Below are 57,671 nucleotides of genomic sequence, written 5' to 3' on the forward strand. Positions count from 1 at the left end.
TTCGTAACAATTAGTGTGATAAATTTGATGTTCCACGTGGAACATGGAGGTATAAAATGTTTAAGAAATATAACGTTATTGTGGTTGGTGCGGGGCATGCAGGCTGTGAAGCAGCGGCAGCAGCAGCCAACCTGGGATCGTCTGTTTTACTCATCACCATGAATATGGGGGTGATTGCACAGATGAGTTGTAACCCCGCTATGGGTGGCGTTGCCAAGGGACAGATAGTGCGCGAGATTGATGCATTGGGTGGCTACTCGGGTATTATCACCGATAAAACATCCATTCAATTCAGGATGCTCAACCAGTCAAAAGGCCCTGCTATGTGGAGCCCGAGAGCGCAAAGCGATCGTATGCGGTTTGCCGAAGAATGGCGTTTAGCACTGGAGCGTACCCCTAATGTCGACTTCTGGCAGGATACTGTTTCGTCTCTTTTAATCAAAGGAAATACCATTGCGGGAGTACGTACTTCATTAGGTGTGGAGATAGAAGCCGACGCAGTTGTACTCACCAATGGTACCTTTTTAAATGGCATCATTCATATAGGAGAAAAGAAATTTGGAGGTGGCCGTGCCGGAGAAAAATCGGCAACAGGACTCACCGAACAACTGATTGAATTGGGTTTTGATGCCGGGCGAATGAAGACTGGTACCCCTCCCCGCATTGACGGACGCAGCCTTAATTACTGCCTGATGGAAGAGCAATGGGGCGACGACGAACGTGGTCGTTTCTCCTACACCGATGTTGAAATGATACAACAGCAACGCTGCTGCTGGATTACTTATACCAATACCAATGTACACGAAACCTTAAAAGAAGGCTTCGAAAAATCGCCAATGTTTACCGGCCGCATCAAAGGATTGGGCCCAAGGTATTGCCCATCTATTGAAGATAAGATAAACCGTTTTGCAGAGCGTGATCGTCACCAGATTTTTGTTGAGCCTGAAGGATTAAACACTGTAGAGATTTATGTAAATGGTTTCTCAACCTCCCTGCCCGAAGATGTACAGTATAAAGCATTGATCCAAATACCCGGCTTCGAGAAAGCCAAAATGTTCCGCCCCGGATACGCCATCGAATATGACTACTTCCCACCTATCCAGTTAGGCCTTACTTTAGAAACAAAACTAATAAGCAACCTTTACTTCGCGGGGCAAATCAACGGCACCACCGGATATGAGGAAGCAGCATCGCAGGGCTTCATAGCAGGTATCAACGCGCATCAAAAAATCAATGATAAACATGAACTGATCCTGAAAAGATCGGAGTCGTATATCGGTGTATTGATTGACGACCTGGTAACTAAAGGAACCGAAGAACCATACCGCATGTTTACTTCAAGGGCGGAACACCGCTTGTTGTTACGACAGGATAATGCCGACATCCGCCTCTCTCCTATGGGCCATGATTTAGGTTTGATAAGCGACGAGCGTTTGGATAAGGTACACCAGAAGATTAAAAACTCCGATGATATTGTTGCCTACACCCGCACCAAATCTATCGACCCATCTACAGTAAATGGTTTGCTGGATGAGTTGGGTACATCGGCCATTAGCCAGGGCGCCAAACTTTTCAATTTGTTAAGCCGTCCGCAGGTTGGCTTTATTGATCTTAAAAAAGCCGACACCGGGCTGGAAGAATTATTATCGGCCTACGACAAAGAAACAATTGAGCAGGCTGAAATAAAAATCAAATATGAGAGTTACTTTATAAAAGAAATGGAAATTGTTGACCGGATGAAAAAAATGGAAGACCGCGAGATCAATCCAAATTTCGATTATCACACTTTAGTTTCGTTATCAAAAGAAGCCCGCGAAAAATTGATGAAGATAAAACCACGCACTTTAGGCCAGGCATCCCGAATTTCGGGCGTTTCGCCGTCGGATATTTCAGTTTTGATGGTTCATGTGTCCCGATAGATTATAACTAACTGATAATTAATAGTTTACAAAAAGTCTTTTTAAATCAATTATTTTAGATTTTTAATAGTAGGATTCGTAAAAATATAAAAATCGCTTATATCGTCTAAAAACTATGTTAAATCAAAAACCGGCTAATTTTTACAATTTTTTCTTCTATATTTTTGTCGCTTTGGTCATTTTTGGCTGCGCAGCCCAGCAACAACCGCAGGGTGGCCCGCGAGACGTAACACCCCCGGTTTTGGTGAAGGCCTTGCCGGCCAACAAGACCCGCAATTTTGCCGCCAAAGAAATTAACCTGGAATTTGACGAGTTTATAAAACTGGCCAACCAGTACACCGAAATTACCATGAGCCCCACCATGGAAAAACAACCGGAGTACTCGGCTAATAAAAAACACCTACGTATAGTTTTCAAAGACACCCTTAAAAAAAATACAACCTACGTTATCAATTTTGGAAAAGGCATCCAGGATGTAAACGAAAGTAACGTGATGAAAAATTTCACCTACGTTTTTTCAACCGGCCCACATATTGATTCGCTGAGCATTTCGGGAACGGTTACCAATACCCTCACCAGGGAAAATGAAAAAGATGTTACCGTAATGCTTTTCCCACTGAAACAAGATTCCCTCCTCTTCGGTAAAAAGAAGCCTTCCATTTTTACCACCACCGATTCATCGGGAAATTTTAGTTTAAATAATTTACATGAAGACCAGTATCGTATTTACGCGTTAAAAGAAGCAAGCCCGGATAAAATTTTTAACAACGATAATGAACTCATCGCTTTTTTAAAGAAACCCATCAATCTTAAATCCGATACAGCAAATATCAAACTAAACCTTTTTAAGCAATTCCCCGAAAAATTCCGATTCTCCGAAAAACGATTTGACATTGACGGAAAAATGTTGCTGGTATTTAATAAGGCTTTGCAAAACCCATCGCTAAAAATAATTTACCCGGCAGATATCAATAACCAGAAGTTTGTAGAATTTAGTAAAACTAAGGATACCGCATCCGTATTTGTAAAATACATGAACTTCGATTCCATCCGGGTAGCCGTTTATGATAACAATAAACCGGTTGACACAACCTACCTGCTAAAACAGAAAAAAGAAACCTTCGTCCGGGTATTCAACTTCAAATACAATATATCCAACGATAAGCTTAAACCAGGTACCGATCTTAAAATTACCAGCAACCTGCCCGTAGATGCTATTGACAATTCTCAAATCACGCTGAAGGAAGATTCTATCGGGCTGGGCTCATCCGATTATACTTTACAAAAAGATACCGGAAATGTTAAGAGCTTAACACTTAAATACCGATGGCGGCAAAACGCCAAATACGAGCTTATTTTTAACCCCGGCGCATTTACGGATATATATGGTGACAAAAATAAATACGCTTCAAAAAAATTCCAGCCTGATAAGCCCGAAAACTATAGTTCGCTTACGTTGAAAGTTACATTGCCCGATACCTCAAAAGCCTATGTTATCGAGTTGCTTAATGATCAAAAAGTTGTATTAGAGACAACCCCCATAAGGCGAAGCGGGCCTGTTGCCTATAAAACTATTTTAACCGGCAAATACTTCATCCGGGTAATTTACGACGAAAATAAAAATGGCCGTTGGGATAGTGGTAACGTGCACTTAAAAAAGCAACCCGAAAATACCTGGGTAAACGAAAAAGAAATTACCCTGAGGCCCAACTGGGAGGCCGAGGAGCCTATTGTAGTGCCCAAGGAGCCACTTACTCCATAAACCAACCCGAATACATGATATAGTTTTTTGGAAGCTGCTTAAGCAGTTCTATTTGCTGATCTGTTAAAGGCTTTATTTTTTTAGCAGGCATACCGGCATATAAAAAACCCGATTCGCAAACCGTATTTTCCAATACTACCGCGCCGGCAGCAATGATCACAAACTGGTTAACAACCGCATGATCCATCACGATAGCGCCCATACCCACCAGGGTATGGTCATGCAGCGTACAGCCATGCACCAGGGCGTTGTGGCCGATAGATACATTACTGCCAATATTTGTAGGCGCCCTTAAATAGGTAGCATGTATCACCGCGCCATCCTGGATATTGGTGTTATCCCCTATCCTGATATAATGCACATCGCCCCGGATGACCGCGTTAAACCAAACCGAACAATTACTGCCCATCACTACATCGCCAACAATGGTAGCATTTTCGGCGATGAAACAATCTTCGCCCCAGATCGGGCTTTTATCTTTTACAGGTAATATCAGCGGCATAATATTCTAATTAGTGATTTAGCGAATGGGTGAATTAGCGATTTATGCAATTAACGAATAAATGAATTATTGATTAAAAATATTTTGCTATGTTTGAATACAAAATTAGCGGAAATAGCTCAGCTGGTAGAGCATCAGTTTCCCAAACTGAAGGCCGCGGGTTCGAATCCCGTTTTCCGCTCTTACTGCTTCTCACCCTTCATCGAGGTACAAATTATCAATGTTCTTTTCCGATGTAGAGACGCATAATTGCGTCTCCCGCAGGACATTCAGGATTTGCATGTGTGATTTGCATGTGGGAGACGCAATTATGCGTCTCTACAACAGTTTCCCAAATCGGTGAAATCAAAAAAACTCAGTGTAATCCCAAATCATAACCCCAGCCTCGCCGATATCTCCAGCATCCTCTCAATCGGCTTCACTGCTTTTTCAATAATATGTTCAGGTACGGTAACCTCCGGTAATCCATTCTTTAAACACAGGTACAATTTTTCCAGTGTGTTGCGTTTCATGTGCGGGCAATCGTTGCAGGCACAGCTGTTGTTTGGTGGCGCCGGGATGAATATCTTATCCGGGTTCTCTTTTTGCATCTGGTGCAGTATTCCGGCCTCTGTAGCCACTATAAACTCTTTTTCGGGGTGAGTACCCGCGTACTTTAAAATACCCGTTGTAGAGCCTATATAGTCGGCCATTTGCAATATCACTTCTTCACATTCGGGGTGCGCCAGCAGTTTTGCACCGGGGTACCTCTCCTTCAGTTTGGTGATCTTTTCGCGGCTGAAAATCTCGTGCACCATGCAGGCCCCATTCCACAATACCAGGTCGCGTCCTGTTTTTTTGGCAACATATGCGCCAAGGTTTTTATCGGGCCCGAAGATGATCTTCTGATCTTTCGGCAGGCTTTCTACAATCTGCACTGCGTTGCTCGATGTACACACAATATCGCTTAAAGCTTTCAGTTCGGCAGTACAGTTTACGTAGGTGATCACGAGGTGATCCGGATAGTTTTCCTTAAATTTTTTGAATAAATGTGGCGGGCAACTATCTGCTAATGAGCATCCTGCCTTTACGTCGGGTAGTAATACCTTCTTTGCAGGCGAAAGTATTTTGGCAGTCTCGGCCATAAAATGTACCCCGGCAAAAACGATAACATCGGCATCTGTTTTGGCAGCCTGCTGCGATAGCCCAAGGCTATCGCCAATATAATCTGCAATATCCTGTATATCGGGATCCTGGTAGTAATGGGCCAAAATGACTGCATTTTTTTCCTTTTTGAGTTTTTCAATTTCATCAAACAAGTCCAGGGTAGGGTCGATGTATTCGTCCACAAATCCTGTCACATTTATTTCTTCGAAGATATCCATTTCAACAAATCAATTAATAACAACTAATTTTATATATAAATAAAACTATTGTTTGTTATGGTGTTAGTTATGTGCAAAAGTCATTTAAAAAAATGCTATAAAAGTTATTTTTCACTTTTTATTAACAGTTTTCCACAGGTTTTTATTTTCTATTGAGTTGATCCTGTGATTTGTATGACAATCAAATATTAATTTAAAAAGTTATTTGTTAATAATTAGGTAACCTGTAAAATGTTAGCTTTAGTGTTTAAACTGCGCAAAAGTCGCTGAAAATTTTTTCACTTTCAGCATCAAAAATGGAGTTCTCCACACTTTGATTATTTGTTAGCTATTTGTTTACACGAAATTAACATCTTTTATACCCGTTATTAACACAAAGTGTACTTTTACACATATATACATAAAATATGACCCGAAATGTTGATTTTCTGATCGTAGGATCAGGCATCGCCGGATTAAGTTTTGCCCTTAAGGCAGCCAAACACGGTAAGGTGCTGATAGTTACAAAATCAAACGAAGACGAATCGAACACTAAGTATGCCCAGGGCGGTGTAGCAGTAGTTGTTGATAAAAAAGAAGATTCTTTTGAAAAACACATCGAAGACACGTTAATAAGCGGCGACGGTCTTTGCGACCGCGAAGTTGTGGAAGCCGTTGTTAAAGAAGGCCCGGAGCGGATTAATGAAATTATTGACTACGGAACCAATTTTGACAAGACCAACGAAGGCTTTTACGACCTGGCCAAAGAGGGCGGCCACTCTGAATTCAGGGTACTGCATTATAAGGATGTAACCGGGCTTGAAATTGAACGGTCGTTATTAGAAGAGATACACAAAAATCCGAATATCGAGATCCTGACACATTATTTTGCTGTAGACCTGATTACCCAACACCATTTGGGCGAATTGGTAGGTAAATCGAGTACCGATATTACGTGTTACGGTATTTACGCTTTCAACACCGAAAGCAATGTTGTGGAAAAGATCCTGTCGAAAGTAACCGTAATGGCATCGGGTGGTGCCGGTCATATCTACTCTATCACCACAAACCCTACCATTGCTACCGGAGATGGTATTGCTATGGTTTACCGTGCTAAGGGTAAAGTAAGGAATATGGAGTTTATCCAGTTTCACCCAACCGCTTTATATAACCCCGGCGAATATCCATCATTCCTGATATCCGAGGCAGTGCGTGGTTTTGGCGGCGTATTAAAACGTACCAACGGTGAAGAGTTTATGCAGGAGTACGATCCGCGTAAATCATTGGCACCAAGGGATATAACAGCAAGGGCCATTGATGCCGAGATCAAAAAATCGGGCGAAGATTTTGTGTACCTGGATATCCGTCATCGCAGCAAAAAAGATATCTTAAATCATTTCCCTAATATATATGCCAAATGCCTGGAAATTGGGATAGATATGACCAAGGATATGATACCCGTTGCGCCGGCCTGCCATTATATGTGTGGGGGTATTATGGTTAATCACGTTGGGCAATCATCTATATTAAGGTTATATGCCTGCGGCGAATGCTCATCAACCGGCTTGCATGGCGCCAACCGTTTGGCATCCAATTCGTTATTGGAAGCTTTGGTATTTGCACACCGTATTTATGAAGACGCGATAGGAAAGTTTGAAAGTTTTGTGATCCCCGAAAACATTCCGGATTGGGATGAGCATGGCGTACAACTATCAAACGAAGATATCCTGGTAACCCACAATGTACGCGAAATGCAAAAGCTGATGAACGACTACGTGGGTATCGTCCGCTCCGATTTTAGGCTGGAACGTGCCATGCGCCGTTTAGGTTTATTGTATGAAGAAACAGAATCGTTCTACAAAAAAACTAAACTATCCGTAAAGTTATGCGAACTGCGTAACCTGATACAGGTATCATTCATTGTAGTAAAATCGGCTATGTTAAGGAAAGAAAGCCGTGGGTTGCATTATACTACAGATTACCCGGTTCATGCGGAGGAAGTTAAAGATACGGTGTTTTAGAAAATAGACTTTGTTGCGAATATTATTTTAAGCGAACCTAAGTTCGCTTAAAATAATATAATCTTTCTTGTCCCGGACTTAATCAATCCATTCAAACTTAGTGTAAGGTACCAATACCTCTGGTATTTTAATCCCCTTTTCAGTTTGGTTATTCTCTAATAAAGTAGCAACAATACGTGGCAAAGCCAGCGCGCTTCCATTTAAGGTGTGTGCTAATTGTGTTTTGCCTTCGGAATTGCGGAAACGGAGTTTCAGCCTGTTGCTCTGGAAAGTTTCGAAGTTTGATACAGATGATACTTCCAGCCAGCGCTGTTGTGCCGCGCTCCAGGTTTCCATGTCATAAGTTAAAGCCGATGCAAAGCCCATATCGCCACCACATAAGCGTAGCACGCGGTATGGTAAGCCAAGATTTTGTAACAAGCCCTGCACATGAGCACTCATTAACTCCAGGGTTTCGTATGATTTATCCGGGTGTACCACCTGTACAATCTCTACCTTATCAAACTGGTGCAACCTATTCAATCCACGAACATGCGCGCCATAAGAACCCGCCTCGCGACGGAAACATGGCGTATGCCCGCAATGCTTAACGGGCAAATCATCCCCCTTTAATATTACGTCGCGGAAGATGTTGGTGATAGGTACCTCGGCAGTAGGTATCAGGTATAGCTCGTCCTCATTTACAAAATACATCTGTCCTTCTTTATCGGGAAGCTGACCGGTGCCAAAACCAGAGTCCTTATTAACCATCAGCGGTACACTCACTTCGCCGTAACCTGCTTTTTCGGCTTCGTCGATAAAATAATTGATGAGCGCCCTTTGCAGTTTGGCACCCTTATTTTTATAAACCGGGAAACCGGCGCCGGTTATTTTAACACCCAATTCAAAATCAATCAGGTTATATTTTGCAGCCAGTTCCCAATGTGGCTGGGCATTGGCGGGCAATTCCGGCTTTGCACCATTCTCTAAAACAATTTCGTTTTCTTCAGGCGTTAAGCCTTTGGGAACCGAACTATGCGGCAGGTTTGGGAGTAATACCAGTTTTTGGTAAAGCTCCTCTTCGGTTGCGGCCAGTTGATCGCCAAATTTTTTGATGTCTTCTTTCCAGGCACCGGTTTTGGCTTTAATCTCTTCTGCTTCGGCTTTTTTGCCGACACGCATCAGGTCGCCAATTTGTTTTGATGCTGCATTGGCCTCGGCCGAAACGTTATCCATACTGGTTTGGGTGGAGCGACGTTTGTCATCTAACCCTATTATCTCATCAACCAGTTCGGGCTGTTTAAAATTTTTTACAGCCAAACGTTCCAAAACCTGTTCCCGGTTATCCCGGATATAACTAACTTGCAGCATTATTTTATTTTTTAGGCAAAGATATAATTAGTTCATAGTTTATGGTTCATAGTTCATGGCTGTTTTGTGAATTTAAGTTCATGGCATATGGTTCATAGTTCATGGCTGATTTACGACAATCTAACAATGGTCTATGCACGAATAGGCTATGAACAATGAACTATTAACCATGAACCAAACAGGCAAATTATATTTAGTTCCTACACCAATAGGTAATTTAGAAGACATCACGCTTCGGGCGCTTCGCGTGCTGAAGGAAGTTGACCTGATTTTGGCCGAGGATACACGTACATCGGCACCGCTATTAAAACACTTTGATATTCATCAGAAGGTGTTTGCACACCATCAGCATAATGAACACCAATCGTCAAACGAGATCATTAAATTTTTGCTGCAGGGGAAAAACATCGCGCTGATATCTGATGCCGGTACGCCGGCGATATCCGATCCGGGCTTTTTCCTGGTGCGCGAGGCTTTGAAATTCAATTTGGATGTGGAATGCCTGCCCGGCGCTACGGCATTTGTGCCGGCGCTGGTAAATTCGGGTTTTCCTACGGATAAGTTTTGTTTCGAGGGTTTTTTGCCGTTGAAAAAAGGACGCCAGACCCGCTATAAGTTTTTGGCTACAGAAGAGCGTACTATCATACTATATGAGTCGCCGCACCGTTTACTGAAAACGCTGGACGAAATGGCGCTATATTTTGGTGCCGATAGACTAATCTCCGTATCGCGCGAGCTGACTAAAATATTTGAAGAAACCGTGCGTGGAACAGTTGCCGAAGTAAAATTATATTTTGAAACACATCCGCTAAAAGGCGAGTTTGTAATGTGTGTGGCCGGGGCTGAACCGAAGCCGACAAAGAACAAGTACAAAGATGACGATAACGACGACGAATAGCCATGGATATTTATTTGAAGAGTGCCATTACACAGTTTGCCTATTACAAAAAGTTGGGCGAAAAAACATTTGCGCAACTAAATGATGCCGACCTGTTTTGGCAGTTTAATGCCGAAAGCAACAGTATAGCCATAATTATCAAGCACCTATCCGGCAACATGTTGTCGCGATGGACTAATTTTTTGATCTCCGACGGAGAAAAGGAATGGCGAAACCGCGACACAGAGTTTGAAGAAACCATTAATACCCGCGAACAGATCATGGCCGCCTGGGATCAGGGCTGGGATTGTTTGTTTAACGCATTAAACTCGCTAACTGCCGAAGACTGGGAAAAAACAGTTAAAATCCGGAACGAGCCACACCGTATTGAAGATGCAATAAACAGGCAACTGGCCCATTACCCCTATCATGTTGGCCAGATTGTTTTTATCGGCAAAATGATAACAGGATCAAAATGGCAATCGCTATCTATTCCAAAAGGAAAATCCGATAAATATAACGCTGATAAATTTGCAAACCCCGGCGACACCTTTAAATAGATCCCCTTTTACCCTTATTAATGAAAAAAAATACTCCCTTAGCCATACTTTCCGGTTTATTGCTGTGGATAGCCTGGCCGCCGACACCTTATACAACTTTCCTGCTTTTTATTGGCTTTGTGCCCATGCTGCTGGCAATGGAGAACATCATCCAATCTACATCTGCAAAAAAAGGAAAGCAGATTTTTAATACTGCATTCATTGGCTTTTTTGTTTGGAATGTAGGATCTGTTTATTGGGTATACAATGCCTTAAAACAAGTTGGCAACGTGGCAGCCATCCCGGTTACGCTGATCCCCTATTCATTAGGGCCACTGCTTATGGCTACTGCCTGCTGGCTATATTATCGTTTACGATTATTAACCGGCCGTAGCTGGGGCTTAGCCGGCCTGGTTTGCCTTTGGATAGGATACGAATACCTGCATCAAAGCTGGGACCTTAATTTCCCGTGGATGACCCTGGGTAATGGATTTGCCGTTAGTCATCAATGGATTCAATGGTACGAGTACACCGGAGTTTATGGGGGCTCTGTTTGGATTTGGGTGGTAAATATCCTGGCCTTTTTAATTTACGTTGGCCTGCGCGAAGCACAAACCAAACAGTTAAGGCTAAAGCTTACCAGCGGGTTTGTGCTGGCCATTGTTTTGCCCATGGGTTTTTCGTTATATACTTATTATAACTACACAGAGCAAAGCAATCCATCAAATATTGTTGCTGTTCAGCCCAATATCGATCCGTATGAAAAGGAAGGAACTATCCCAACGGCCACCCAGATTGACATTATGGTCAACCTTTCGAAGGGCATAGCGCAGCCCAATACCGAATTTATTTTATGGCCCGAAACGGCCATCCCCGATTATATAGATGAAGACCGGATACAGCAAAATCCTTACTACAGGCAGGCGCATTCCTTTTTGCGCAACTATAAAAACGGCAACCTGGTAACCGGGGCCGAAACGTACAAACTATACAACACCCGCAAAACAGCCACCGCAAGCCCAACACAGCAACCCGGCGTTTTTGCAGATAGTTTTAGTACCGCGTTAAATATCGAAAATGGCGACAAAGTTCAATTTTACCATAAATCGCGGCTGGTTCCGGGGGCCGAATCATTGCCGTTTGGTAAGGCATTATCGTTTTTAAAGCCTGTTTTTGAACACCTTGGCGGCGCAACCGGGGCCTACGGCAGCCAGGCAGATGCCGATGTTTTTTATTCGCAAAGCGGCATAGGTGTCGATCCGGTTATCTGTTATGAATCTATTTTTGGGGGATATATTGCACGTTCGGTAAAAAAAGGAGCACAATTTATTGCTATCATTACCAACGATGGCTGGTGGGAAAACACATCAGGCAAAGACCAGCACCTGGACTATGCCAAACTGCGCGCCATTGAAACCCGCAGGTGGGTAGCCCAGTCGGCAAATACAGGAATCTCGGCTTTTATTAACCAGCGGGGCGATGTGGTGCAGCAAACCAAATGGTGGACCAAAACCGCCATAAAACAAGACATCAACCTGAATTCCGACCTTACTTTTTATGTGATGCACGGCGATTACCTACCCATGGCCGGCAGCGGGATAGCCGTTTTAATCATCCTGTTTATTATTATAAAACCAAGATTTAAAAAGAAGCTAAGAACAGCCTAAAGCATTTTGAATACTACAAAAGGCCCTCCTGTTGATCAGGAAGGCCTTTTGTGTTCTTTGGATTCGATGTAATTATTTATCCAGCCTTGCGTCTTCTTTATCCAGCACTTCTTTTTTTTCGATCCGGTATGACATGAACAAGCCACCACCACCAAATATGGCTATCAGTGAAAAGTAAAGTGCAGCTACATCATCGTCAGATATACTGCGGAACATCGTGTGGTCTAAAACAAATGCCAAAAACAATCCTACACCAGCCCCAACAAGTAACAGGCCCCATTTTAAATTTTGATACGGCGCAGATTGTGGTTTGTAAGCACGCGGGTCCATGCCCCGCTCTATCATCGCCATGCGCTCGCGTTTGTGTAAGTAAACTATGGCAAATATCATGGCAAAAAAGCCTGTGGTAATAATAATGCCTGCTAATATTCCTAAATTCCCGGTGTCCATTTTATTTATGTTTTAATAAGTTAATAAAGTTCTTTTTTCAATCACCCTAACTGGTGTATTTGTATGCTGTGACAACACGGTTTTGAAGCAGGTTACAGGTACCGCAAAAAATAATTGAAAATAAGTGCCCGCTCTTTTGCAATAGCCAAAAGAGTCCCGCGAGACGGGTGCATTACTTGTTAATGAATCATTTAAGCGTTGACTATATAAAACGGACAAATCTGGAAACAACTCTTCCAAATAATTTTAGTCAGAGGCAGGAATGTGCAGTAATATTCTGGCTTTATCTGTTGGCACCGCTGGGATTTCCGGTGCCCTTGTTTGTAAGGATAACGCCCTGTTTAAATGATTATTGCGAGAAAAAAAATATAGTCAAAAAACAGCTTTTTGATAGCTGATCCCTTATATTTTTGGGTGCATATCTCAAAATATACATTATGCTGATACCAGAAAACAACCTCAATTCAACAAAAAAAGGCCCCAAATATGTGCTCAGCTTCCAGGAGATAGACAGATCAATGACCATGGTTGCAGGCGGCAAAGGCGCCAACCTGGGCGACCTATGCCGGATTGAGGGGATCCGGGTGCCCGGTGGCTTTTGTGTTACCACCGAAGCGTATAAACAAATTACGGAGAATAACCCCGAGCTGAACAGCCTGCTGGATGAATTAGCAGGCTTTAAGGCAGATGAAAGGGAAAGTATTAGCACCGTCTGCTCGAAGATTCGCGGGGTTATAGAGGGGGCGGTTATTGCAGGGGATATAGCACATGCTATTACAGGGCACCTGGCAAAGTTTGACGAACAGGACGCCTTTGCTGTACGATCAAGCGCTACAGCCGAGGACTTGCCCACAGCATCCTTTGCCGGCCAGCAGGATACGTATTTGAATGTGATAGGCAGGGATGCCATCCTGAAACATATCAGCAAATGCTGGGCCTCGCTGTTTACCGATAGGGCAGCAATTTACCGCATCCAAAACGGCTTCAATCATCGTAAAGTGCAGTTGGCGGTGGTTGTTCAGCAAATGGTTTTCCCGCAGGCGGCGGGGATTTTGTTTACTGCCGATCCCGTTACCGGTAACAGGAAGGTGTTGTCTGTTGATGCCAGCTTCGGGCTTGGCGAGGCCCTGGTATCGGGCCTGGTAAATGCCGATAATTACAAAGTGTGCAATAGCCGTATCGGCAAAAAAATATCTGCCAAAAAGCTGGCCGTTGTCGCGGTAAAAGGAGGCGGCACCCGGGAACAGGAGATTGAGCCGAAAAGTCAGAACAGGCAGGTGTTAACAGACAGGCAAATTTTACGGCTGGAACGCATCGGCAGAAAGATAGAAGAACATTTTGGCGGCCCGCAGGACATCGAATGGTGTTTAACAAACAATACATTTTATATTGTACAAAGCAGGCCAATTACTACCCTGTACCCAATCCCCGAAAACAGTGAACCGGGAAACCGTGTTTATATATCTGTCGGCCATCAACAAATGATGACCGATGCGATGAAACCATTGGGATTATCGCTATGGCAGTTAACCGCTTTCAGGCCAATGTTTAAAGCCGGCGGAAGATTGTTTGTTGATATTACGGACAACCTAAGCACACCCCTTGGCCGAAAGGCGATAATAGATGCCATGGGAGAACACGATCCGCTCATAAAAGATGCGGTTGTAACCATTGTAGAGCGGGGAGATTTTATAAAACCGGCACAAAACAACAAAGAAGAACTGCCTCGTGTTAAAAGCAGTGCCGGTAAATCGTTCGCAGATATCCAGGCGCAAATCAAAAACGATCCGGCTATCGTTGCTAATTTAATAAAAAGCAACCAGCTATCGGTAAACGAGTTAAAAGATAACATTCAAACAAAATCGGGAGCCGACTTATTTGATTTTATACTGGAAGATGGTCAGCAATCAAAGAAAAACTTGTTCGTTCCGCAAAATATGAGTGCAATTATGGCTTCTGTAGATGCATCATCGTGGATTAATGAAAACATAAAAAAATGGCTGGGCGAGAAAAACGTGGCAGATACGCTTGCTCAATCTGCTCCCAATAATATTACATCAGAAATGGGCCTGGAGCTATTGAACGTAGCCGATGTGATAAGGCCCTATCCTACAGTGACTGAATATTTACAACAGGTAAAGGATGATAACTTTTTAGACAGCCTGGTTGAGATTGAGGGCGGAAAAGAAGCGCGGGATGCTATTGATGCTTACCTGGTCAAATATGGAATGCGCTGCGCCGGCGAAATAGATATTACCAAAACACGCTGGAGCGAAAACCCGGGTATGCTTATCCCCATCATCCTTGGTAACATCAAAAACTTTGGGCCCGGCGCTGGTAAACGTAAGTTTGAGCAGGGCCGACAGGCGGCTTTGAAAAAAGAAGAAGAATTATTAAGCCGGTTAAGGCAATTGCCGCATGGCGAACAAAAAGCCGATGAAACAAAACAAATGGTTAGCATGCTCCGCAATTTCGCCGGTTATCGCGAATATCCAAAATACGGCATAATTAGCCGCTCCTTTGTTTATAAGCAGGCTTTACTGCGGGAAGCCGAAAAACTGGTGGAGGCCGGGGTTATCAACAACAAAGAAGATATCTACTACCTTAGTTTTCAGGAACTCCACGAAGTGGTACGCAGCGGAAAACTGGATTATGAGCTGATTAACCAACGAAAAGACGAGCACAAATTAAATGAAAAACTAAACCCGCCACGGGTTATCACATCCGATGGCGAGATAGGCGCAGGTAAGTACAAAAAGGAGCACCTCCCGGCCGGGGCCATTGCGGGCCTGGCTGTTTCGTCGGGACTTATAGAAGGCCGGGCACGTGTCATTTTAAAAATGGAAAACGCCAGCCTGCAAGATGGCGATATATTAGTCACCACATTTACCGACCCCAGCTGGACACCCTTGTTTGTATCCATCAAAGGCCTGGTAACCGAAGTTGGCGGACTGATGACCCATGGCGCAGTTATAGCCCGCGAATACGGCCTGCCGGCAGTTGTCGGGGTAGAACATGCTACCCGGCTGATTAAAGACGGGCAGCGCATCCGGGTGAACGGAACAGACGGATATGTAGAAATACTATGAATTATGGCGAACCCCTCCTTTGGTCGGGTCGGGCTATACACTTATACACCCGCAGGCATTAAGCGCGGGGCCGGTATTCGTTGCTATCCCTTACGCGAAGATTGGGAAATTTTAGGACTTCCATTTTAAAGAGCTGCTAATGAAGTTGTCGGCATAGGTGTTCGGATGTTTTTTAACTTCCTCATCCCAGGCTATTGTGCATACACAAATAATAGTTTCAATTTACCAATAGGGTTACGGTGAACGGAATCTCTCGTTCCCCTGATTTCTTTTCTCTTTCGGCACTGATGATACTACTCTAAAAAAGGGCGGGCAAAAAACACGATAAAAACCAAAAGGTGAAAACCATACCTCAGCACAGTACAGCTAATAAATTATATTCAATCCTCTCCATCATTCCTTTCATTAATAACCTTCTGGCAATACTCCCTCAATTTAATATCCCTTGTTTCGTCTGTCGCCATTTGCTGTACCATTGGCAGGTATTTGCCTTTATGGTTACGCAACAGCCCCAAAACACATTCAACATAGGTTAAAAAGAAATCGCCTCGTTGTTCCAGCTTTTGCAGCTGAATTTCCTTTGCTGACTTGCCCGGGCTGAATTTGAGCAGACCCGCCGCCATCCAGGCCAGTTCGCCGGTTGAATTAACAACCCAGTCCCCGAGTTTGGCAACTAAAATTTTCGGCGTGGCAACTTCGTCCTCTTCGGAAACCTCGTCCAGCAATCTGCTTGCTGCGTATAAAAAATCACATAGCCAAACATCGCCTTTTTCGCCCTTGCTTATTTGCAACAGCAACGGTTCGATAAGTCTTGGGTTTTTAAGGCTGACCAGCAGGGACGCAAATTTGGTGGGGCTGCTTATTAGGGCTGCCTGGCTTATCAGCTCAATTATTTCCCGCTCAAACGTTTCTGAATTATCAACCAAAACGTCGTACAGGATTGTCAGCTTTTCGTTTATATCAGGCATAGTTTTTAGTTGTGACAGGCAAACGAGTCATTTATGGCAAATATAACACCATCACCGGTTTTTCCGCACAATGTCCCACGCATTACAACCGCCTAATTACCAATAGACTATACAAAAATGAATCCGTTTTGATTATTGCATCTTATTCCTGTTTTGTTTACTTTTAAAAATTAAATAGCGGTTTATGCTATGATAATAAATGGCTTGCCTGCATTTTACATTTATTATAAACCAAATCTTATGACATCAGAAACCAGCGCTTCCTCAGAAAGTATAGAAACCGAAGAACCAAACGGCGAAAAAGTAACAGTTGGGGGCTCGGGAATCACAGATCTTATTGCCGATCTGGATCACGATACGCTGGGCTTTAAACCTTATGTAGAGGCGGTTTATTCTTTTCTTTTACACAAATCCACCAAGCCGCCGTTTACTTTGTCAATCGAAGGAGAATGGGGATCCGGTAAATCTTCATTTATGTATCAGTTAGAGCAGTCGCTCGATAAAGTTCCCAAACAAAAGACGGTTAGGTTTAACGCATGGCGACATGATAAGGTAGAGACCATGTGGGCTGCGTTTGCACTAAACTTTACCGAAAGCCTTACCAGGCAACTACGTTGGTACCAGCGGCCGCTGGTTAATTTTGAGATCAACTGGACACGTTTTGATTGGTCAAAGGGGTGGTTTCCATTAGTCAAATCCATTGTTCTGTATGCCTTTTATGGCTACGTTGTTTTTTTATTATATAACATACTCAGCACCGACAAAATCCGGGAGTTTATTCCCGAAGATGATAAGCTTGATTTAATAAAGATCCTGCCCGCGCTTGGCTGGGCCGGTTTAGTGGTGGTGGCGTTGCTGATTCTGAGTAAGCTGGCAGAATACACCGGGAATCCGTTAAAGGCCGACTTGCAAAGATTCATCAGCAGGCCCAATTATGAAGGAAATACCTCTTTCATTGAAGATTTCCACCGCGATTTTGACAGATCTGTGAAAACCCTGACAAGAAAAGATAAAAAGGTCTTTGTGTTTATTGATGACCTGGATAGGGCGGACATACCAAAAGCGGCAGAATTGATGCAGGGACTAAATATGATGATCTCCAGTTCTACCAAGTTAATCTTCATTATCGGTATGGACAGGGAAAAAGTTGCAGCTGGTATTGCAGCTAAATACAAGGATTTGCTCCCTTTTTTAAATCCATACCAGTCGGCCCTTAATACGCCCGATGGGCTGTTGGAGGCAAGACGATTTGGTTACTCTTTTTTAGAGAAATTTATACAGGTTTCTTTTAACATTCCTCGCCCCGATCAAAAAAATGTGGTAAAGTTCATCAACGCGCTTGGTGCTCCAGCGACTGCGGCCGAAGGGGGCAGCCCGGTACAGTACTTGCCTAAATATACTATTGAAGACGGCGAAGCAGAATCAGAGGCATTTAAAAAAATTGTTAATTTGGTGGCGCCGTTTTTCGACAACAACCCCCGCAGGCTTAAACAATATATCAACAGTTTTAGGCTGCAAGCCCATATTGCTAATTCCATTGGGTTATTTAATTCCGCTAAGGATGCTGGTTTCTCGGCATTGACCATTCAGCAGTTAGGCAAGTTTGTCGCCATTATTACACTGTGGCCAGATATGGTTGCGGAGTTAAATGACGACAGTAATCTGCTGAAATATATTGCCGAAAAGGATACCGGTAATAAAAATGGGGATGAATGGAAAAAGGAAGATCAATTGGTAGAATTAATAGACCTTGTTGATCAGGGCGATGCATCAATTAATATAGCGGATTACAATCTGGCTAAAATTAACATCCTTGCTTTAACCAGGACTTCCACGTTCTATCGTAGTCCAACAGGTCGAAGGCCAGCCAATTCGGCTGCACCTGCAACAGCCGTAAGGAGCACATCAGGACAGACGGGGGCAGATGACGACGACGATGATGACGACGACAATGAAGTGCAAAATCGGGGAGATGCCCGGAATAATCTAAAATAGCGTCGTTGGAGTGATCAGGATGAAACGTAAATTCGAATATTTTCATTATCGGGCTTACAAGTCATAGGTCTCCCCCTGCTACCGCAAGATCTTTTCGCTACCGCTCCAGCATTGTGGCCCGCCGATAGGTAAACATGCTAAGTAATGAATATGCAAATCCCAGGTGCACGTTTCATCCGGGGGGGGTGTAGTTTTAAACAGAGTAAAAGAGTAATACAAGAGCATTAGGGTTAACAATAAGCATTGTTGCCTTGTCTTAAATGCATGCCGTATACTTAGCATGCGGGCGCACAAGCCCGAAGACCTTGCGGCAGGGTTGATAGGGGATTTGCTTTGACAGGTATCCTTTCCGGAAAAATAAGCCGGGGTTATACCAGTTGCCTGTTCAAATGTCGGGCAGCGGATTTGCTACTAACCTGTGGTAACAACCAGAACGCTTCGTTTTACTTAAAAATATTAACCACCAGTGGTGTACCACCCCGTACCAGGGTGTTTCAGGGTGTACCAGGGTGTTTCAGCCCGTTTCATGGTGTGTCAGGGTGTTTCACCTGTACCGGTACAGTACACTTTGCTGCTAAAAACCAGCTCCCCATTCTTCCCGTTGTTTGGTTTACCACAGGCTATATGCCTCATACATCCCCGAAAAGTATGCCTTGCGGTAGTGTTGAGTATCAACGATTACAAAACTCAGTTCACTTTAAATTGAAACAAGCCTGAATCGGAAGTATTACCATTGACATCTTTGGTTACAATTTTCCAGTAATATTGTAATCCCGATATTACGCTAACATTATTATAGAAATTATCTATAACGTTGCTTTTTAACACGCCCGGCGATGTACCGGTACCGAAATATACATCGTAGCCGGTAATATTACCGCCAACAGAACTGCCTTTCCAGCTCAGGTTAACCGTACCGGTCGGGGCCGCAACATTTTGGCCGATAGCGGGGGCAACAACATCGGCCGGGTAAGGCGCATAGGATACCGTGCCGGCACCGGCATTGTAAAATTTCCAGGTATCGCTTTGTACCGTAGTAGCCGACTTGCTTGATTTTGATACGATATACCACGAATATGGCGTGTTTCTGAATAGGGTTATTTGCAGTTGTGTAGTGCTTGTGGTTTGTGATGTGGTAGCCCCGGTTAAAAGGTTCTTGAGGTTTAAGTCGTAACTATCCGCATTGTTCGAAGTTCCCCACGTAAACAAAACAGAACTTTGGGTAGCAGAAATAATTGTTCCGCTTGTGCAGGCCTCATTTTGTTTGGGAAGCGTTAATGTTGCTTTGCCTGGCGTAAAATCCGGGACGGGCGCAGGGGCGCTCTTTTTCCCGCAGCACGCCGTCGCTATTAAAAACAATACGCTTATTAATAATCTACTTTTCATTTTTTATTATTTTATATAGCGTTTCGGAATCATCTAATGATAGCTTAAGGATATACACACCCTTCCCAAGACTGGACAGATCTAAAGAAATGATGCCCGATTGATTTGGATATTGCTTAGCATAAAGCACCTGCCCGGTTTTTACACTACTGATTTGAACAACGGCCTTGTTAACAATATCATTACCAATGCTCAGGTTTAACGTACTTTCAAAAGGGTTGGGATAAACCAGCGCCTTGTTAGCTACGATGATGTCTTTTTGTATAATTCCCTGGCATTCCCTATCGGTGGTTACGGTAAGCTTATTCATTCCTTTTGAAAGGGACAGGGTTACCTGGTTTTCTGTTGTGGCGTACAACACGCCGTTTAGGTTTACATTGTAGCTGGCACCGCCCTGAAAATTTAAACTTACACTATTGGCACTTGTGTTTACGGTTGAATAAACCGACAAATCTTTCGGCTCGGTTACTACTACGTTGTCACATTGCAGATTGTCCGTTTTTCCCGTTATCGTTATGCAAACAGCATAACTCCCGGCCGCTAAATTTTGCACCTGCAGGGAATCTGTAAACTGATAGGGCGTGCTTACGCTGTTTCCGGTAATGGTGGCGGTATAATTTAAAGATTCGGCCGCTTTGATATTTATCAACCCGTTATTTTTCCCTTTACAGGTAGCGCTCGTTACTGATATTTTAAAGTTTGTTACCGGCAGCGCCACAGTTAAGGTTTGGTTAACAGGGGTTGCCGCGGTATAAATATTATTGCCCTGCTGCGATGCGGTAATTATACTTGTTCCCAGGCCGGCTACATGTATTTTCCCGTTAACAATGGTTGCAACGGAGGTATCGCTGCTGGTATAACTTACCGGCAAGCCCGAGCTTGCTGTCGCGCCGGCATCAAAATCGGCGTCGCCCGCTTTTTTCCGGGGAATGGTGTTAAACGTAATGGTTTGGAGACCTCCTGTCAGCTGGGTAATTTCGCTTGCCGATAAAGCGTAGTTGTACACCCTGAAATCGTCGATATTACCGTTAAACAATGGATCGGGGTATTGACTGCGGCCAATGTAGTTCAGTATGGGTTTAAAGTCCAATGGCCGTATGGTGATAGCAGCAGAGGAAGCCACTTTTTCGCCATTAACATATATGGTTGCACCGGCCGTATCTAAGGTTACAGCCACATGGCTCCACTTACCCGAAGGCAGCGCCGCTGCTTCTAACCCTTGCTCGGCCCCGCCGTTCTTAATGGCAAAACGTAGTCCCGCCCCGCCGTTTGGGGTTAAAAACAGATATTGATCCTGGTCGTTCCCAAAATCGAAGATGCGTTGCCAGGCGGTCCCTCCGTTCCAATAAACCCACGCGGCAATGGTAATACTTTGCTGATTTGCCAAAGTTGCCGGCAGTTGTACAAAAGTATTTGTACTGTTGAACGCAATTGCCTGTTTACCAACCTTACCCGCAACAAATGAAACATCGCCATACGATGCCCCGTGGTTTAAATTTATTGAGCTATCGCGGGTATTCCCTTCGAATTGGAGTTGAGCAACAAGGTTTTTTGCTCCGGTTGTAGCAGCCGAAACCTCAGTTGAATAAGCCGAAAAATTCAGGGATTTATCTACCGCTTTTATTTTATAAAAGTATGTTCCGTTTATGGTGGTGGTGTTATCTACAAAAGAGGTTGAGGTTATGTTGCGTGCGATGGTAGCATAAGTACCTCCCGCCGTTGCTGACCGATAGATGTTATACCCGGCCACGTCTTTGTCGGGGCTGGCAGTCCAGCTCAATAGTACAGATTCGGCATCTGCCTTGACAACCAGATTGGTGGGTGTAGCCGGCGCAACAAATTCCACCGCTGCACCAACGGGCAGAAAACGCCATTGCTGGTTGGTTCCCCCATTTTTATCCCATTGGCAGATGTTTGCCCCATCTGCAGTGCTGCCATTAAATACGTCGATACATTTTGCACTGTAACGGCTGCGGATATAAAACCAGCCATCCTGGGTATATTCCAGGTACCATTGTTGGGCAGCGTTTTTATTATCGTCCCATGCGTCGATAGTAGCACCATTGTCCAGCGAAAAATTAAAGAGGTCTGCCGCTTTGTTGCTGTTTACATTAATAAAGCTAAAGTAACTAAAGTCGCCCCCTATTCTTGAATCAACCGGGATTACATCCCATTGCTGATAAGCAGCCCCGGTGTTGGTTCCCTGCACAAGATTTGTACCTGCTGCGGTACCGCCCCCCGCAACCTGCAGTACTTTACCGCTATTGCGGTTCACCAGTACGTAACGTCCGCTGATAACGGGCTGAATATCCTCGCCCCAGGTTACATTTACCACCCTTTCGGCATTGGTTTGTCCATTTTGGTAACTGCCGGCAGCGCCGCCGGGCATTACCATGGTGTATTCCCGTTGCGGGCCATAACCATTGTAGTACACGTCCCTGTCTTTTGATACAAACCGATAGGTGGTGGTAACGCCCTGCCGTTCAGACATGCCGGCGAAGGCCTGTACCTTGCCATCGGGGTTCCGGTAAACCGATGCAGCTGTCCAGTTGGGGCGGTGTTCGGCATATCCGAGCCGAACGCCGTCGCTGGCTTTTACAAACTCGCCGCGGGCCAGCTCGGCTGTGCCCCACCAGATACCGGCCTGCATACCATATTCAGCACCAACCATCGCTTCCATAACATTGTGCAACTCATCATTAGTGGCATAATGGGAGTTGGCCCTCACGGTTTGCTGAAAAGAAGCATAGTTATCAAAACTACCGGCAAGCTGGTGCGTATTTCCTTCATCTAACCTGTCTTTTAAAGGGATGTACCAGGTTAAGGCCTGATCGTCATTCAGCGTGTTGCCCCCGCTGATACGAATGTTGGCAAAGCGGGGATTAGCTTTCAGCAAGCCGGCAATATTAAAAAAATCGGTAACCGAACCTTGTGTACTCGATGGGTTATCGGGTTCATTAAATGGCGAAACGGTAACTACGGTGTGTCCGGCATCCTGGTGCCGCCGAGTAGTTACATCTATTAGTTGCGACCAATTAGTGGCATTGCCTGCAAACGAGGGATCAACCGTGGGGTTGTCATCATTTAACACCACTTTGGTATTTGGGGCCAGCCACGTATTAATTATATTTATTCGTTTATTAAGTGTGGCGAGTTCCGCGGGCGCAAGGTCGCCATTTACCAATGCGGAAGTTGGCGTAAAGGAAGACCGCACCAGGCGCACCCTATCCGCACCCATAAAGGCTACTCCCCGCCTCACGTTTTCTTCGCTGAGCCAGGCCAAATCTAATCCAAACGTAATGGGTTTAGAAACGCCTGCATCCGCAACTCCAAATATCACCGTCCTATCCGGAACGGGTTGGGCAACAAAGTAGTTACTTGCACTGGTGGTTTGAGCCGAAACATACGAAGAAGCCATTATGGTCAAAGCAGACAGGCCCAATTTGTACAGGCTATCCAACTTAAAAACAGCGGGTTTAATTTTCACGATACTTTTTTTGTATGTATTAGACCGCATTACGAATAAAAGGGTGAACTACCTTGTAGTTTTAAGTTGCTAAATCGTTCACCGGGAAACCAGGAGATTAAGCGCATAGCAATTGAATGAGGGACAGAAGAAGACTACCAAACTATTTAGGCGACACAATAATTATAGCGTAACCCTCCTTTGGTTGGGTCGGGCTACAATTGTTAAGAAAGGCAGCTATGAAAAACAATATCGAACACTGAATTTCGAATATCCAACACCGAAAATTTTCCTTTGATTCGAAATTGTTTATCCGGTGGTCGACATTAAATCGACCTCTATTCTTTATTGACATTGGGCACAATGCGCGGGGCCGGTATTCGTTGCTATTCCTTACAGCGGATGAGAGGGGGTATATGCTACCGCTTTAAAACAACCCTCGGGGGCAGGATATTTCACTCTTTCAGGACTCCGAGTCTAATATCCCCAACTATCCAAACCTGTCGCAAAATCACTCAGGCCTAATACAAGATCCGCGCTTAAAATCGTGTGATTATTTTGTACCTTTTCCTCTAATTATCTGTATAATTTAAATTTACAACTCAATTGTTTATGATGGCACACCGGTTATTTTTTATCCTGAGTTTTTTCGCAATTGTATTGGTGTCCGGCATTCTTTATTTCTTTTTTATACTTTTTAAAAGTCACAGGAAATGGAAGGTGAAAATCAAAAGTAATCCAAAAGACAGAATGGCTAAAAGCCAGCAGGATTTTATTGACTTTTACCTGAACTTAGGTTATGAAGAAAAAAGTATTGTCTTTGTTTATAGTCATGCACAGAAGTTTTTAAGGGCACATGATTTAGTCCTGCTACATACCGACGATATTGTAAACCTTTACGAGCGCGGGGAAGAAGAGTGGTTTTATATTCTGAACAGATGGCTTAAACACCGGGGCTTCGTTGAACTTTCTGAATCTGATTTTAAAGACAGAAGTGCTAAGGCTTTGGACTTTGAATTTTTAATCAGAACAATCCAATTGCGGGGGTGATTTGAGCTTGAGCCGTTTTACTCACTCAGGCCATCATTGGGTAGCATTTGGTTTTTCATCTTACCCACAAAAAAACCCGGACAATCACTCATCCAGGCTTTATATTTTTTGTCTTAATTCTTGATTCCAATCTCTTGACTCTTTAATTCATCCTATACGGTGCAATCAAATAAAATTCCGGGATTTGCACATTAAAGCTGGCGTTATCCATCAGGCGGGTCATCTGGTATTCGCCTTTCATGCTGCCCATATCGGTTTTAAGGTTACAGCCCGAAACGTACTCATGTGCATGGCCGGGTTCTATCACCGGTTGCTGGCCTACCACACCTTCGCCTTCCACTTCGCGCTTGGCGCCGTTGGAATCAAAAATATACCAGTGGCGGCTAATTAGCTGGATAGCATAATTGCTCATATTCTCGATGCTCACCTTGTAGGCAAACATAAAATGATCATTAGCCGGGTTAGAATACTCGGGCTGATATATGGTTTCTATGGAAACCTTAACACCTTCTGTAATAGTGGTAACCATGAGGATATTGTCTCGTTTAAATTCAAATATAATGAAAGCGAACAAATATTAAGCCATTTCTATGGCATATTTTTCGTCAATCTCGGCCAGTATCTGTTGCACCTCCTCTAAATTGCCTGCCGTTACCAGCCTCATGCGGAATTCTTTAAAGTGATCTATCCCTTTAAAGTAGTTTGAATAGTGCCTGCGCATTTCAAAAATGCCGGTTTTAGGGCCTTTCCACTCTATTGATTTTTGCAGGTGGGTTGAGCAGGCTGCAATGCGTTCGGTAATGGTTGGTTTATCTAAGTGCTCGCCGGTATTAAAAAAATGTTTTATCTCCCTAAAAATCCAGGGGTAACCAATGGCTGCACGGCCAATCATCATACCGTCTACCCCAAATTCCATACGCCAGTTGGCCGCTTTTTCGGGCGAATCGATGTCGCCATTGCCGAAAATGGGGATTTTTATACGCGGGTTTTTCTTGATATCCCTTATCAGCGACCAATCGGCAACGCCTTTATACATCTGCGCACGGGTACGGCCGTGAATGGTAAGGGCTTTTATGCCCACATCCTGCAGGCGTTCGGCCACTTCGTATACGTTTTTGGTATTATCATCCCAACCTAAACGGGTTTTTACGGTTACGGGCAGGAGGGTAGCTTCAACAACCGCTTTGGTCATGGCTACCATTTTATCAATATCCTGCAATAGACTGGCGCCGGCGCCGCGGCAGGCCACCTGTTTTACCGGGCAGCCGTAGTTAATATCCATCAAATCAGGCCCGGCAAGGGATGCAATTTCGGTAGCCTCGCGCATATGGTCGATATCGCTGCCGAAGATCTGGATGCCAATGGGCCTTTCGTACTCAAAAATGTCCAGTTTCTGGCGGCTTTTTGCCGCGTCGCGGATGAGGCCTTCGCTCGAGATAAACTCGGTATACATCATATCCGCGCCGTTTTGCTTGCACACGTAACGGAAGGGAGGATCGCTCACATCTTCCATCGGCGCCAGCAACAGCGGGAACTCTCCTAAATCAATATTTCCTATTTGTACAGACATGCTTATCTTTAGCCCTGCAAAAATACGAAAATTACCCTAAATGATACAAGAACCTATAAAACAGGACACTCCGCAAACAAATACCATTAATCCCTTCCTTCAGTTTCTAAGCATCACCGGGATAACTATTGGCCTGGTAATCGTTTTTTCGGCGATAGCAGCGGGGGTTATCATGTCTGTTTTTGGGATGAAAACCCTTACCGATACCTTTGCATTTAATACTGGCAACCCCCATCTTAGTTCGGCATTGTGGATATTGCAAATAGTAAGTACAACTATCCCTTTATTCCTGGCTCCGGTTATTTTTGCCCGATTAATCATGAACGATACGCGCGATTATTTGAAGTCCTCCTTTAATTTCACCCCGGTTTTTTTGCTGCTGATATTTACCATCATGCTGTTTTCAAACCCTATAATGGAGGCTTTAACCAATATTAACCAAAGGCTGGTTTTACCCGCATCGTTAAAGGGACTGGAAGAGTGGATGCGCGCTGCCGAGCAATCGGCCCAGAAAGCAACTGAGGCTATGCTCAGCATGAAAAATATCTGGAGCATGCTGTGGGCGGTATTTGTTGTCGGCCTGCTTACCGCCATTGCCGAAGAGTTTTTGTTCCGCGGCGTTATCCAAACCATTTTTGTGCGCCTTACCAAAAACAAACATGCCGCTATCTGGATAACCGCCATCCTGTTCAGCGCATTTCACATGGAGTTTTTTACTTTTTTGCCAAGGGTGTTCCTGGGCGCCATATTCGGCTATTTTGTGGCGTATAGCGGCAGCATCTGGACGGGCGTTTGGGGCCATTTTTTAAATAACGGCTCGGCGGTGGTTATTACATACCTGTATAATCAAAAAATAGTTAAGCTTAATCCCGAGGATCAGCATGTATTTAATTTATGGGCGTATGCTTTTAGCTTGATAATTGTATTATTTTTGCTTTTTATATATAGAAATTTATCGATGCAAAAAAAACCGGCGCTGAGTAATTAATGGAAAAAAACTGGGTCAAAATTTTTAGTTCATCCAATTTTTATCAATCAGAGATTGTTAAGCAAGTACTTATCCGCCACCATATCGATACCGTTTTATTAAACAAACAAGATTCATCGCACCGTGCCTTCGGCGATATTGAAGTTTACATTCACCAGGAGGATTTTAGTAAGGCTATCGAGATTATGATCCTCAATCAAATTAGTTTATGAAATTACGCGCCATCACCGGCTTCTTTTTTATTATCGTGATGATTGCCTCAAACCTGTTGGGGCCATACGTTTTCAGTGGGTTTTATCTTGTACTCTCCGGCTTTTGCATGTTCGAGTTTTATAAACTGGTAAGGGAGGGCGGCATGACGGCCAGCCGCGAAACCGGTATTATCAACGGCGCATTGTTTTTTTTACTGGTTGCGGCCAACTTCTACTTCCCGGCCTGGCGGTTAATATTTTTACTCCCCGTTACTTTCAGCGCCATTTTTATACAGGAATTATATAAAAAAACAACTGCTCCGTTCACCAATATCGCCTTTACTTTTCTGGGGATCATATTCGCAGTAGTGCCGTTCATGTTTTTTCACGCAATGGCATTTATGGGCGCGGGCGCTGTTTTTAACTTCCATATCCCGCTGGCCTTCCTCATTATTTTGTGGAGCAACGATACCGGGGCTTACCTGGTGGGCAGCAAAATGGGTAAAACCAAGCTGTTTGAACGCCACTCGCCTAAAAAAACTTACGAAGGCTTAATTGGCGGCATCATCATCAGCGCAATTGCCGCTTTAATACTGGCCCACTTTTATACCGAACTTACCTGGAAACAATGGGTTACCATAGCTATCCTTATTTCGTGCTTTGGCACCCTGGGCGATTTGGTTGAATCGATGTTTAAACGCAGCATCAACGTAAAAGATAGCGGCGGCATTTTGCCTGGCCACGGGGGCCTGCTGGATAGGTTCGACGGATTATTAATGGCCGCGCCTATTGTTTATGCATACTTATACTTCATTTCAAATTAGTAGTTTTGTAATAAATCATCTATAATATGACTTTTCATAAAGAAGGATACACCTCATTAGCCATAACGGTACTTTTTATTTTTGTACTGAACGCTGTAGTACAGTTTTACTTTCCGCAGGCGCATACGCTTAAATGGTTTATTTACATTTTATCTGGATTCTTTTTCCTGGTTATCGTACAGTTTTTTCGTAGCCCGTTTTTTGACATCAACACCGACGAAACTACTGTACTTTGCCCTGCCGATGGAAAAGTTGTAGTGATTGAAGAAACCGAAGAAACCGAATTTTTAAAAGACAAACGCATCCAGTTGTCGGTATTTATGTCGCCCGTAAACGTGCACGTAAACCGTAACCCAATTGCAGGTGTGGTAAGTTATTTTAAATACCACAAAGGCAAATACCTGGTGGCCTGGCATCCAAAATCGTCAACAGAAAACGAGCGTACTACCATCTGTGTTCAAAACAGCGAGGGTGTATCGGTTTTGTTCAGGCAGATAGCAGGGGCTTTGGCCCGCCGTATTGTATGGTATGTAAAAGAGGGTGATATTGTAGAGCAAGGGCAGCAGTTTGGCTTTATCAAGTTTGGATCAAGGGTTGATGTTTTCCTGCCTTTAGGATCAAATATTTTGGTAAATATTGGTGACGTAGTGAAAGGCGGCCGTACCATCCTGGCCGAGCTGCCAACCGGTTTAGCCGCAGTTGCCGAAGAACAACAGGCAAAAATAAACAGGCCCGAAAGTTTTGATGATGAACCTGCCGAAATAACCAACGAAGGGCATCAGCAGGAGTTGCCTTTGGTTATTGACCATCCCGAAGTTGAAGAACCCGCAAAACCGGCAAAGAAGGCAGCACCTATAAAAAAAGCCACACCGGCAAAGAAAGCGCCGGCTAAGCCGAAAGGCGACGCGTAGTAACCGGGTTTAAAATATAAAACGGGGGATGTCATATTGGTGACCTCCCCTTTTTTGTGACTGTCAATCCGCTTTCAACAACCCTTCAAAAAATGGCTTAAGCTCTTCGGCCAGTATTTGATGATCGGCCACACTGGGATGGCCCGAACAACCATGTGCATCCATCGGCTTAAAAAAGAAAGTGGCTACCGGTTTATCACTGGGGTAAATAGTATCTATCTGCTTTTTTATGCTGATAAGGCAATGCTGTAAAATGGTGTTCGATGTATCCCGTATCATGGGGCTGCTCAGCAAAGCTATCCGCGCTTTGGGATATTTAGATTTTACCAGCTGCACAAATTTTACATAATCGGCCACAAACTGTAGGGTATCAAAAGCGGCCCTGGGGCTGCCGTCGCCTTTGCTCATGTCATTGGTTCCTAAAGCAACACTCACAATTTTGGGGCTGTATGTATTGAAGTTCCATTTTTGCGGATTGTTGACCTGGAAATCAGTATTTTCATACACCTGGGGCATTGAAGGGCCATTCCTGTTCCACGTACGATAAATGCCAATACCACTTACGCTGGCCAAAACAAAATTGGCATTTAAAGCCCGGCTCACCCTTGGCCCGTAAGCCATATAGGCATTGTGATGGTCGTGGTATTCGCCGGTGCCGCACGGGATTTCCGAATCATCTGCCGCCGCGCCGCAGGTAATGCTATTACCTATAAACTCAATTAACGGCAGTTTGGGTATCGCCAGGCTTTTTATACCGGGCGCTGCAATTTTTGATATGATGACGGCTCCTGTATGGGCTTCCGTTGCTTTATATATCCAAACGCGGTGTTTCCCGGGGCCGTCCGCCTTTATTATAACCGGCGCGGTTACACCGCCATCAATCCTTACTCTTTTTTGGTAAACACCATCCAACTCATATTGCAGGTAATTATGCTGGCCGGCTACGGCAATTGTGGCATATACCGCGCATTCAGTCCCTTTAAAGCTAAAACCAAAATGTGCTGCGGACGTAATCAATTCTAATTGATGCTGCTTGTCGATTACGGTACGCCCGATAGGTTTTAACTGCGCCGCAAAAATGGTATCTGTTAGTTTTGTATACCCATAGCTTTCGCCGCAGGACAGTACCAACAAAATAAATGCTATCGCTAATCTTATTTTCATAAAGGTTGTATTGAACAGGCAATATTGGTCATATTTTGATGAAATACAATATTGGTGAATTTATTAGCATAAAAGGTTATAATAATACCAGTAGGAAAAAACTGTACGGCCGGGAGGTTTTGATATTCGGGGAAGACACGAACCTTTTTTTGGAAAATATACCGAATAATATGGAGCGGAAAATGATAACAACATTATGTCGGGTACCCACCAGGCAAACCTAAAAAAATGGGGATAACGGGCAAAGAAATGTAGTTAGATCAATGTACTAAATTCCAGTCATTGCCAGGTACGAAGTAATCGCGACTTTTGCAAATCCGTTAAGCAGGCGACGAGGTTGCCACGCCGAGCACTGACAATTTATTTAAATACGGATAATGTGTACGTATGCTACAACGTATTTTAACTCGAAGCCTTTACCAGCAGGGGCATCACCGGAGCATCGAAAATATTGGCAAAAGCATTTGCAATGCCCTTGGCTTTTTCGGCTTTCTTGAAATCTTCGGGATAAAAAATGTAATCAACGCCGAGCACTTTTAAAAGGCTATCAACCTTGGTGTGTTCCTTTTGCTTGTAACAGCAAATCTTTATTTTATTGTAAGCGGGGTTTGATTGTAAGCGACGCAATATCTTTTCTATGTCGGCGTTTAGATGATCGTAATCAAAAATTACCAGGTTGGGTTTTTGCTCGTGAATGGACGGAAAAATATGACTTGTTGACGAAATATGCTTAAATTGTTTATTATTCGGCAACAACTCAACCGAAAAAGTATCGGGAGCAACCAATAGCACATTTTTAGACCGTACTCGGATCATGATCAATCAATTAAGGGGACTTAAAAGTAATTGTTAAAGTGCACTTTGTCAACAATTTATTGCTTTTTGTAATAAAATAATGCAAAAAAGAACGGTTTGTTGCGAATTTAATAGGCTGACAGACATGTGGTTTCTTTGGGGTTAAATTTCTTAATTCCGAAAGCGATCTGCGTTTGTCATTGCGGCTTATACGGCGGGAAACAGAAAATGTTACCGAAGGCCTGTTGGTTTTTAAAATGACTTTGGGGAGCCGGATTTAAACTATCCTTTTTGCATTGTCCTTCACAAAGGTATCCCAGCCCGAATATGATTTTTTGCTGCCCGAAGCTGATTTGCCGGCGGCACCCATCCTTTGAAAGGAGTGGCAAACAGCAACAGCCAGGCCATCGGTGGCATCTAAAAAATCGGGTGTTTCTTTAAACTTTAACAAGTTTTGCAGCATGGCGGCAACCTGCTCTTTAGTGGCATTTCCGTTGCCGGTTATAGATTGTTTTATTTTGCGGGGGGCGTATTCGGTAATATCTAAATTGCGCGATAGCGCCGCCGCAATAGCCACGCCCTGCGCCCGGCCCAGTTTAAGCATTACCTGGATGTTTTTACCGTAAAACGGCGCTTCGATAGCCAGGCAGTCGGGATTATAATTATCGATAAGGGCAACGGTTTTTTCAAATATGCGCTGTAGCTTGATCATGTGGTCGTCAAGCTTTTCCATCTTTACCACACCAAGGGCAATAAGTTCTATCCTGGGGCCGGTTTCTTTCACCAGGCCATAACCCATAACGGCGGTTCCGGGGTCGATTCCTAAAATAATTCGCTCTTTTGTGCTGGCCTGTTGCATACCCCTCAAAGGTAACCAATCAAAGCAAACTATTGTGCAAAATGGCTATATATTGCTCTCGTGATATCATGCGCGCCCCCATTGATTCCAGGTGGCTGGTGTGCACCTGGCAATCAATCAGTTTAAATTTATTGGTTTGGCACAGGTAAATTAACGCTGTTTTTGACGCGTTGCTTGCTTTACTAAACATGCTTTCACCACAAAAAACATCGCCAACCCAAACGCCGTAAAGCCCTCCAACCAATTGACCTTGCTCCCATACTTCAACAGAATGGGCGTAACCTTCAGCATTCATGTTGATGTAGGCCGCCTGCATGTCATCGGTAATCCAGGTGCCGTCCTGCCCTTCGCGTGGCGCCGCCGAACAGGCTTTTATAATATCGGCGAAGCAGGTATTGGTTGTAATCCTGAACCGGTTGGCGCGCAACACCTGGCGCATTGATTTGGAGATTTTTAATTCATCGGGATACAGCACAAAGCGCTCATGCGGCGAATACCAGAGGATAGGAGAATCGTAGCTATACCAGGGGAAAATGCCATTTTGATAAGCCAGTAACAGCCTTTGGGTTGATAAATCGCCGCCTACAGCCAAAAGCCCGTCTGGTTCGGCCAGATCGGGCTCAGGAAAAAGTAAACGTTCATCAAGCCTGAATATCATCAGGCGCAAATTTAAGCTTTGCGGCGTATCACCAGTTTTTTATTTTGCGCTTTGGCAATGGCATCAAAATAAGCCTGCATTTCGTTGTATTTTGACGCCGGTATACCCTGTTTGGTCAAGTCGAACTTCGTGGTATTTACCACCTGGTTTTTGGCGGCATCATAGGTGTATTTCACATCATAAGTTCCGTAGCTAAATTTAAGACTTTGACTTGCTGGTAAGGTCTCAACTTCAAAGCCAGAAGGAAGATCAATAGTGGTAACACATGTTTTTAACATGGGGTTATCAAAATAATAATCATACTTCCGTTTGTCAACAACGGGAACTGTCAATTGCCATAAATCAAAAACACGTGGTCGGTAAAACTGCTTGTCCCCGGATGCCATATCCACAAATTTATCGTACTCCAACTCGATATTAATCTCTTTAACACCATCCTTATCTACAGATGGTTTAAATTCGAAAACGGAAGGTTGTTTCATATTAAGCCGCCTTATCATCCTTTGTTTTTGTTCGTCGGTTTTTAACGATGAAAGGCCAATATATCCATCTCTGTAATCGCCGGTGCTTAAAATTTTTATTTGCGCTTTGGCCCCGCCATCTGCATCCAATACTAAGTGTGCTTCGCTATTAAATTGGTTGTCGGTATCCTTGCTTTTGGGGGTGCAAACCAATTTACCTCCTGTTTCTGTTATTATTAATGCATTTCTGTTTTCGGTAAAAGTGCCTAATTTGCCAAAAGGTTGAGTCATGCTTGTACATTCCAGCCAAGTTGTATCGCTTTTAAGCGGTACACACAAAATTACGTGGTTAAACGGATCGCTCGGAAACGAAGGCTCTGCCGGTTCTTCATTTGTACCGGCATTTATTATGGTATAATAGGATGGAATATTAACGGCCTTTAGCAAGGCATACATATAATTTGAAAGGGCCTTACAGTCACCATATTTTTTTTGATCTACAAAAGTTGCCGGAAATGGCTTTAGGCCTCCAATACCTAACTGTATACTTACATAGCGCATATTTTGCTGCATATATTCGTATAAAAATTTGACTTTTTCTTTGTCGGTTTTTATATCGGCCGTCATTTTCTTTATTGCATCGGCTCTTTCAGGACTTAGCGTACATACATCGGCATTTAATGCAAGCTGCCATTTGCCATAGCTTTCCCAGCTGCTTATATCTCCCGGCAGGCCGGCAAATTGAAAGGCATTAGTAGCAAACAAGATTTTCGGAAGTACCAGCCATGACAAAGCCTCGTCTTCCGGTTTAATTGCTTTTAAATTGGTTACGTGCCATGTATACTTGTCCAGTTCACCATCTTTACTTTTTTCAGGCACAATTTGAGTGTGCTTGTTCATATACCTAAAACCCAATGCCGGGTTAACGCTTATCTTGTATTCTGCAAACTGAACAGATCGTTCAGAGCCCTCAATATTCCATTCGTTTAAATCAAGATAGCTGTTCATGTCTTTTTCATAGGTTATCTCAATTGTTGCAGGGTAGCTGGCAATGGCATGTTCCTTTATTAATACACGATCGTCTGTAACGATTGATATTCCATCAACAGCTGCATGGTCGTAAAAATCGCTTTTCCGATATTTCTTTACCTGTACGCCCGCAGCATTATATACCATCATTTGAACATCATCTATGCTCGTAAACTTTTTGTCGTAACCCAACACTAAGGCCGCGTTGTCATCGCCCTTTTCATTTAAAACAGCAATAATACTATGATGCTTTTTTACCATATGTCCTAAGCTCTTAACAATCACTTCGTCGCTTGAATAGCGCACAACGGCATTTGCGTCCTCTTTCAACGAATCGGGTATTGTTGCTGCGATATAAAGATTTTTAGGTATATTTTTATCCTGGCTATAACCCGTGGTATACAGCGCACATAAGGCTGCTGTGGTAAGCAGCAGCCTGGTGTAATGTTTAATAAACATAATTTTATTAGCCCTTTTTGAGTACAATTTGCTCGTTAAGCATATCGTACATTTTTTTACAAAACTCACGGAACTCGGGGTAATTCTCTTTAAAATACATCGACTTTTTATGATCGATGCTAAATCGTACCATTATTGAACCTTCTTGTTCGGCAACCAGGCGCTTAAAAACTACAGTTCCATCGGGTATAGCCATGCTGATGCTTTTGGGCATTGCATCAATTTTATATCCTGCCGGAATTTTAAAAATGCCGGTGATGGCGTAGTTGTCGCGGTAGCCAAAATCAATATCAGTAAAGCGGTTTTCGGCCAAAAACGGGTTTGTTTTAAGGCCGGTAAACAGGTTTGAGTTAAAGTAGATATAGTTATCATCACTACCTGTAAGGTCAAGATTGAAGCTGAGCTTTTGACGCAGCGGCAGCGTGTCGATGTCCATATTCTCGAACGTAAGTTCCGATATTTTAAGGTTGTTGTTGTCCTCGCGTAAATAGTCGTTATATTTTTTTTCGCCGTCGGTTTTAAACTTTTTAGTATACCTTATTTTATTGTAGCTGAAGCTGCTGATATCGGCGCTGCCGCTCATTTTGCCATCAGGTTTAATTTCGGCATTCAATAAAACAACCTGGCGTACTGGCTCCGGTTCCTGTAAAAACGAAAGATCATATATCTTATTTGTGTCATCAATATAAAAACCAAACGAGTTTAAAAAGTTATCGGGCACCTTATTGTAAAGGTTGTATTTACTGGTGGCATCAAGCGCATAATATTTAGCGCTATCAACAGGGATATAAGCTATCATGCTGTTGAATTGATAAACACTCGGGTAGCTTGGGTTTATCCGCCCGTTTGTGCGTGTGCTTACCATCATAGGATAAACAGTCAACCCCGATTTTTTTAGTAAGTGATAAAGTATTATGTTTATTTCGGCAGAGTTACCCACTTTTTTCTCCCAGGCTTTCGGGGTTCCGTCGGTACTGCTAATGTCATAACTATCATTCCACTTCATGGTGTTTTTAACCTCGTTAAAAACATAAGCAATTTTTTCATCATTGGTTTTAAGGGCCTTGGCCTTGTTGATAATTAATTCTTCGCCGGCAAGTTTCCTGTTCAGCTGACCGCCAAAATCCTCGTTATTTATCCTGTTTTCACCCACTTTTTTCCATGAATCCTGGAAGTTTGGCATAAAATACCCGGGTATGCGGATACTTAACAACTGGAAAAGGATCCGCTCAGAATTATCATTACGGGCATCCATATAGGGTTCATCTTTTAACGATGGAATATTGGCCATCGCTTCGGTATGGGTATTTGACGAACTTGTTTTATCAACTACGTATGGCGAATGCAAATTTGGCAGCCTCTTATAGGTTAAAATATCCGGGATATTAGTATCTAACTCGCTATACCGCGTAGGCAGATCGCTTTGAAAATACCAATCGGGAAAATCGCTCACAGAAGCGCTGGTTAACCTGTATTTATATTCGATAATACAGCCTGGTTTTACATTTGGAAACGAGAAAACCAGCGCCGAGTAGTACTTATCTACGGCTTCGGTGAAGATCTGTTTTTTATCTACCTTAATAATTTCAATGGCGCCATTGGTTAAATTAATGGTTTGCGCCTGTAGCCCGGTTATATATTGCGAACGATTGGCGCTATAGTATTTTATGCGGATGTTTGCCTCATCCTTGCCGTTATCGTTAAATATTTTGATGCGCTTGTGCCTGTCGGTGTTGATATTGTATTGCGTGTCAAAATAGGTATCGCCTTTATCAAAAAGGATTTCGGCATTGGCATCGGGCTCAAAATCGCATTTGGTCATTTCCAGATCGGCTTTATCAACTTTACCGAATGATTGAGCTGTTGGCACAGGGGCAGTAGTTTGTGCGTTTGCGGTAATTGCTAAAGATCCCAGCAATAGGAGGGAAAAGAATTTCTTCATGTCAATAAGGTTTAATCAGACGAATATAATAATAGGAAAATGATTCTTGTTAAAATAAATAAAACAATTTATTTACTTGTTTGTAATGCAGCAAAGTGTTTTTCGGGGCAAGCGGACTAAATAGTTAACGGCGACCAGTTTAGTGTTAACCATGTTAAAACCCCAAAATATTGATTATGAGACAATTGTAAAAACAATATCTGAAATGTGTTAAGTTATGTTAACCCTGTTAGATGCGTTTGTCCTGCGTTTTTTGTAAAACATATTTTATTAGTAATGACAGCCAATTTCCTTTGTATGTGCTATTTTGGCGTTAAATAAGCCCGTTTGTGCTATATTAGTAAATTGGCACCGTGATTGATATACCATAGTTAATGAAGCAAAAATTTTACGATACTGCTGTGAAGCAGGAAAAAGCTGTTTTGGTTGGCGTAATGACACCCCACGTAACCGACGAACAGGAGAAAGAATATTTAGAGGAACTGGAGTTTTTAGTTGCTACAGCAGGCGGCGAAACAATAACTCATTTCACCCAAAAACTACAGCGGCCCGACAGGGCGACTTTTGTGGGCAGTGGTAAACTGGAAGATATAAAGGCTTTTGTTATTGAAGAAGAAATTGATATGGTGGTGTTTGACGATGAGCTGTCGCCATCGCAATTGCGCAATATTGAAAACGAGCTGCAGGTAAAGATACTTGACAGGAATAACCTTATCCTTGATATTTTTGCAAATCGCGCGCAAACAGCGCAGGCTAAAACCCAGGTAGAGCTTGCACAGCTACAATATTTGCTGCCTCGCCTTACGCGTTTGTGGACCCATCTTGAGCGCCAGAAGGGTGGTATTGGTATGCGCGGGCCGGGTGAATCGCAAATTGAGACCGACAGGCGTTTGATTTTGAACAAGATAGCCTTATTGAAAGACAGGCTGAAACAAATAGACAAGCAAAACGAAACCCAGCGCAAAAACCGGAGCCAGATGGTGCGTGCCGCGCTGGTAGGTTATACAAACGTTGGCAAATCAACCATCATGAATATGGTATCCAAATCGGAAGTGTTTGCCGAAAACAAACTGTTTGCCACTTTAGATACAACTGTGAGGAAAGTGGTGTTGGAGAACGTGCCTTTCCTGTTGTCAGACACGGTTGGTTTTATCCGCAAACTACCTCACCAACTGGTGGAGTGTTTTAAATCGACACTGGATGAAGTGCGTGAAGCAGACATATTGGTACACGTGGTAGATATTTCGCACCCTAATTTTGAGGATCAGATACGTACCGTTAACGAGACCCTGAAAGATATTGGCGCTATTGATAAACGGATGATAACGGTATTTAATAAAATAGACGCCTTTAAACCGGAAGATCACCAGATAGAGCAGCAGGAAGAACCCTTAACGCTTGACGATTTTAAACACAGCTGGATGGCCAAAAATAATAGCCCGGCCATATTTATATCGGCCACCAAAAGGGAAAATGTAGATGAGTTCAGGAGTTTGCTGTATGAGGAGGTGAAAGCGATACATACCGAACGTTATCCGTATGATCATTTGTTGTATTAAACGGCGAGGCCCCCTAACCCCCTGAGGGAGGAATTTTTGATTTACTATGTCACTAAATAAAACGGCCCCTCTGATGCAAGAAGGGCCGTTTTATTTTAAACGATGGTTCCCCCTTCAGGGGGCTAGGGGGCTTAGAAATATTTCCTCGTTTATTTGGGGGATAATGTGTTTTTTCTGGGCAGTGTTAAAAAGCAGCTTTATCGCTTTCCTTCCCTCCTCTCCCAATTCTACAGAATATTTATTTACATACAAATCAATGTGTTTGTACATGACCTCTTCACTCATTTCCTGGGCGTGCGAGCGGATAAACTCCAGGCCCGATTTGGGGTTTGCAAAAGCAAACTCAACCGATTTACGCAATACCCTGTTTAATTTGTGCTGAACATCTGCAGGTAAATTACGGTTGGCTACTATCCCGCCAAGCGGAATGGCGCAGCCGGTTTGTTTTTCCCAATGATCGCCCAGGTCGATGATTTTTTTTAAACCCTTATCCTGGTAGGTGAAGCGGTTTTCGTGGATGATCAATCCCACATCAACACGATCTTCCAATACCGCGTTCTCGATATCCGAAAAAACAAGCTCAATTTTAACGGTTGCATTGGGAAAAGCGTTGCCTAATAAAAAATTGGCAGTAGTGTATTTGCCTGGGATCCCTATTTTAAGGTTCGGGCTGCCGGATTCGAGTTGCGAGTAAAGTTTTTCAGGATCGGCATTGCATATCAGCATCGGGCCCACGCCAAAGCCCAGGGCGCTGCCCGAGTCAAGCAGTACATATTTATCGGCCACGTAAGCAAACGCATGGTAGCTAAGTTTGGTAACATCCAATTCGCCGCGGAAAGCTTTTTGGTTCAGGGTTTCTACATCATCATAAAAAACCTCAAACTCCAGCCCTTCGGTGTCAATTTTATGGTGAATAAGGGCATCAAAAATAAAAGTATCATTGGGGCAGGGCGAAAAGCCGAGGGTTAGTTTCATGGTATGTTGTAAGTAGTACGTGTTACGTTATACGTTAAAAAGGGGCACGTATAACGTATAACGTATAACGTCAAACGTAAAACCCCTGCTTGCGTTTTTGAAGCCCTACGTATAACGTACCACGTCAAACGTAAAACCTCGACGCAGTTAAAGCTTAATGATCGCGTCAATCAGATCAATGGCAAAGGTATTCAGATTTTTTATAGCCAACCCTATCTGCCAGTTATCCCGGTTGCGTTTTTCAACATAATTTGACACAGCCCTGATTTGGATACAACGCGCATTAACCTGCTGGCAGGCATAAAAGAACGCCGCGCCTTCCATACTCTCTAATTGGGGGGTTAACCGCTCCTGCACTTTTTTAATAGATGCATCATTTCCATGAACGGTATTTACCGTAATGGCCCGGCCTTTTTTCAAATAAAAACTACTTTCAACCTCATCTAATGTGGTTGTTGGTTTATAGGTTACCTCGCCAAAGCCCAAAACGTTCATCGGTATAAACCGCTCGTCGTCTTCCGCACCGGTTTCGGCAAAAGTATCTTCGGTTACTTCAATCAAAAAACCGGGTTCAATGTTCCTGTCGAAGCTGCCTGCAATGCCCAAATTTATTACCAGGTCATATTTAGCATGGGTAAATTGGCGCCCCAGGGCAAAGGCAGTGGGTACCATGCCTGCGCCGGTTATCAATACATCTATTTTGTTACCGAAGTATTTGACTAAGGGTTCAACTTCGGGCGCCGTTGCGGCAACAATTAATATAAGCATATTGCTTTTTGTACGTTTAATTTACAGATTTTTGACCACGAATATAAAACAACTGGCCTGTTTTTGTTTTGTATATTTGCACCCACTTATTATTATGATGATACATATAACGCGCAAAGAACATTTTAATGCCGCTCACCGGATGTACCGTGAGGAATGGAGCGCTGAAAAAAACAATGAGGTATTTGGCAAATGCGCCAACCCCAACTGGCATGGTCATAATTACAATTTATTTGTAACGGTTAAGGGCGAAATTACCCACGCCACCGGCTATCTGATGGATTTGAAAGAGCTTAAGGTTATTATTAACGAGCATGTTATAGAAAAGCTTGATCATAAAAACATCAATTTGGATGTTGAATTCATGGCGGGCAAAATGGCGTCGACGGAATTGCTTTGCATCGAGATTTTTAATCAGCTTAAGGCGCCTATTGAGGCTTATGAGGGAGTGTTTTTACACTCGGTAAAACTATATGAAACTGAAAATAATTCCGCGGAGTATTTTGGCGGATAACCGGATAAAATGATTGATAAAAACCACATCCCCGACCGCGATGATGATATTGACGGTTACACCAAAATAGACCGGTACAATCCGCAACTAATTGAAAACCTATCGGGCCATTATCTTGACGTTTTAAAGCAGATTGGAGAAAACCCCCAAAGGGAAGGCCTGTTAAAAACACCGGAACGCATAGCCAAGGCGATGTTGTTTTTAACTCATGGCTATGATCTGGATGCTAAAAGCATCCTGAATTCGGCTATGTTTAAAGAGGAATACAGCCAGATGGTAATTGTAAAAGACATAGAAGTGTACTCTATGTGTGAGCACCATATGCTACCCTTTTTTGGAAAGGCTCATATTGCCTATATTCCTAATGGCTATGTGGTTGGGCTAAGCAAAATACCGCGCGTAGTTGATGCCTTTGCCCGCAGGCTGCAGGTGCAGGAGCGCTTAACCAACGAGATTCGCGATTGTATACAGGAAACGCTTAACCCGGTTGGAGTAGGTATTGTTATTGAGTGCCGCCACCTGTGCATGAGTATGCGTGGTGTGCAAAAACAAAACTCGGTTACCACCACATCGGCCTTTACCGGTGAGTTTTTGAAAGAAAAAACCCGCACAGAGTTTTTAAATTTAATAAGTTCGAAATTAGGTTAAACCCCCGGCCCCCTAAGGGGTGCAGGAAGGGTTGATAGGCAATAATTATAAACATAAAATTCCCCCTTTAGGGGGTTAGGGGGCTAAATGAAAGCATATATTTTTCCAGGGCAGGGCGCCCAATTCCCGGGTATGGGTAAAGATCTCTACGAACAGTCTGAAAAAGCACATGAGTTATTTGAAAAAGCAAATGAAATATTGGGTTTCCGGATTACTGATGTGATGTTTGATGGCACAGCCGAAGATTTGGTGCAAACCAACGTTACCCAGCCTGCTATATTTTTACATTCGGTAGTTTTAGCTACCGTTTTGGGCGATGAATTTAAGCCGGATATGGTTGCAGGCCATTCCCTTGGCGAATTTTCGGCCCTTGTTGCTGCAGGTGCCTTATCATTTGAAGATGGTTTGCGATTGGTTGCCGCGCGTGCCAACGCCATGCAAAAAGCCTGTGAAATACAGCCATCAACTATGGCCGCTATTTTAGGGCTGGATGACTTTACCGTTGAGGATGTATGCCGCCAGGTAAGCAACGTGGTAGTAACCGCAAATTATAATTGCCCGGGCCAGCTGGTAATATCGGGTACCATTGCTGGTATTGAAGAGGCTTGCGAGAAATTACTTGCTGCTGGCGCAAAAAGGGCATTAATACTTAAAGTTGGAGGCGCTTTCCATTCGCCGTTAATGGAATCGGCAAGGGTTGAGCTGGAAGCGGCAATTGTAGCTACCGAAATTAAGGCGCCGGTTTGTCCTGTTTATCAAAATATTGATGCTAAGCCATATACAGATCCGGCACTCATCAAACAAAATTTAATTTCCCAGCTTACTGGTGCAGTAAGGTGGACGCAAACCGTTAAACACATGCTGGAAGATGGGGCCACCTCATTTACCGAAGTTGGCCCTGGCAACGTATTGCAAGGGCTGGTAAAAAAGGTTGATAGGGCAATACCCACCCAAAGCGCTGTTTTAGCTTAATAATAATTAAAAAGGCACTATTATAGTGCCTTTTGTTTTTAACGTGTAATATCTGATAGTAATTTGACAACCTCCGGAAAAATACGCTTGTTGCTTACCCTGATAGGTATCGGATTGTTGTTTACGGCCATTTTTATCCAAAAAACATATACGCCGGTAAATAACCTTGACCAAACTGCGCGGGAACTTGAGGATAATTTGCACAAAAAAGAGGCTTATATTGATAAACAGCTAAGTGATAAGGCACAGTTTAACAAATTTAAAATCCTCACAGATAATGATCAGGAAGCAATTAACGGAATAGAAACCTTTACCGCAAAAAAGAATACCTGGTTTATAACGACCTATAAAAACCATCTGAGTTTTTGGAGTGGTATTAAAGTTTTGCCGGATAGCCTTTGGAATATAAAGGAAGGCAATTCGTTTATTAAGCAACCAAACGGGTATTATGAAGCGATAAGGAAAACCGATGGTGATTTTTCTGTAATATTTTTCATCCCGGTGAAAAACAATTACACCTTTACCAACCAGTATCTTCAAAACACTTTTGCTAAAGACCTAATTACCAGTGACAACATTGAACTTGCCGATTTGGGCGATAAGGACGCCTATGATGTACATAGCATTAGTAACGATTATCTTTTTTCGGTAAAGCAAAAAGCCAATAGTGTTAATTACGCGTTTATATACTACGAGGCCGCTTTTTGGATTTTAACCATTCTGACGCTTTGTATATTAATCCATAATATTTGTTGCCATGTGGCGGCAAAGGGTTACGCCTGGTTGTCGGTGATATTCCTGGCATTTTTTATAATGCTGTTCCGTTTTGTTAATTTATATTACCACCTGCCCGATTTTAGCGGCATGCTAAAGCTTTTTGACCCCCAAATTTTCAATTCGGGCATTTTGTACCCGTCTTTTGGCGATTTATGTATTAACCTGCTTTGCTTTTTTTGGTTTGTTGTATTTATATACCTGCAGCGCCGCAGATTGTTTACGGCGGTATATACAAACGCTGTCGGCTATTTTGTTGTAGTTGGTTGCATTCTTTTGCTTATCGCGATATCCACATCGTTGTTAAGATTGTTTTCAGACCTTGTTATCAACTCGGGCATTAACTTTAATGTAAATAATGTGCTGGGCTTGTCATCGTTTAGTGTGCTGGGCGTTTTAATGTTATGCTTTAGTTTTCTTATTTTTTATCTTGTTGATGACGTTGTTCTTTTTATATGCCTTAGGCTGGGGGTGCCGCGGGTGCACCAGTTATTACTACTAATAGCAGGTGTTGCTATCAGCACGGCTGTTTTTGCCCGGTATTATGGCTTTAGCCTGTTTTACCTGTTGTGGATGATGCTGGTATTGATAAGGGCGTTTGGTTTTATATACCACAGAAGCAAACTTACCACAACCTCTTTTTTGGGCGTACTTTTAATATGCTCATTAATATCGGCCATTAAGTTAAACCATTTTGAAAGTATTAAAGAAGAGGTTGTGCGCAAAAAACTGGTACACCGGTTAGAAGACCCGGTTGATCATGATGCCGAAAATACTTTTATAAAAACAGAGAAACGGATTCTTATTGATACCGCCATTGTGCGCTATTTTAAGGAAAATGTACATAATACCGAGTACCTGCTAACCCGTTTTCAGAAATTATATTTTGACGGGTACTTATCAAAGTATGTAGTTAAAATACACGAATATGATGCTAACGACCAGCCCCTTGTTGAAGATGATGTTCCGATAACCAGCTTCAAAGATCAGGTTGTATATAACTCTTATAAGGTTGTGCCAACATCTTATTTTTACCGGGGAACGGCATCGTTTGGGCTTCAGAGCTACTTTGCGATACTCCCCATAAAAAGCAGGAACAAACAATTGGGCACCCTGGCTATTGAGTTTACCTCAAAACCCCTTCAATCGTTAGGCGCCTTCCCCGATTTATTGATAGATGGGTCGCTGCAATCCGAAGATGAATTTAAAGACTATTCGTACGCGTATTATTACGATAATCGCCTGCAAAGCCAGCGGGGCACTTATGTTTATACGCTTAATAATCCCGATTTTAAAGGGGTATTAAAAAAATATATTATAAAAACCACCAGGACAAACAACCCCGAATGGTACAACACCTTTACAAAATACGAACACCTTATTTATAAGCCCAACAAACGTAACATAGTTGTAGCAAGTAAGGAAACAAACCCGCTTTATAATGGGGTAACGTCCATCACCTTCTTTTTTATGGCTTTGCTGGTATTCAGCGCAATTATTATTATTGTCAGGGGTGCATGGGTACGCGTAAGAATTTTAAGCATCAAGGATGACAAAATCCGCTGGAATTTCCGGATCAATTTTGATAAGGTACTTTATAAAACGCGCATACAGTTTGTAATGATTTTTGCGGTTGTTGTTACGCTGATAGCGGTTGGTTTTATCACTTTTGTATCAATAGGGAGCCAGTATCAAAGCCAGCAGGATAAACAAATCCGTAATAAAATAACCCGTATCGCCGAGGCTTTTCAAACGGGTGCGTTAAACAAGTACATATACAATGTAAACGAAAAAAGCCAGGTTGATTTTGACATAATGGCCAAAACCTATTCAACCGACCTGGTTTTGTTTGATATAAACGGCGTACCGCTGGTGACAACACAGCCCAAAATGTACGAAGCCGGCCTGGTGGCAAAAAAAATGAACTCCCGTGCCTTTATCTATTTAAGCCGCCTGCAAAAAACAGAATTTGTAAATGATGAGCGGATAGGCGAATTGAGCTATAAAGCCGCTTATGCGCCCATTACAAGCTCCGGAAGAATAATAGCCTATATCCAATTGCCTTATTTTTCGAACGAAGCAGATTATAAAGAACGTATAACAGCGCTGCTGAACGTGATGATAAACGTTTATACGCTGGTGTTTATAGCTATTGGTTTATTTGCTATTATTATTGCAAGGCAAATTACCACGCCGTTAAGCTTCATACAGGAAACGTTGAGCAAAACCATATATGGCAAAAAAAACGAACCGATAAAATGGCAGCGAAATGATGAAATTGGGGCATTGGTTAAAGAGTACAATAAAATGATATCGGCCCTTGAAAATAGTGCGAACAGGCTGGCACAGTCTGAGCGTGAAAGCGCCTGGCGCGAAATGGCTAAACAGGTAGCTCACGAAATTAAAAATCCGTTAACCCCGCTAAAATTAGGTTTGCAACTGCTTGATAAATCGTGGCGCGACAAGGACCCTAAATTCGATCAAAAATTCGAGCGCTTCAGCAAATCGTTTGTCGAACAAATAGAAAGTTTATCCTCAATCGCATCTGAGTTTTCAGCTTTTGCCAAAATGCCCGATACCCGTATCGAACAATTAAATGTTTTTGAAATGCTTAACCAGGCGGTTACCATATTTAAGCAAATGGACAATATGCATATCATGTATCAGCCGCCGGCCCCCCCCTTTATGATTAATGCCGATAAGGATCAGTTGCTGCGTTGTTTTAATAATTTATTAAAAAATGCCATAGAGGCCACTCCGCCGGATAGGAAAGGGCTAATAGATATCAATTACCTAATTACCAGCAAAAATGTACTGCTTACCATAAAAGATAATGGCAACGGGATTCCCGAAAATATGCGCGAAAAGATATTCGAACCCAATTTTACCACCAAAAGCTCCGGAACGGGCCTTGGGCTTGCCTTTGTGAAAAATTCAATTGAGAATGCCAACGGCAAAATATGGTTTGAAACAACCATTGGTATCGGCACTACTTTTTACCTAAGCTTTCCATCTGTTTAAGGTGATTTAAGGTGAAAGGGTAAAGGCGAAAGGTAAAAGGTTTTTTGCGGCGAACGTGGAAGCCAAGGCCTTTTGATAGGAAACAGAAGCCCTCGTCAGTTAACTACTAAAACCCTTTTACTTTTACCCTTTCGCCTTTGACCTACTTAATAAATTTCTTCACTGTCTCTGTAATATGGGCTAAATGGTGTTTGCTGTGCCATGAGTATAATGCCAACCCTTTTTTAAGCGAAACAGTGTCGCCGGATGCCGGATGTACAAAAGAACGCTGCCACTCGTTTTCGGTAAAACTTTCAAATAAGGCAACCATGTGGATGTGTATGCCTTCTAACATTTTTAATGATGATTCTACCGGCAGGCGATAATCGGGGAGTAAAGCCCAGTCGGCTTCTTCGTATGGTTTTATGACCGGGTTGTTTTCGGTAAGCGCCAGCTTAAACCGGGTGATTGAATTCATGTGGCTGTCGGCCAGGTGATGGATCACTTGTCTCAATGTCCAGCCGCCGGTACGGTAAGGGGTATCCAGTTCCTGGTAGTTTAAACCAGCTATTGCGTTACGCAATTTACCGGGCAGCGTGCGCAGGTCGTCTATCCATTCGCGAATGTTTTCGTCGGTATAGGATGCCGGTGGTGCAAACTTCCCTATCGGGAACCTCATTTGTTGGTCTGTCATATGTCTATAAAAAAAATTAAATTAAGTATAATTTTATAGTACAGCAAGCTTTAGCCTAAATTAGCGTTCTGTACGTGTTATTTAAACTGATGATAAAAAAACTGTTTTTAGTACTGCTGCTGTTAAAATGCTCCTTTACATATGCGCAAACCATTAAAACCGATATCCTTGTAATTGGCGGTGGTCCTGCCGGCGCCTCGGCGGCCATACAGGGAGCCCGCAGCAAAATTAAAACAGTACTTGTTGAAGCTGACCCGCAATTATGCCCATCAATGCAGGCTCAAACAATGATAACTATCGGCGGCGGGCACAATCTACCGTCCGGCATCTGGGGCGAATTCCGGAAATGGGTAATGATATTTTACAAAAAAGCACCTGGATATGATACCGCATACAATGCTCCTCTTCGTTTAGAGCCATTCACCGGGGCTGCCGTCATAAAAAAAATGGCGGATACGGTCAAAAATCTCACTATAAAGGTAAACACTACTGTTAGCACGGTAAAAAGAGACGGGGATGGTTGGGTGGTAACCGTTAGCCAGGATTCAAAATCGCAACAAATAAAAACAAGGGTGATTATTGACGCCACCCCCAATGCTGCAATAGCCCAAAAACTGAATCTCAATTTTAAGCCAGCGGATTTAATGGCCAATAGCTACCAGTCTACCGCCTATCGTACCAGCATCGCGACAGGCGATGGTTATAAGGGCCGTAGTGATGATAAAAAGAACACATCAAACAGTTACCCGCAACCGCCGGTATATTGTATTCCGTTAAGCGCTGTTGTAGCCCCGGGCGCAGAGAACCTGTTGATAATAAGTTCGTTTTTCCCCGAGGATGACATTCAATATCTGCCCAACCAGCTTATGCTGGGTCAGGGTGCCGGAGCAGCAGCAGCATTTTGTGCGTTTTTTAAAACTACTACTCACAAATTAAACGCACGCACTGTGCAGGGCGAACTACTGGATTTTAAAAGCTACTTGCTTCCATTTGCCGATGTGAACCAAAACGATCATTATTTTAGGGCGGTGCAGCAGGTTGGGGCAACCGGTTTATTAAGGGGAGTGCAAAAATTGGATGGTAATAAAACTGATGTACTGTTTATGCCCGATTCGGCTGTTAATACGGCCGAGATTGAACCGGTATTAAATGATATTTATACCCGTACATTTTTATGGTTCAACAGGGAAAAACCCACGCAAAAATTTACAGTAGAAAACACGCTGTCGCTTATAAGCGAGATAACGCTAACCGATCCTAAAACCCTGCACATCTCCATGGCCAAGGCCTGGAAAAGCCAATATAAATTCCAAACGGATTTTGATGTTAACCGGCCAATAACCCGCCGGGAGTTTGCTATACTGGTTAACCAGTTTTTAAACCCTTTTGCCCGAACGGTGGATTTATCGGGTAGGTTTGTAAATTAAACGGAAGGCTTAAGTATAGCGTATAAATGCTCGTCTAAAATAAGGCCGTTTTTAATAATGGCATTTTTACAGATAGCTTCTTTTACGAAACCCGCTTTTTCCAATACCCGCATTGATTTTGGATTGTTGCCTAATACGCCCGCCTGTAGCCTTACAATATCAAGTTTGGCAAAGCCGTAATCAACAACCTGTTTAACAGCTTTGTGCATTATGCCTTTTCCCCAATGTTCCTGACCCAGCCAATATCCAATTAATGCGGATTTTCGATAAATATCGACCCTTAAATCAATGCCAATTACGCCTGCAACTTCGTGGTTAATAACAATCGCAAACTTAGTTTGCACTTTGTCGGCCATTGCAAGCCCTATAAAATCAAAGGCATCCGTAAGCTTGTATGGCGATGGAAAGCGATCAAGAAGGGCATCAAAAACCCTTGGGTTATCGGCATGTTTTTGTAACGATTTAGCATCGGCCAACCGCAACTCCCGTAAAATAAAACCGTCGCCTTTAATTTCCATTTGTAACAATAAACGCCTAAAATTAGCAAAGCAAAGCCAAACTGTTAAATTGCATCGCGTATTAGTTGCGCGAAATAAGACTGACTCATGAAAAAAATATTTACGCTGCTATTGCTGGCCAATACTGCCGGTGCTTTTGCCCAAAAGCTGGATACCCTTACCATTGAAAAAATTATGCGCGATCCAAAATGGATAGGCGTATCCCCATCAAACATTCACTGGAGCGATGACAGCAAAAAAATCCTTTTTACCTGGAATGCAGATAAAACCGGGCCTGATGAATTGTTTGCCGCTACGCCTGCCAGTGCGGCACCGCAAAAAGTAAGCATTGCCAATAAGCGCGGTTTACCGGCAGAAAATGGTAATTGGAATAAAAAGCGCACTCAAAAAGTTTTTGAAAAAAACGGAGATTTGTTTTTAGAAGATCTCAAAACGGGCAAAATAACGCCGCTTACCCATACCGAGGAGGGGGAAAGTTCGCCGGTTTTTAACGGCGATGAAAGCCACATCATATTTTCGCAAGGCAGTAACCTGTTCTCCGTGAAGCTTAATGGGAATGGGTTGGAGCAGCTAACTAATTTTGTTAAATCAAAAAGTAAAAAGGGCAACGACGAACTTAACGAAGAAGAAAAATGGCTTAAAAGGCAGCAGCTGGAATTGTTTGATATTATTAAAGTTGAGAAGAAAGAGAAAAAACAAGACTCAACTGAAAGTGCAGAGTTGGCGCCGAAGCGATTGAGGGAACTGGTTTTTGGAACAAAACGGGTTGGGCGGGTTAAAATAAGCCCCGATGAACGCTTTGTTACTTACCGGCTTACAAAGCAGACCGATGACGTTAAAAGCGCCATCGTTCCTAATTATGTAACCGAATCGGGGTTCACGGAGGATATTCCCAATCGTTCAAAAGTAGGCCGTCCATCATCAACATCCGAAACTTTTATTTATGACCGTCAGCGCGATTCTGTTTGTCGCATCAGCACGGCCGATATCCCAGGAATTAAAGACCAGCCCGATTATTTAAAAGATTATCCTAAAGAGCAGGAAGCTTATAAAAAGGCAAATGCCGACAGGCTGGTAACCATAGAAGGCGTGTTATGGAGCGAGAACAGCGCCCATGCAGTTGTTGTAATATCGGCCCAGGATAATAAAGACCGCTGGATTATGCGATTGGACGCCGCTACCGGCAAGCTTAGCCTGCTTGACCGCCAGCGCGATGAAGCCTGGATTGGTGGTCCCGGAATTGAAAACTCGGCGACAGGGAATGTTGGGTTTATCGACAATGATCATTTTTATTTTCAGAGCGAGGCCAGCGGTTACTCCCACATCTACGTAATTGATGTTAATAGCGGCGTAAAAAAGCAAATTACCAGTGGCAAATGGGAAGTGCAAACCTTGCAGTTATCCAACGATAAAAAAAGGTTTTACTTCACCGCCAATATCGATCATCCCGGGTTGACGGATTTTTATAGTCTGCCGGTTGATGGCGGGACGCCAACAAAAACAACCGGCATGAAGGGCGGCAACGACGTAACACTATCGCCCGACGAAAAGTGGCTGGCTATCCGCTACTCCTATTCCAACAAACCATGGGAACTATATGTGCAGGCCAATAAGCCCGGTGCCAGGGCGGTGCAGGTTACCAAATCCATAAGCAAAGAATACGAATCATACCAATGGCGCGCCCCGGAAATTATCACCTTTAAGAACCGTTATGGCAGCGATGTTTACGCCCGCCTTTACCTCCCCAAAAAGGCCGACCCCGCCAAACCGGCTGTGGTTTTTGTGCATGGCGCAGGATACCTGCAAAATGTAACTTATTCCTGGAGCTATTACTTCCGCGAGTTTATGTTTAACAATATGCTGGCCGATAATGGTTATACTGTGATTGATATTGATTATACGGCAAGCGCGGGTTACGGCCGCGACTGGCGCACAGGTATTTACCGGCATATGGGGGGCAAAGACCTATCCGACCAGGTTGATGGCGTAAAGTACCTGGTTGATAAATATGGCGTAAACCCCAAACACGTTGGCTTATACGGCGGATCATACGGCGGGTTTATTACGCTGATGGGCATGTTTACCGAGCCCGATGTTTTCGCGGCGGGCGGTGCTATCCGCTCGGTTACAGATTGGGCGCATTATAATCATGAGTATACCTCCAATATTTTAAATGAACCTTTTACAGATGAAACAGCTTATCGAAAAAGCTCGCCTATATACTTTGCCAATGGCTTAAAAGGCAATTTATTGATGTTGCACGGGATGATAGATCAGAATGTGAATTACCAGGATATAATCAGGCTAACCCAGAGATTAATTGAGTTGCACAAGGAAAATTGGGAGCTGGCATCGTACCCCGTAGAAGACCACGCCTTTGAACAGCCCAGCAGCTGGACGGATGAGTATAAACGGATTTATAAATTATTTGAACAAACGTTGAAGAAATAATGGGACGGCACAAAAGCATCCGTTTTGAACGCGGGCGAAGACTCACCCGGCGAGGCTGCGCCCGCCACCCTCTCTTCACCTACGGTGGAAAGAGGGACTTGAACGGTGAATATCACAATGTTAAGAAAAAACAATTAATAAATTTTCAAGCCCCTCTTTCCGGCGAAGCCGAAGAGAGGGTGGCGGGCGTAGCCTCGCCGGGTGAGTCTTCGCCACCATGCGATGTGCGTCAATCGCTCTTCAGTATTTTGTCGAATTTTACCAACTCGAATCACTTGTTTTTTTATCAGGCACTTTTGCTTATTACCCTCTTTTACGCTGGCTGCTCCTCCGATAAACCCAAAGTCAACAACGTTAAAATTAACCTTACCCCCGATAAGCACTCCCTCAAAATAACAGGCCTCGACCCATTGATAGTCCAGGATATCAACCGCGACTCATCCGGTGGCAACTGGCAAAGCCTGGTGCCGGTATTTAAAATGCCGATAGATACCGAGCTAAAAAACTATCAGCCCATACAGCCGGGCAAGTATGTGGTTACAGATAGCGTGGTGGTTTTTACGCCCGACACCCCTTTTATCGCGCAGCAAACTTATTTTGTACGCTACTATAAATTTGATGCCAATAGCAAGGCCTCGGATTTTATATTAGGAAAAAACAAACTGGGCAGCTTGCACTATACAGATTTGATTTTTAAGCAATAACCCTATTTGATAGTTGAAAAATTAATAAATTTGATTATATTTGCAGTCAATTAATAAAAGAGGGGGCAAATAGCCCCCTCTTTTATTTTATCAATTAAAAATTATCAATCAAAAAACGGGCGGGTAATGAACATTGAAAAAAGAGTAAGGGAACTGGTAGAAGAAAAAATAGCCGATAAGCCGAATTTGTTTTTGGTGGATGTTAAAATGCACTCAAACGGAAAACTTATAGTTTTGCTTGATGGTGATGACGGTGTAGGTATTGACGATTGTGTGGCGGTAAGCAGGCATGTGGGCTTCCATTTAGAGGAAGAAAACGTAATTGAAACAGCCTACAACCTGGAAGTATCGTCGCCGGGGATTGATTTTCCACTTTCGTCGGCAAGGCAATATGCCAAAAATGTTGGGCGCACATTGGGTATCAAAATGGCCGATGGCGTAAAACGAGAGGGTGTTTTATCGGCATTAACCGAAGACGCCATTATAATTGAAGAAAAAATAAAAGAAAAAGGGAAAAAGGCCGAAACTGTTGAAAGCGTTATCCCATTAGATAAAATAACAGAAACAAAAGTTTTAATATCATTCAAGTAGAAAATGAGCAATATTAATTTAATTGATTCTTTTCAGGAATTTAAAGATTTCAAGAACATTGACCGCCCAACCATGATGAGCGTTTTGGAAGACGTTTTCAGAAGCATGATCAGGAAAAAATACGGCACAGATGAAAATTGCGACGTAATTGTTAATACTGATAACGGTGACTTAGAGATTTGGCGCACCCGTAAGGTTATGGAAGATGGGTTTAGCGAAGACGATGACCTGGAAGTTGAACTGGCCGAGGCCAAATTGTTTGATCCGGACCTGGAAGTTGGCGACGAGCAAATTGAGCAAATTACCCTGGAAAGCTTTGGCCGCCGTGCTATTTTAGCGGCACGTCAAACACTGGTTTCAAAAATTCTGGAACTGGAGAAAGACGAGATCTTTAAAAAATATAAAGATCGTGTGGGCGAAATTGTTACAGGTGAAGTTTACCAGGTTTGGAAAAAAGAGACTTTGGTATTGGATGATGAAGGTAACGAATTGTTGCTTCCAAAAACAGAGCAGATACCGGCCGACTACTTTAAAAAAGGTGATAGCGTAAAAGCGGTTGTTCATAAGGTAGATATGCTGAACAGCAACCCTAAGATCATCATTTCGCGTACAGCACCAGAGTTTTTACAGCGTTTGTTTGAGCTTGAAGTACCCGAGATTTTCGACGGATTGATCACCATTAAAAAAATTGTGCGTGAGCCGGGCGAAAGGGCCAAGGTTGCCGTAGAATCATATGATGATCGTATTGACCCGGTTGGTGCCTGCGTAGGTATGAAGGGTTCACGTATACATGGTATCGTTCGCGAATTAAAAAATGAAAATATTGATGTGATTAACTTCACCAACAATATTCAGCTTTATATTCAACGTGCATTGTCGCCGGCCAAAATCACATCTATTAAATTAGATGATGAGAAAAAAACAGCAGCAGTGTACTTAAAACCCGACCAGGTATCGTTAGCTATCGGTCGTGGCGGTCACAATATTAAACTGGCGGGTAAATTAACCGGCTATGAAATAGATGTTTACCGTGAGGCTGATGAACATGATGAGGATGTGGATATCGAAGAATTCTCAGATGAAATTGATAGCTGGATTATTGATGAATTTAAGCGTATTGGCTTAGATACAGCAAAATCGGTATTAGCTTTAACTGTTGGCGAGTTGGTAAAACGTACCGATCTGGAAGAAGAAACGGTAAAAGAAGTGCTATCAATATTGAATGCTGAGTTTGAATAAGCATAATAACCAAAATTAAAATCGTATTTTTGCGATAATTAGCAGAGAAAATATAATAAATGTCAGAAGACAAATCAATAAAATTAATTAAGGCGGTAAAAGAGCTCAACATTGGTATGGGTACCATTGTCGATTTTTTGGCGACTAAAGGCTATAAGGTTGATAAGCACCCAATGGCCCAGCTAAATGGCGACATGTACAATGCGTTGTTGAAGGAATTTGCCTTTGATAAAAGTATTAAAGAGGAAGCCAAGCAGATCAGTATCGGTAAGATAAGGAAAGAGGAAACTGCACCGCTGCCTGAAAGACCGGTTGAAAACCGCCGTTCGCGCGATTTTGAGAACGAAGAAATACTGATCAAAAATGCCGGCCAATATACCGCGCCGCTGGCCGATAAACCGAAACCGGTTGAGCCTGCTGCTCCTGCTGCCCCGGTGAAAACCGAGGAGCGCAGTGATGTATTGCCCGGAGTTAAGGTAATTGGGAAAATTGACCTTAATAATCTGAATGCGAAACCACAGCCTGTTGCCGAAAAGCCGGCTGTAGTTGAAGCGCCAAAACCAGAGCCCGTTGTGGAAGCACCTAAACCGGTTGTTGCTGAAAAGCCAGCCGTTGTAGAAGCGCCAAAACCAGAGCCTGTTGTTGAAACACCAAAACCGGTTGTTGCCGAAACCCCTAAAGTTGAAGCACCAAAACCACCTGTTGTCGAAGCACCAAAGGTAGAAGAACCCAAAGTAGAGGCGCCAAAACCTCCTGTTGTACAGGCTCCTGTCGTTGAAGCCCAGGCCGAAGCACCTGCAGATGGTGATGATGATGTAATACGGGCCAAAGCCGAACGCCTTACAGGGCCTAATATTATTGGTAAAATACAATTGCCGGTTAATGCTCCAAAGCGTAATCCTATAGCTTCTTCATCAAATTCAAACAGCGCCGATCATAAGCGCAAAAGGAAACGTAAAGATAGCCAAGGCAATCCGCAGCAAGGTGGCGGTGGCAACCATCCACAAAACCAACAAAGTGGAGGCAATCATCCTCCGCATACCCCATCCGGTGGCGGTACTATTAACCCCAACCGTCCGGATTTCAGGAATCGGGGTAATGGTGCGCCAGGAAATGGAGGCCCTCAGCAAGGAGGAGGTGGTGGAAATCGCCCTGATTTCAGAGGCAACCGTAACAATGCGCCGCAAAATACCGGTCCTAAGGAAGAACCTTCAGAAAAAGATATACAAGACCAGATTAAAGCAACACTTGCACGCTTAAGCGGCGCAGGTAAATCAGGTAAGTTTGCACAGCGGGCCAAATTCCGCCGTCAAAAACGTGATGACGTTGCCGCCAGCGCCGATGAATTGGCAATGGAGCAGGAACTGCAATCGAAAGTATTAAAGGTTACCGAGTTTGTAACTGCCAATGAGCTTGCGTTGATGATGGATGTATCTGTAACACAGATTATATCTACCTGTATGAGCCTGGGCATGTTCGTATCTATCAACCAAAGGCTTGATGCAGAAACATTAACCATTGTGGCCGATGAGTTTGGCTACCAGGTTGAATTTGTGAAGCCACAGGATGAAGAGGCCAACCTTGACCAACCCGATGATCCGGCAGATTTGGTTCCCCGTGCGCCAATTGTAACCATCATGGGTCACGTGGATCATGGTAAAACATCATTGTTGGATTTTATCCGCAAAACAAACGTAATAGGCGGCGAAGCCGGGGGGATTACCCAGCACATTGGCGCCTATGAGGTTACTTTGCCGGATAATAAAGGAAAAATAACATTCCTGGATACACCGGGTCACGAGGCGTTTACCGCCATGCGTGCAAGGGGTGCACAGGTAACAGATATTGTAATTATTGTAATTGCTGCTGATGATAGCGTGATGCCGCAAACCCGCGAGGCCATAAACCACGCGCAGGCTGCAGGTGCACCAATCATCTTTGCTTTCAACAAAATTGACAGGCCCGGAGCCAACTCGGATAAAATCCGCGAGCAATTATCGGCCATGAATATTTTGGTTGAGGAGTGGGGCGGTAAATACCAAACACAAGAGATATCGGCCAAAACAGGCTTAAATATCGAATTACTGTTAGAGAAAGTATTGCTTGAAGCCGAATTGCTTGAATTAAAAGCAAACCCTAATAAACGTGCCGTAGGTACTGTTATTGAGGCGGCGTTAGATAAAGGCCGAGGTATTGTAACCACTATATTAGTACAGGCAGGCCGTTTAAAAGTAGGTGATCCTATTTTGGCCGGTTGCTACAGCGGTCGTGTTAAGGCATTAACCAATGAGCGTGGTCAAAGGGTTGAATCTGCCGGCCCATCAACACCGGTACAGGTATTGGGTATGCAGGGCGCGCCAACAGCGGGCGATAAATTCAACGTATTGGAAAGTGAAGTTGAAGCACGTGAAATTGCCAACAAGCGTTTACAATTACAACGCGAGCAAGGTTTACGTACGCAGAAACATATTACACTTGATGAAATTGGCCGCCGTTTGGCAGTTGGTAACTTTAAAGAGCTTAACATTATTGTTAAGGGCGACGTGGATGGATCTATCGAAGCGTTATCAGATTCGTTGCTGAAACTATCTACCGAGCAGATACAGGTTAACATCATATCAAAAGCGGTGGGTCAGATCTCTGAATCTGACGTATTGCTGGCTTCTGCGTCAGATGCTATTATCATTGGTTTCCAGGTTCGTCCTTCGGGAAGCGCCCGTAAACTGGCCGAGGCTGAGCAGATTGATATTAGGCTATACTCTATCATCTACGATGCCATTAACGAAATTAAGGCGGCGATGGAAGGCATGCTTGCACCAACCTTTGAAGAGAAGATTGTTGCGAATGTGGAGATCCGGGAAACCTTCAAGATCAGCAAGGTGGGTACCATTGCAGGTTGTATGGTGCTGGATGGTAAAATTAACCGTAACAGCAAAATCCGTATCGTTCGTGATGGCGTGGTTATCTACACCGGCGAGCTTGCTTCACTGAAACGCTTTAAAGACGATGTGAAAGAAGTATTGACTGGTTACGAGTGCGGTTTGAACATCCAAAACTTCAACAATATTGAAGTAGGCGACATTGTTGAAGCTTACGAAAATGTAGAAGTAAAACGCAAGTTATAATAAGCAAAGCATTAATAATTTAGGGTTGATCTGTTAAAGATCAGCCCTTTTTCTTTTATATCAATGGCTGGCAAATATATGCTTACCACTAGCGCAGGGACAAAGCCATTTTTATTCCGGGCAACGGATGGCTAATTCAATCCTTTAGTAAGCCCTCTACAAGCGCTTTCCACTGTGGGCCAGATAGTCCCTTGCGGGCGGTAAGTGCAATAACAGTATTACGGATGCTATCGTATAAATTGGTATCGGAGTTATTGATCACTTCATTTCGCCCATGTACCGCTGCGCTAACATGGTTTAAGTACCGCTCAACAATAAAAGTATTGGTTGCGCTATGATCGTAAAAATTGGCAATGGCTTTACCCGGATTTCGGGGATTTGCCACTGGCCGTACAGTAATAGCTATAAACTCACTTTCCGAATTCGCGTTTTCCAATTCCTCGATGTTTTCAATCATTACCCAATCCAGCCCCCCTCCTGCTATCGAGCCCGGAGCAGGCAGATCTACGTAAAAATGATCTCCTTTTTCGGCCATGCGATATAACTCATTTCCCTGCGCATCGGTAAGAGAAAACTTTGAGGAGGTCGGCCCGGCAACCATGTGCCAGTTAGAAACGTCTTTTAGCCTGTTTTTAGCCAGCAGGAAAACGTTATGCGCCGCCTCACGTGTATCAAGATCTGCAAAGTGGATAAAGTCGGTCATTCCGCCTTCTGTTTGCTCCGGGATAATATTATAACCATCATTCATAACTGTAAATTATAAACATTTAACAGTCACTGTTACAAACGGTTTCGTCATCGCGTAATATATTGTTGTATTTACAATTGTAACATAATCACTACAACATACGCATTGGATTATCTTTTCAGGTGAGCGGTTTGATTGTTAATTAAAAGTAATGTACATTTCATCTTTATAAAACCTAAATGATAAACAAACCGGCCCTGTGCTTTTTTATCGCCTTCACTTATTTAAGCGGCCACGCCTTCGGGCAAACGGCAACGGACGACAGTACCATGCAAAAAATTGCCATCGGCCACGTAGTTGACGGCTACAATACTTCTATAGGTCAAATGTCCCGCCTGTATAATGGCCCCGAATATGAATTTTATGATCCTTTAATAAAAGGCAATGCTTGTTTTTTAGATATAAACGCGTTCAAAACAGGTTCGGTTAATTATGATGGTATATATTACGCAAATGTGCCAATGATGTACGATATCAACAAAGACCTGGTGGTAACTTTGTTGTATAATGGCTTTTCTAAATACTCCTTATTAAACTCCAGGATCCAAAGTTTTGATTTGCATAGCCATCACTTTGTATACGTTGCGGCCGATTCAACAAATGTGGCATCATCAATAAGCAGCGGTTTGTATGAACAGGTATATGTCGGCAACCTGCAGGTGTTGGTTAAATGGACAAAAAGCATTCAAAGCATATCAACGCAAACCACACTCGAAACCTTTTTTACAG

General features: G+C 43.3%; 44 protein-coding genes, 1 tRNA gene and 1 pseudogene (1 of these 46 only partly in view). 26 read left to right on the forward strand and 20 right to left on the reverse strand.

What is annotated here, in order from left to right; translation table 11 throughout:
- Positions 1-56: 56 nt before the first annotated feature.
- Both mnmG and ACFGVS_RS20130 read left to right on the forward strand, forming a co-directional pair.
- The gene (gene mnmG, locus ACFGVS_RS20125) at positions 57-1,919 is read left to right on the forward strand and encodes a tRNA uridine-5-carboxymethylaminomethyl(34) synthesis enzyme MnmG (protein WP_439695329.1); all 1,863 of its coding nucleotides are present in this window, start codon (positions 57-59) and stop codon (positions 1,917-1,919) included.
- Positions 1,920-2,034: 115 nt separating this feature from the next.
- The gene (locus ACFGVS_RS20130) at positions 2,035-3,681 is read left to right on the forward strand and encodes an Ig-like domain-containing protein (RefSeq protein WP_439695330.1); all 1,647 of its coding nucleotides are present in this window, start codon (positions 2,035-2,037) and stop codon (positions 3,679-3,681) included.
- On the opposite strand, the gene ACFGVS_RS20135 is transcribed toward ACFGVS_RS20130, so the two are convergent.
- The gene (locus ACFGVS_RS20135; protein ID WP_439695331.1) at positions 3,671-4,183 is read right to left on the reverse strand and encodes a gamma carbonic anhydrase family protein; all 513 of its coding nucleotides are present in this window, start codon (positions 4,181-4,183) and stop codon (positions 3,671-3,673) included. The two genes, ACFGVS_RS20130 and ACFGVS_RS20135, sit on opposite strands and share 11 nt — an antisense overlap.
- Positions 4,184-4,291: 108 nt before the next feature.
- Here ACFGVS_RS20135 and ACFGVS_RS20140 point away from each other — a divergent pair.
- Positions 4,292-4,364 (forward strand) — tRNA-Gly (locus ACFGVS_RS20140).
- 190 nt (positions 4,365-4,554) lie between these two features.
- Here the strand turns inward: ACFGVS_RS20140 and nadA are convergent.
- The gene (gene nadA, locus ACFGVS_RS20145) at positions 4,555-5,547 is read right to left on the reverse strand and encodes a quinolinate synthase NadA (RefSeq protein ID WP_090653347.1); all 993 of its coding nucleotides are present in this window, start codon (positions 5,545-5,547) and stop codon (positions 4,555-4,557) included.
- Between the two features lie 407 nt (positions 5,548-5,954).
- Here nadA and nadB point away from each other — a divergent pair, with 407 nt between their 5' ends.
- Complete coding sequence (nadB, locus tag ACFGVS_RS20150; protein WP_439695332.1) at positions 5,955-7,547, forward strand: L-aspartate oxidase; 1,593 nt, start codon at positions 5,955-5,957, stop codon at positions 7,545-7,547.
- A gap of 78 nt (positions 7,548-7,625) precedes the next feature.
- Here the strand turns inward: nadB and serS are convergent, their stop codons facing one another.
- Positions 7,626-8,897, reverse strand: coding sequence for a serine--tRNA ligase (serS, locus tag ACFGVS_RS20155; protein WP_439695333.1), 1,272 nt, complete (start codon positions 8,895-8,897; stop codon positions 7,626-7,628).
- A 148-nt stretch (positions 8,898-9,045) separates the two neighbouring features.
- Here serS and rsmI point away from each other — a divergent pair, with 148 nt between their 5' ends.
- Genes rsmI through lnt form a run of 3 tightly spaced genes read left to right on the forward strand, consistent with a single transcriptional unit; the run spans position 9,046 to position 11,980 of the window.
- Entirely contained in the window at positions 9,046-9,795 is a 750-nt protein-coding gene (gene rsmI, locus ACFGVS_RS20160) for a 16S rRNA (cytidine(1402)-2'-O)-methyltransferase (RefSeq protein WP_439695334.1), read from the forward strand.
- Positions 9,796-9,797: 2 nt separating this feature from the next.
- Positions 9,798-10,334 (forward strand): DUF1572 domain-containing protein, encoded by a 537-nt coding sequence (locus ACFGVS_RS20165; RefSeq protein WP_439695335.1) that lies wholly within the window; start codon positions 9,798-9,800, stop codon positions 10,332-10,334.
- Positions 10,335-10,354: 20 nt separating this feature from the next.
- Positions 10,355-11,980, forward strand: coding sequence for an apolipoprotein N-acyltransferase (lnt, locus tag ACFGVS_RS20170; RefSeq protein WP_439695336.1), 1,626 nt, complete (start codon positions 10,355-10,357; stop codon positions 11,978-11,980).
- Between the two features lie 72 nt (positions 11,981-12,052).
- On the opposite strand, the gene ACFGVS_RS20175 is transcribed toward lnt, so the two are convergent.
- Positions 12,053-12,430 (reverse strand): DUF6249 domain-containing protein, encoded by a 378-nt coding sequence (locus ACFGVS_RS20175; protein WP_439695337.1) that lies wholly within the window; start codon positions 12,428-12,430, stop codon positions 12,053-12,055.
- 437 nt (positions 12,431-12,867) lie between these two features.
- On the opposite strand from ACFGVS_RS20175, the gene ppsA reads away from it, so the two are divergent.
- The gene (gene ppsA, locus ACFGVS_RS20180; RefSeq protein ID WP_439695338.1) at positions 12,868-15,519 is read left to right on the forward strand and encodes a phosphoenolpyruvate synthase; all 2,652 of its coding nucleotides are present in this window, start codon (positions 12,868-12,870) and stop codon (positions 15,517-15,519) included.
- Positions 15,520-15,899: 380 nt separating this feature from the next.
- Here the strand turns inward: ppsA and ACFGVS_RS20185 are convergent, their stop codons facing one another.
- Positions 15,900-16,487, reverse strand: a complete 588-nt coding sequence (locus ACFGVS_RS20185) for a hypothetical protein (RefSeq protein ID WP_439695339.1) — start codon at positions 16,485-16,487, stop codon at positions 15,900-15,902.
- A gap of 240 nt (positions 16,488-16,727) precedes the next feature.
- Here ACFGVS_RS20185 and ACFGVS_RS20190 point away from each other — a divergent pair, with 240 nt between their 5' ends.
- Positions 16,728-18,482, forward strand: a complete 1,755-nt coding sequence (locus tag ACFGVS_RS20190; RefSeq protein ID WP_439695340.1) for a KAP family P-loop NTPase fold protein — start codon at positions 16,728-16,730, stop codon at positions 18,480-18,482.
- A gap of 687 nt (positions 18,483-19,169) precedes the next feature.
- Here ACFGVS_RS20190 and ACFGVS_RS20195 read toward each other — a convergent pair.
- Positions 19,170-19,868 carry a hypothetical protein gene (locus ACFGVS_RS20195; protein ID WP_439695341.1) on the reverse strand — a complete coding sequence of 233 codons (699 nt, stop codon included), beginning with the start codon at positions 19,866-19,868 and terminating at the stop codon, positions 19,170-19,172.
- The gene (locus tag ACFGVS_RS20200) at positions 19,858-23,355 is read right to left on the reverse strand and encodes an RICIN domain-containing protein (protein ID WP_439695342.1); all 3,498 of its coding nucleotides are present in this window, start codon (positions 23,353-23,355) and stop codon (positions 19,858-19,860) included. The genes ACFGVS_RS20195 and ACFGVS_RS20200 overlap by 11 nt, the downstream gene beginning before the upstream one ends.
- Before the next feature lie 729 nt (positions 23,356-24,084).
- Here ACFGVS_RS20200 and ACFGVS_RS20205 point away from each other — a divergent pair.
- A complete protein-coding gene (locus tag ACFGVS_RS20205) occupies positions 24,085-24,384 on the forward strand; it encodes a hypothetical protein (protein ID WP_439695343.1) in 300 nt (99 codons plus the stop codon).
- Between the two features lie 142 nt (positions 24,385-24,526).
- On the opposite strand, the gene apaG is transcribed toward ACFGVS_RS20205, so the two are convergent.
- Together apaG and dusB are read right to left on the reverse strand one after the other, a co-directional pair.
- Positions 24,527-24,913 carry a Co2+/Mg2+ efflux protein ApaG gene (gene apaG, locus ACFGVS_RS20210; protein WP_090651379.1) on the reverse strand — a complete coding sequence of 129 codons (387 nt, stop codon included), beginning with the start codon at positions 24,911-24,913 and terminating at the stop codon, positions 24,527-24,529.
- Positions 24,914-24,961: 48 nt separating this feature from the next.
- Positions 24,962-25,954 (reverse strand): tRNA dihydrouridine synthase DusB, encoded by a 993-nt coding sequence (dusB, locus tag ACFGVS_RS20215; protein ID WP_439695344.1) that lies wholly within the window; start codon positions 25,952-25,954, stop codon positions 24,962-24,964.
- 40 nt (positions 25,955-25,994) lie between these two features.
- Here dusB and ACFGVS_RS20220 point away from each other — a divergent pair, with 40 nt between their 5' ends.
- The 4 genes and pseudogenes from ACFGVS_RS20220 to ACFGVS_RS20235 all read left to right on the forward strand — a co-directional run.
- Positions 25,995-26,942: a lysostaphin resistance A-like protein gene (locus tag ACFGVS_RS20220; protein WP_439695345.1), complete on the forward strand. Its 948-nt coding sequence runs from the start codon at positions 25,995-25,997 to the stop codon at positions 26,940-26,942.
- A complete protein-coding gene (locus ACFGVS_RS20225) occupies positions 26,942-27,154 on the forward strand; it encodes a hypothetical protein (protein WP_090651382.1) in 213 nt (70 codons plus the stop codon). The genes ACFGVS_RS20220 and ACFGVS_RS20225 overlap by 1 nt, the downstream gene beginning before the upstream one ends.
- Complete coding sequence (locus ACFGVS_RS20230) at positions 27,151-27,957, forward strand: phosphatidate cytidylyltransferase (protein WP_439695346.1); 807 nt, start codon at positions 27,151-27,153, stop codon at positions 27,955-27,957. Before ACFGVS_RS20225 ends, ACFGVS_RS20230 begins: the two co-directional genes overlap by 4 nt.
- A gap of 26 nt (positions 27,958-27,983) precedes the next feature.
- Positions 27,984-28,637: pseudogene (locus tag ACFGVS_RS20235) on the forward strand (phosphatidylserine decarboxylase family protein); the annotation flags it as partial.
- Between the two features lie 294 nt (positions 28,638-28,931).
- Here the strand turns inward: ACFGVS_RS20235 and ACFGVS_RS20240 are convergent.
- The 6 genes from ACFGVS_RS20240 to ACFGVS_RS20265 form a co-directional block, all read right to left on the reverse strand.
- Positions 28,932-30,032 carry a GDSL-type esterase/lipase family protein gene (locus ACFGVS_RS20240; RefSeq protein ID WP_439695347.1) on the reverse strand — a complete coding sequence of 367 codons (1,101 nt, stop codon included), beginning with the start codon at positions 30,030-30,032 and terminating at the stop codon, positions 28,932-28,934.
- A 402-nt stretch (positions 30,033-30,434) separates the two neighbouring features.
- Positions 30,435-30,848, reverse strand: a complete 414-nt coding sequence (locus ACFGVS_RS20245) for a hypothetical protein (protein ID WP_090651386.1) — start codon at positions 30,846-30,848, stop codon at positions 30,435-30,437.
- Positions 30,849-31,104: 256 nt separating this feature from the next.
- Positions 31,105-31,686, reverse strand: a complete 582-nt coding sequence (gene ruvC, locus ACFGVS_RS20250) for a crossover junction endodeoxyribonuclease RuvC (protein WP_439695348.1) — start codon at positions 31,684-31,686, stop codon at positions 31,105-31,107.
- A gap of 19 nt (positions 31,687-31,705) precedes the next feature.
- Positions 31,706-32,344: a leucyl/phenylalanyl-tRNA--protein transferase gene (gene aat / locus ACFGVS_RS20255; RefSeq protein ID WP_439695349.1), complete on the reverse strand. Its 639-nt coding sequence runs from the start codon at positions 32,342-32,344 to the stop codon at positions 31,706-31,708.
- Positions 32,345-32,355: 11 nt separating this feature from the next.
- On the reverse strand, positions 32,356-34,293 hold the full coding sequence (locus ACFGVS_RS20260; protein ID WP_439695350.1) for a DUF3857 domain-containing protein: 1,938 nt from the start codon (positions 34,291-34,293) through the stop codon (positions 32,356-32,358).
- 7 nt (positions 34,294-34,300) lie between these two features.
- Complete coding sequence (locus ACFGVS_RS20265) at positions 34,301-36,235, reverse strand: DUF3857 domain-containing protein (RefSeq protein WP_439695351.1); 1,935 nt, start codon at positions 36,233-36,235, stop codon at positions 34,301-34,303.
- 374 nt (positions 36,236-36,609) lie between these two features.
- Here ACFGVS_RS20265 and hflX point away from each other — a divergent pair, with 374 nt between their 5' ends.
- The gene (gene hflX / locus ACFGVS_RS20270) at positions 36,610-37,794 is read left to right on the forward strand and encodes a GTPase HflX (protein ID WP_439695352.1); all 1,185 of its coding nucleotides are present in this window, start codon (positions 36,610-36,612) and stop codon (positions 37,792-37,794) included.
- Positions 37,795-37,908: 114 nt separating this feature from the next.
- On the opposite strand, the gene ACFGVS_RS20275 is transcribed toward hflX, so the two are convergent.
- Together ACFGVS_RS20275 and mqnB are read right to left on the reverse strand one after the other, a co-directional pair.
- Entirely contained in the window at positions 37,909-38,769 is an 861-nt protein-coding gene (locus ACFGVS_RS20275; RefSeq protein WP_439695353.1) for a menaquinone biosynthesis family protein, read from the reverse strand.
- 147 nt (positions 38,770-38,916) lie between these two features.
- Positions 38,917-39,537, reverse strand: a complete 621-nt coding sequence (mqnB, locus tag ACFGVS_RS20280; RefSeq protein WP_439695354.1) for a futalosine hydrolase — start codon at positions 39,535-39,537, stop codon at positions 38,917-38,919.
- A 97-nt stretch (positions 39,538-39,634) separates the two neighbouring features.
- On the opposite strand from mqnB, the gene ACFGVS_RS20285 reads away from it, so the two are divergent.
- The 4 genes from ACFGVS_RS20285 (at position 39,635) to ACFGVS_RS20300 (ending at position 45,466) form a co-directional block, all read left to right on the forward strand.
- Positions 39,635-40,051, forward strand: coding sequence for a 6-pyruvoyl trahydropterin synthase family protein (locus ACFGVS_RS20285; RefSeq protein WP_090651629.1), 417 nt, complete (start codon positions 39,635-39,637; stop codon positions 40,049-40,051).
- 9 nt (positions 40,052-40,060) lie between these two features.
- Positions 40,061-40,699, forward strand: coding sequence for a GTP cyclohydrolase I FolE (gene folE, locus ACFGVS_RS20290; protein ID WP_090651394.1), 639 nt, complete (start codon positions 40,061-40,063; stop codon positions 40,697-40,699).
- A gap of 87 nt (positions 40,700-40,786) precedes the next feature.
- On the forward strand, positions 40,787-41,671 hold the full coding sequence (gene fabD, locus ACFGVS_RS20295; protein ID WP_439695355.1) for an ACP S-malonyltransferase: 885 nt from the start codon (positions 40,787-40,789) through the stop codon (positions 41,669-41,671).
- A 63-nt stretch (positions 41,672-41,734) separates the two neighbouring features.
- Complete coding sequence (locus ACFGVS_RS20300) at positions 41,735-45,466, forward strand: ATP-binding protein (protein ID WP_439695356.1); 3,732 nt, start codon at positions 41,735-41,737, stop codon at positions 45,464-45,466.
- Between the two features lie 142 nt (positions 45,467-45,608).
- Here ACFGVS_RS20300 and ACFGVS_RS20305 read toward each other — a convergent pair whose 3' ends face one another.
- A complete protein-coding gene (locus ACFGVS_RS20305) occupies positions 45,609-46,139 on the reverse strand; it encodes a YfiT family bacillithiol transferase (protein ID WP_274210874.1) in 531 nt (176 codons plus the stop codon).
- Positions 46,140-46,228: 89 nt separating this feature from the next.
- Here ACFGVS_RS20305 and ACFGVS_RS20310 point away from each other — a divergent pair, with 89 nt between their 5' ends.
- Positions 46,229-47,566 carry an FAD-dependent oxidoreductase gene (locus ACFGVS_RS20310; RefSeq protein WP_439695357.1) on the forward strand — a complete coding sequence of 446 codons (1,338 nt, stop codon included), beginning with the start codon at positions 46,229-46,231 and terminating at the stop codon, positions 47,564-47,566.
- On the opposite strand, the gene ACFGVS_RS20315 is transcribed toward ACFGVS_RS20310, so the two are convergent.
- Positions 47,563-48,084, reverse strand: coding sequence for a GNAT family N-acetyltransferase (locus tag ACFGVS_RS20315; RefSeq protein WP_439695358.1), 522 nt, complete (start codon positions 48,082-48,084; stop codon positions 47,563-47,565). The two genes, ACFGVS_RS20310 and ACFGVS_RS20315, sit on opposite strands and share 4 nt — an antisense overlap.
- An 87-nt stretch (positions 48,085-48,171) precedes the next feature.
- Between ACFGVS_RS20315 and ACFGVS_RS20320 the strand changes: the two genes are divergently transcribed.
- From ACFGVS_RS20320 to infB, 5 genes are all read left to right on the forward strand, one after another.
- The gene (locus tag ACFGVS_RS20320) at positions 48,172-50,535 is read left to right on the forward strand and encodes a prolyl oligopeptidase family serine peptidase (protein ID WP_439695359.1); all 2,364 of its coding nucleotides are present in this window, start codon (positions 48,172-48,174) and stop codon (positions 50,533-50,535) included.
- Entirely contained in the window at positions 50,535-51,239 is a 705-nt protein-coding gene (locus tag ACFGVS_RS20325) for a hypothetical protein (RefSeq protein ID WP_439695360.1), read from the forward strand. The genes ACFGVS_RS20320 and ACFGVS_RS20325 overlap by 1 nt, the downstream gene beginning before the upstream one ends.
- A 126-nt stretch (positions 51,240-51,365) precedes the next feature.
- Complete coding sequence (gene rimP / locus ACFGVS_RS20330; protein ID WP_274210879.1) at positions 51,366-51,830, forward strand: ribosome assembly cofactor RimP; 465 nt, start codon at positions 51,366-51,368, stop codon at positions 51,828-51,830.
- Between the two features lie 3 nt (positions 51,831-51,833).
- A complete protein-coding gene (gene nusA, locus ACFGVS_RS20335; protein ID WP_090651403.1) occupies positions 51,834-53,069 on the forward strand; it encodes a transcription termination factor NusA in 1,236 nt (411 codons plus the stop codon).
- 59 nt (positions 53,070-53,128) lie between these two features.
- Positions 53,129-56,194 carry a translation initiation factor IF-2 gene (gene infB / locus ACFGVS_RS20340; protein WP_439695361.1) on the forward strand — a complete coding sequence of 1,022 codons (3,066 nt, stop codon included), beginning with the start codon at positions 53,129-53,131 and terminating at the stop codon, positions 56,192-56,194.
- A gap of 136 nt (positions 56,195-56,330) precedes the next feature.
- Here infB and ACFGVS_RS20345 read toward each other — a convergent pair whose 3' ends face one another.
- Positions 56,331-56,942, reverse strand: a complete 612-nt coding sequence (locus tag ACFGVS_RS20345; RefSeq protein WP_439695362.1) for a hypothetical protein — start codon at positions 56,940-56,942, stop codon at positions 56,331-56,333.
- 179 nt (positions 56,943-57,121) lie between these two features.
- On the opposite strand from ACFGVS_RS20345, the gene ACFGVS_RS20350 reads away from it, so the two are divergent.
- Positions 57,122-57,671: the 5' portion of a hypothetical protein gene (locus tag ACFGVS_RS20350; RefSeq protein ID WP_439695363.1), read on the forward strand. The gene runs 191 nt beyond the window's last position; the window shows 550 of its 741 coding nt (coding positions 1-550); its start codon is at positions 57,122-57,124; its stop codon lies beyond the right edge, outside the window.

Origin of the sequence: Mucilaginibacter sediminis (assembly GCF_051903035.1) — a bacterium.
Lineage (GTDB): Bacteria > Bacteroidota > Bacteroidia > Sphingobacteriales > Sphingobacteriaceae > Mucilaginibacter.

Excerpts from the sequence above, each read along its gene's own strand:
- dusB (WP_439695344.1), bottom strand. The coding sequence starts at position 25,954 with ATGTCTGTACAAATAGGAAATATTGATTTAGGAGAGTTCCCGCTGTTG.
- ACFGVS_RS20315 (WP_439695358.1), bottom strand. The coding sequence starts at position 48,084 with ATGGAAATTAAAGGCGACGGTTTTATTTTACGGGAGTTGCGGTTGGCC.
- ACFGVS_RS20190 (WP_439695340.1), top strand. The coding sequence starts at position 16,728 with ATGACATCAGAAACCAGCGCTTCCTCAGAAAGTATAGAAACCGAAGAA.
- ACFGVS_RS20345 (WP_439695362.1), bottom strand. The coding sequence starts at position 56,942 with ATGAATGATGGTTATAATATTATCCCGGAGCAAACAGAAGGCGGAATG.
- ACFGVS_RS20175 (WP_439695337.1), bottom strand. The coding sequence starts at position 12,430 with ATGGACACCGGGAATTTAGGAATATTAGCAGGCATTATTATTACCACA.
- nadB (WP_439695332.1), top strand. The coding sequence starts at position 5,955 with ATGACCCGAAATGTTGATTTTCTGATCGTAGGATCAGGCATCGCCGGA.
- ACFGVS_RS20230 (WP_439695346.1), top strand. The coding sequence starts at position 27,151 with ATGAAATTACGCGCCATCACCGGCTTCTTTTTTATTATCGTGATGATT.
- ACFGVS_RS20245 (WP_090651386.1), bottom strand. The coding sequence starts at position 30,848 with ATGATCCGAGTACGGTCTAAAAATGTGCTATTGGTTGCTCCCGATACT.
- aat (WP_439695349.1), bottom strand. The coding sequence starts at position 32,344 with ATGATATTCAGGCTTGATGAACGTTTACTTTTTCCTGAGCCCGATCTG.
- ACFGVS_RS20240 (WP_439695347.1), bottom strand. The coding sequence starts at position 30,032 with ATGAAAATAAGATTAGCGATAGCATTTATTTTGTTGGTACTGTCCTGC.
- nadA (WP_090653347.1), bottom strand. The coding sequence starts at position 5,547 with ATGGATATCTTCGAAGAAATAAATGTGACAGGATTTGTGGACGAATAC.
- rimP (WP_274210879.1), top strand. The coding sequence starts at position 51,366 with ATGAACATTGAAAAAAGAGTAAGGGAACTGGTAGAAGAAAAAATAGCC.
- mnmG (WP_439695329.1), top strand. The coding sequence starts at position 57 with ATGTTTAAGAAATATAACGTTATTGTGGTTGGTGCGGGGCATGCAGGC.
- ACFGVS_RS20320 (WP_439695359.1), top strand. The coding sequence starts at position 48,172 with ATGAAAAAAATATTTACGCTGCTATTGCTGGCCAATACTGCCGGTGCT.
- mqnB (WP_439695354.1), bottom strand. The coding sequence starts at position 39,537 with ATGCTTATATTAATTGTTGCCGCAACGGCGCCCGAAGTTGAACCCTTA.
- infB (WP_439695361.1), top strand. The coding sequence starts at position 53,129 with ATGTCAGAAGACAAATCAATAAAATTAATTAAGGCGGTAAAAGAGCTC.
- ACFGVS_RS20275 (WP_439695353.1), bottom strand. The coding sequence starts at position 38,769 with ATGAAACTAACCCTCGGCTTTTCGCCCTGCCCCAATGATACTTTTATT.
- ACFGVS_RS20130 (WP_439695330.1), top strand. The coding sequence starts at position 2,035 with ATGTTAAATCAAAAACCGGCTAATTTTTACAATTTTTTCTTCTATATT.
- ACFGVS_RS20225 (WP_090651382.1), top strand. The coding sequence starts at position 26,942 with ATGGAAAAAAACTGGGTCAAAATTTTTAGTTCATCCAATTTTTATCAA.
- fabD (WP_439695355.1), top strand. The coding sequence starts at position 40,787 with ATGAAAGCATATATTTTTCCAGGGCAGGGCGCCCAATTCCCGGGTATG.
- ACFGVS_RS20185 (WP_439695339.1), bottom strand. The coding sequence starts at position 16,487 with ATGCCTGATATAAACGAAAAGCTGACAATCCTGTACGACGTTTTGGTT.
- ACFGVS_RS20205 (WP_439695343.1), top strand. The coding sequence starts at position 24,085 with ATGGCTAAAAGCCAGCAGGATTTTATTGACTTTTACCTGAACTTAGGT.
- ACFGVS_RS20305 (WP_274210874.1), bottom strand. The coding sequence starts at position 46,139 with ATGACAGACCAACAAATGAGGTTCCCGATAGGGAAGTTTGCACCACCG.
- apaG (WP_090651379.1), bottom strand. The coding sequence starts at position 24,913 with ATGGTTACCACTATTACAGAAGGTGTTAAGGTTTCCATAGAAACCATA.
- ACFGVS_RS20195 (WP_439695341.1), bottom strand. The coding sequence starts at position 19,868 with ATGAAAAGTAGATTATTAATAAGCGTATTGTTTTTAATAGCGACGGCG.
- hflX (WP_439695352.1), top strand. The coding sequence starts at position 36,610 with ATGAAGCAAAAATTTTACGATACTGCTGTGAAGCAGGAAAAAGCTGTT.
- ACFGVS_RS20325 (WP_439695360.1), top strand. The coding sequence starts at position 50,535 with ATGGGACGGCACAAAAGCATCCGTTTTGAACGCGGGCGAAGACTCACC.
- folE (WP_090651394.1), top strand. The coding sequence starts at position 40,061 with ATGATTGATAAAAACCACATCCCCGACCGCGATGATGATATTGACGGT.
- ACFGVS_RS20285 (WP_090651629.1), top strand. The coding sequence starts at position 39,635 with ATGATACATATAACGCGCAAAGAACATTTTAATGCCGCTCACCGGATG.
- ACFGVS_RS20220 (WP_439695345.1), top strand. The coding sequence starts at position 25,995 with ATGATACAAGAACCTATAAAACAGGACACTCCGCAAACAAATACCATT.
- ACFGVS_RS20165 (WP_439695335.1), top strand. The coding sequence starts at position 9,798 with ATGGATATTTATTTGAAGAGTGCCATTACACAGTTTGCCTATTACAAA.
- ACFGVS_RS20260 (WP_439695350.1), bottom strand. The coding sequence starts at position 34,293 with ATGTTTATTAAACATTACACCAGGCTGCTGCTTACCACAGCAGCCTTA.
- rsmI (WP_439695334.1), top strand. The coding sequence starts at position 9,046 with ATGAACAATGAACTATTAACCATGAACCAAACAGGCAAATTATATTTA.
- ACFGVS_RS20265 (WP_439695351.1), bottom strand. The coding sequence starts at position 36,235 with ATGAAGAAATTCTTTTCCCTCCTATTGCTGGGATCTTTAGCAATTACC.
- ruvC (WP_439695348.1), bottom strand. The coding sequence starts at position 31,686 with ATGCAACAGGCCAGCACAAAAGAGCGAATTATTTTAGGAATCGACCCC.
- serS (WP_439695333.1), bottom strand. The coding sequence starts at position 8,897 with ATGCTGCAAGTTAGTTATATCCGGGATAACCGGGAACAGGTTTTGGAA.
- ppsA (WP_439695338.1), top strand. The coding sequence starts at position 12,868 with ATGCTGATACCAGAAAACAACCTCAATTCAACAAAAAAAGGCCCCAAA.
- ACFGVS_RS20310 (WP_439695357.1), top strand. The coding sequence starts at position 46,229 with ATGATAAAAAAACTGTTTTTAGTACTGCTGCTGTTAAAATGCTCCTTT.
- lnt (WP_439695336.1), top strand. The coding sequence starts at position 10,355 with ATGAAAAAAAATACTCCCTTAGCCATACTTTCCGGTTTATTGCTGTGG.
- ACFGVS_RS20135 (WP_439695331.1), bottom strand. The coding sequence starts at position 4,183 with ATGCCGCTGATATTACCTGTAAAAGATAAAAGCCCGATCTGGGGCGAA.
- nusA (WP_090651403.1), top strand. The coding sequence starts at position 51,834 with ATGAGCAATATTAATTTAATTGATTCTTTTCAGGAATTTAAAGATTTC.